We start from the raw sequence: 56,057 nt of genomic DNA, 5'->3' as shown, positions 1-56,057 counted from the left end.
TTCGCGAGGTCGACGATCGCTGTGACAGTGCGCGTCATCCTGACGTTCTCCCACTTCGCATGCAGGTGCACGACGATCACGCGTTCCGCGCGAGTTCACGCGCAGCGGCGTGCGGCACATTCGCGCGCAGGTCGGTCGCGACGGCGGGTGACACAGAGGTGGCACTCCGGGTGAAAGATTCATAAAGAGTCTCGCGCATGCCTCGAAAGCTGGCACCGTGAGGTAACACGCGCCGCACCGATGGCCCCTGACGAATGAATGCGAGCTGAGCCATGACCACCGTTCGTGAAGCAACATTCCAACTCTTGCGTGAGCTCGGACTCACGACGATCTTCGCCAACCCGGGATCGACAGAAGAAACATTCCTGCAGGACTTCCCCGACGACTTCCGCTTCGTGCTGGGTCTGCATGAAGCCTCCGTGACGGCGATGGCAGACGGTCACGCACAGATCATGCGGCGCCCCGCGCTGATCAATGTGCACACCGCTGCGGGCGTCAGCAATGCTCTCGGCACGCTCGACTCGTCTTTTCAGAACAAGACACCGCTCATCGTGACGGCCGGTCAGCAGACGCGGGAGATGCTTCTGCTTGAGCCTTGGCTCGTCAACCCGGATCCGGAGGCGATCGCGAAGCCGTGGGTGAAGTGGGCATATCAGCCGACACGCCCGGAGGACATCCCCGCAGCTTTCATGCGTGCATACGCCATTGCGATGCAGCCGCCGCAGGGGCCGGTGTTCCTCTCGCTCCCCCTCGATGACTGGGATAAGAAAGCCACCGGCGCCGCGGTCGTTCGGTCGGTCACGACCCGTGTCGGTCCTGACCCGGAGCGCATCGCCGAGTTCGCCGCCGTCGTCGCCGCAGCGAAGAACCCCGTCGTCGTATTCGGATCCGACATTGCTCGCGGTGACGGCTGGGACGATGCTGTCTCGCTCGCCGAACGCATCGGCGCGCCGGTGTGGGCGGCACCCTCGGGAGAGCGCGTTCCGTTTCCGGAGGACCATCCGCTCTACGCTGGCGGCCTCCCCTTCGCTCAGGGGCTTCTGTCGCAGAAGCTCGCAGGACACGACGTGGTCCTGGTCGTCGGTGCTCCGGTCTTCCGCTACTACCCGTGGGTGCCGGGCGACTACCTTCCCGCCGGCGCGCGCCTCCTGCACATCACGGATGACCCGGCTGAGTCGGGTCGGGCCCCGGTCGGCGACAGCCTGGTCTCCGATGCCGTTCTCGCGTTGCGCGCGCTCGCGTCACTCGTGCCCGCGCGCGCGAGTCAGGCAACCGTCGTCACTCAGGGACACCGTCTGGCGCCGCACCCGCCGGCCGAGACCGACGTGGCGGATGCCGCCGACGATGAGCGGATGACCGCGAGGCAGCTCTTCCGTGTGGTGCGCGCGGCATCCCCCGCCGAGACCGTGGTCGTGCAGGAGTCGCCCTCGAACATCGCCGACCTCCACTCGGAGTGGGAGTTCACTGCACCGGACAGCTATTTCGCCATGGCGAGCGGCGCGCTCGGGTGGGATCTTCCGGCAGCCGTCGGCATCGCCCTTGCCGAGCGCGATCTGGCGCGCAACAGGCCCGTGCTGGCGATCATCGGCGACGGGTCGATGCAGTACTCGCCGCAGGCGATCTACACCGCGGCGCAGCACGATCTCCCGCTCGTGGTCCTCGTGCCGACGAATCAGGAGTACGGCATCCTCAAGGCGTTCTCGAAATTCCAGAAGAACCCCGGCGTCCCTGGACTCGATATCCCGGGGATCGCACCCCACCTCATAGCGCAGGGCTATGGGGCGACAGGCGTCGTTGCGAGAACAGCGGCGGAGGTGCGGACGGCGCTCGGCGACGCATGGAAGCGAACCGGACCCACCGTCATCGAGGTGCCCATCGATCCCACTCTGCCGCCACTGGTGTAGCCCGTTCGGGAGTAGACGCGACGGCGGGAGTCGAACCCGCAACACCGTCAGGTATGAGCTGAAGCCCGGGGCCACCCGGATCGCCGCGATGACTTTGACGCTACCCAGCCGTGATTCGGATCGCCAGCACCCCGGCACAACGTCTCGGATTGCGACTCTGAATGTCGTCCTGTTTCATGGCGATCTACACTGGAAGCATGAAGCTGCCACCCCTCCTCGTCTACTCCGTGCTGAGGCTGCTGGCGTTCCTGGTGCCGCTGGCGATCATGTGGCTCTTCTTCCCGATCATGCGCGAGCTCTGGTACTTCACGGTGGTCTTCGCGGCACTGATCGGCATGAGCATTTCGATCATCTTCCTGCGCAAGCCGCTCTCCAGCGCATCGGCAGAGATCTACGAGCAGCGCGAAGCGCGGGTGGGTACGCGTTCGAGCGTGGCCGCGCAGGATGCTGACGCTGAAGACACAGCTATCGACGAGACTCCTGCTGAAACGCCCGCGGGCGAACCGCACCGTGAGAGCTGAACCTCAGCCCACGAAGGCCCAGTACAGCGCGCCCGCGTACGCGAGTGCGGTCAGAGAGGTGAGCCCGAGCGCGATCACCAGTTCGCGCGGCTGGCGGTAGGTCCAGATGATGATGATCGCGGGGATGCCGGCGAGCAGTGCCAGCAGGGCGAGCCACGCGATCGGGTAGAGCAGTGCGGTCAGCACGGCGATCGCAAAGGGGACCGCGACGAACACCGTGTACAGCACCTGCGTCGGGCGCCTCCCGATGCGCACAGTGAGCGTGCGCTTGCCGACTTCGCGATCCTGATCGATGTCGCGCAGGTTGTTCGCGAGCAGCACGGCGCATCCGAACAGGCCTGCGGCGACGGCACCGAGCCATGCTTCCACGGGCAGGTAGAAAGCCTGCACCCACGTGGTGCCGAGCACAGGGACCAGTCCGAAGAAGACGAAGACGAAGACTTCGCCCAGCCCCATATAGCCGTAGGGCCGCTTGCCGCCGGTGTAGAACCAGGCGGCGATAATGCACGCAGCCCCAACCACCAGCATCCACCACTGACCGGTGCGGATCACGATCGCAAGGCCCATGCCGGCCGCGAGCGCGAAGAAGATCAATCCGATGAGCAGCACAGCGCGCGGGTTGACCCGGCCGGAGGCTGTGAGGCGGGCGGGCCCGACGCGGTGAGCGTCGGTGCCGCGGATGCCGTCACTGTAGTCGTTCGTGAAGTTCACGCCGATCTGCAGGAACACGGCGACGGCGAGGCAAGCCAGTGCGATGACCCAGTGCAGCTCGCGATCGACGAGCTGCGCGGCGCCGGTGCCGATGATGACCGGCGCGACCGCGAGCGGCAGTGTGCGCAGACGCGCGGCTCCGATCCAGTCGCGCGCAGTGATCGGCGGCGCCTCGACGATCGGCCGTCTCGCGGGGTTGCCGCTGGTGCGAACCGGCTTGTGCTTGGGTGTCGACGTCTTGCGCTTTGAGGATGCTGCCACGATCTGGAATCTTAGCCCTGGCGCGGACGGCGAGCGCGCACTCAGGCGGCGCGCTCGACTTCGAGGTGCACGCGCGTCCTGCGTCCGTAGGCGAGCGCCGCGAATGCGGCGAGCGCAACCAGCACGAAGGGAATGATCAGTGCTGAGCGAAGGCCGAACTCATCGCCGAAGAAGCCGAGCGCGGGCGGACCGACCAGGAACGCCACGTAGCCGAGAGTCGCCACCAGCGATACTCGCGCCGCAGCATCCGGACCGGAGTCACCGGCGGCAGAGATCGCCACGGGGAAGCCCAGCGACGCGCCCAGCCCCCACAGCAGCACCGCCGCGGTCGCGATGACCGGGTTGTCCACGAAGATGATCAGAGCCAGCCCGATCGCACCGAACACTCCGCTTGCGCAGAGCACGGCCGCGCGGCCGAAACGATCGATGAACCATCCGCCGACGAATCGGCCCGTCGTCATCGCAGCAGCGAACACCGCGTAGATCGCTGATCCCGATGCAGCATCGAACCCGTGCCCGTCGACCATCACGAGAGGAAGCCAATCGTTCGCGGTGCCTTCGGCGAGCGCCATTGCCAGGATGATCACGCCGATCAGCAGCAGCGTCGGATCGCGCCACAGCTGTGCCCGCGCTGCGCGAGGAGATCCGGAGGCCTCCCGCGGCGTGCGTCCGGTTCCCGACGGAATTCGCGGCATGGCGAGGCACACCGCGATAAGGGCGAGCACCCCGATGATGACCATGTGGATGCTCACCGGGAAAGACGTCGCCGTTGCGGCGATCCCGACCAGTGCACCGATGACGGTGCCGAGACTGAAGAAGCCATGCAGTCGCGGAAGAAAAGAGCGCCCAGTCACCTGTTCGATGTCGGCACCTTCGACATTGAGCGCGATCTCGCCGCCGCCCATGCCCGCGCCGAAGAGGAACAGCCCAGCAGCAGCGATCAGCGCTTCGGAGACTCCAGCCCCGATGCCGATCAACGGCATGCTCAGGGCGACGCTGATCGCTCCCGCCGCGATGATCGGTCGCGCGCCGAAACGAGCGACGAGCGGGCCTGAGACGAGAATGCCCAGCATCGAGCCCAGCGACAGTCCGAACAGCACGAGACCCATCTCGAACGTCGAAGCGCCGAGAAGATCGCGGATATCGGGCGTACGCGTGACCCAGGAGGCGATGCCGATCCCCGGAACGAGAAAAAGTGCGGCGAGCGCAAGCTGCCGTTGGGGGATGGATCGGTTCATGTTCTCCTTCAACGAAAGCCTAGCCGTCGACGGAGATCGGCCTGTTCTCGTAGTAGGTCTGCAACACGACCGTGGTGTGCGTGCTGACGTTCGCCGCGAGGCGGATGTCGCCCACCAGCTTCTCGAGCGCTCGCGGAGCCGCCACGCGCACGAACAGCATGTAGCTCGCGTTGCCCGCAATCGAGTGACAGGCCTCGATCTCGGTCATGTGCTCGAGCAGCTCGGGGGCATTGTCGGGCTGACCAGGGTCGAGGGGGGTGATCTCGATGAATGCAGATAGCGGTTTGCCGACGGCCTCAGCGTCGAGGATCGGGCGATACCCCGCGATCACACCCCGAGATTCGAGCCTGCGCAGCCTGCTCTGCACTGCGGAGGTCGACATCCCCACCGCCTCAGACAGCTGCGCGAGCGTCGCGCGCGCATCGCGAGAGATCTCGGTGAGGATCTGGCGGTCGACAGCATCTTCCATAGATGGAAGAATATCGGTGTACGTCATATTCCACCGGATATTTTCCGCTGAGTCCACGATCGGAGGTCCCGATGTCCACTCCCCTTCAGAACACAGCCATCATCGGCGAGCCCGAGGTCGTCGAAGATGCAGCCCTCGCCGAGACCAGCACTGCATGGCAGATGCTGAAGGACGCCGCCATCGCGATCCGCGAACTGCAGGTCAAGGACGGCTCGATTCCCGACCCTTCGACCGGCTCAGGGATCGAAGGGGCGCACGATGCGGCGCGCGACCACGTCACAGCTCTCATCGCCGGCATCCGCGCCCTCTCCGCCGCTTTCCCGCACGATGCCGAGTACCTTGCGGCATCCATTCGCGATTTCGAGCGGTGGGCGTCAGAGGGCTTCGGCGTCCCGGACTTCCTCGACTCGCTCGTCGCCTTCCAGCCGCAGCAGCACCGCATCGACGGTATCCGGCACCTCGTCGTGTTCCCGATGTACACCCAGAACGGGTCATCCGATCGGCTGGTCGAGGCGCTCATCGTCGAAACGATCTGGCCGGAATTCATCGCCGAGCTCGAGGCGGGCGACTACGCCAACAAGCTGTTCGTCTCGCTGCGACTGATCGACTTCACGCCCGGATACGACACGAACTCCGCGGTGCTGTTCCCCGAGACCGTCGCGATGCGCGAGATCCCCACCTTCACCTGGGGCGCGATCTTCCAGGACCGCGAGGCTGCGCGCTACCGGCGCGTGGTGCGTGCAGCATCCGAGATCACCAAGCTCGATCTGCCGGCTGACGCGGCGCGGATGCTGGATGACCAAGACCTCACCGAGAAGACGTTCGTGATGTGGGACATCATCCACGACCGCACGCACATGCGCGGGGACCTGCCCTTCGACCCGTTCATGATCAAGCAGCGGATGCCGTTCTTCCTCTACTCGCTCGAGGAGTTGCGGTGCGATCTGACCGCGTTCCGCGAGTCGGTGGCGATCGAGAAGCGCCTGGCTGCCCGTGACGATCTGTCGGATGCCGAGCGGGAGATGCTCGAGCACGCATCCCTCGTGCAGTACGCAGTGATCTTCGACCGGATCTTCCGCTTCGCGATCACCGGTTCGCGCGTGCGCAACTACGACGGCCTGGGCGGTCAGCTGCTGTTCGCGTGGCTTCACCAGCAGGGCGTGCTGCACTGGACCGACACGCAGCTCACCTTTGACTGGGAGGGCGTGCCGGAATCCGTGATCGCACTCAGCGACGCGGTGAACGACCTCTACTGGCGCTCGATCGATCGCCCGAAGAAGGCGCACTGGCTCGCAGCCTACGAGCTGATCAGCAGCGTGCTTGCACCGAACCCGGCATCCGTCTGGGCTCGCGGACTCACGGACGAAGTTCTCGCCGGCCTCCCCAAGGGATATACCGACGCGGTGCTGGATGACGAGTTCCCGCTGTCGATGTTCTTCGAGGCGCTCGAGAAGAAGATGCGGCCGGTGATCGAGTCGACCGCGGGGATCCGTGCGGGCGATGAGTGACCTCGGTGGTGTGCTGCTTGTTCGGAGAAGTGCTGCATATTCGGATCAATCGGCGCGATTGATCCGAGTCAAGAGCTTTTCTCCGAGGTTGTTGCACACCCAGAACGCAGGGACGAAGCAATGAGCGCACGAGGACGCGTCGTTCTGCTCGCGGGCGCGACGAGCGCAGCGGGGCTCACAGTTGCGCGTGCCCTGGCCGGCGCCGGGGCACGGGTGATCGCGACTGGGCGGTCGGCCGAACGGCTCCAACCGCTTAGCGACGTCGGGGCCCAGGTCGCGGTGACCGATGCGACTTCGTTCGACGACATGACGGCCCTCGCCGCAAAGCTCGGCCCCGTCGATGGCGTGATCTCGCTGGTCGGCGGATGGCGCGGAGGCGGAGGTCTCGCCGGGCAGTCGGATGCGGACTTTGCCGCGCTGCTTCCGGCCCTCGAGGCGGTTCGCGCCACCTCGCGTGCTTTCGACTCTCTGCTGCAGTCATCGGATGCTGGCCGTTTCGCAATCGTGTCGTCCACTGCGGTCGCCCACCCCCTTGCGGGAGGCGCGAATTACGCGGCGGTGAAGGCTGCCAGCGAGGCGTGGGCACGCGCCGTCGCGCATGGATTCGCGAAAACTGCTCGGGATGCTGGTGAACCGCTGCACGCAGCATCCGTCGTCTTCCGGGCGAAAGCGCTGGAACCGGATGCGCTCGCGACCGCCGTCGCGGGCCTGTGGGATGCCGAAGCCGCAGACCTCAACGACCGCGTGATCGACCTGGCCTGAGCGGCGCGAACCCGGGAACCGCAGCCCGCTGCGGTTGTCTATTTCGTCTCGTGCGGTTCGTCCGCGCCGGTTGCTGTGGGGATCTGCTGCTCCGGTGCCCGTTCGTAGAGTTTCGTGAGCTTGCGGTATGAGCGAGTGAAGAACGCCAGACCCGCAGCGACCACCATGATCAGTCCTGCGAACAGGCACAGCAGTGCGATGCCCCGCGCGTCTCCCTCGCCCAGCAGCCAGCCCCACTGTCGCTGCCCGTCGGCGCTGTTCATGTATGGGATCACGAAGAACTCGGCAATCGGCGCGATGAGAAACGCTGTGATCGGTGCAGCACCAGCCTCGAATGCCGCCGCCGTGCCGAATACGCGGCCCTGACGCGCGAACGGCACGACCTTCTGGATCACGGTCTGCTCTGCGGCTTCGACCGGCGGGACGAGGCACATGTAGAGCCAGATGCCGATGACGTACAGCGGCCACCATTCCCGGAGCATGAAGACCGAGCCGAGCAGACCCATCGCGATCACGACGGTCAGCATCGTGCGCACCGGCTTCTTACCCAGACCGAACTTCGCGACCAGCGCGCCGCCGATGAGGAAGCCCGTCGACCCGAACGCGAGCGCGATCCCCCACATTTGGGCGTCGAAGAGCGTCAGCCCGTACGGGTCCATCAGCGCCATGTAGACACCGCCGATGAGGTTGTTGAATGTCGAGAAGATGATGAGCGCGAAAAGACCCGGTGCCAGCCGAATCGCCTGAATGCTGCCGCGCAGGTCGAGCACACCCGATGAGTTCGGGTCGGGCACCGGTTCGGCCTCTGGAATCCGGATGAACAGCAGATGCACGACGGTCAGCGCCATGAAGACGATCGCGATGATCAGCGTCCACCCCATGCCGAGGAAACCGATCGACAGGCCTGAGAAGACGCTGGTCACGAGGAATGCGATGCCCTGCACAGTGCCGACGAGTCCGTTGGCATTGGCGCGCTTGTCTTCTTCGATGAGCAGGGTGACCGTCGTCGACAGCGCAATGTTGCGCAGTTGCTCGATCACTCCACCGAACAGGATGATCACGGCGAACAACCAGAACCAGGGTGCGCCCAGGTCGAGGAGCTGTTCTTCAGTGAAGAACAGGTAGAAGACCCCGGCAATGCCGAAAGCCACTGCCGAGACCACACTCGAAAGCAGCATCACCGCGTGTTTACGGTGCCGATCGACCACCGCGCCGAACACCATCGCGAACGCCGCTACGAGCAGCATGTACGCCCCGCCGATGATGCCCGTGGCGAGCACGGACCGCGTCTCGATGTACACCCAGAAGGTCAGAGCGAACCACAGAAAGCTCGTCGTCACATTGGCGATGAGGGTGTTGACGAGAACGCCCGCGAATGCTCGCCTGGCTATGGCTCGTTCCATGCGAAAAGACTAGCTGCGGCCTCCGACATTGCACATAGGCTGGTTCGGTGAACACTCTGCATGACCCCGCGATCCGGGGCTTCGCGTCGGACAACTACTCCGGCATCCATCCTGAAGTTCTCGCGGCCATCGTCGCGGCGAACAACGGCCACCAGAGCGCCTACGGTGAAGACGAATACACCGAGCGCCTGCAAGAGGTCTTCCGCGGCCACTTCGGCAACGGCATCCAGGCCTTCCCTGTTTTCAACGGCACCGGCGCCAACGTCGTGGGACTGCAGTCGATGCTCCCCCGCTGGGGTGCGGTGGTCGCGGCATCCACAGCGCACATCAATGTCGATGAGGGCGGCGCCCCCGAGCGCATGGGCGGGATGAAGCTGCTGACCGTCCCGACCGAGGACGGCAAGCTCACCCCCGAACTCGTCGACCGCGAGGCTTGGGGCTGGGGCGACGAGCACCGCGCACAGCCCCTGGTCGTCTCGATCACACAGTCGACCGAACTCGGCACGCTCTACACGCCCGATGAGATCCGCGCTCTCGCCGACCACGCTCACGGATACGGCATGCGCCTGCACATGGACGGCGCTCGCCTCTCCAATGCCGCCGCCGCCCTGAACCTGCCGTTGGCGGACTTCACGCGAGACGCCGGGGTCGATGTGCTCAGCTTCGGCGGCACCAAGAACGGCGCCATGCTCGGCGAAGCGATCGTCGTGCTCAACGGCGAAGCATCCGATGGTCTGATCTACAGCCGCAAATACTCCATGCAGCTGGCCTCGAAGATGCGCTTCGTCTCTGCTCAGCTGATCGCCCTCCTCGAGGGCGACCTGTGGCTGCGCAACGCCCGCCACTCCAACGCGATGGCCGCACGTCTGCGTGGGTCCATCGCGGCGGGCCTTGCCGACGGAAGCATCCGCGGTGTCGAATTCACCCAGCCGACCCAGGTCAACGGCATCTTCGCCACGCTCCCCGATGGAGTCGCCGACCAGCTGCGCAAGTCCTTCCGGTTCTACGACTGGGATGCCGCGCGCCGCGAGGTGCGCTGGATGTGCGGCTTCGACACGCAGGAGGCAGACGTCGACGCGTTCGTCGCCGAGATCGGGCGCCTCACCACCGCCTGATATTCATTCAAAGGAATATAAATACGCCTCCGATGTTGTACTGAAGACACGGCACGGCATCCGCCGGCCGCATCCCACAAGGAAAGAGGAGATCATGACTCGTTTCGACGGACGTGTCGCCCTGGTCACGGGTGGCGCAAGCGGAATCGGCAAGGCAACAGCACTGCGAATCGCATCCGAGGGCGGAACGGTCGTGATCGCCGATGTGCAGGATGACCTCGGCGCACAGGTCGTCTCCGAGATCGAGAAGGACGGCGGCAAGGCGCTGTTCATCCATCTTGATGTCACGAGCGAAGAGGGTTGGGCGGATGCTGTCGCAAAGACTGTCGATGCCTTCGGCGGACTGAACATCCTCGTGAACAACGCCGGTATCGGTGACACCGAGCCGATCGAAGTCACCACTCTCGCGACCTGGGACAAGGTCGTCGCTGTCACTCAGACCAGCGTGTTCCTCGGCATGAAGGCCGCGGGTGACGCACTGAAGAAGAGCGGCAACGGCTCAGTCGTGAACATCAGCTCGATGTACGGCATCGTCGGCTCTGGCGTGAGCCCCGCTTACCACGCGGCCAAGGGCGCGGTGCGGCTGCTCACCAAGACCACGGCGCTCGGCTGGGCGAAGGAGGGCGTGCGCGTGAACTCCGTACACCCCGGATTCATCGACACACCGATCCTCGGCGACGCTGACCGCGCAGGGCTCATCGCAGGCACCCCGGTCGGCCGTCTCGGCAAGCCGGAGGAGATCGCCGCGATGATCACCTTCCTCACCAGCGATGACGCGAGCTTCGCCACGGGTGGCGAGTTCGTGGTCGACGGCGGCTACACCGCAGGCTGATACACCTGAATGCACGCGGCGGGCCCTTCGGGGCTCGCCGCTCTGCGTTCTATCGGAAGCTGCGCCCTACCGGAGGAGCCCCAGGCTCGCGAGCGCAGTGCGGATCAACGCCCCGCGGCCACCCTCCATCTCGGCGGCGACGGCGTCGGATGCCGCTTCCTCCGGCGAGAACCAGGTGACCTCGAGGGCGTCCTGGCGAGGTTCGCAGGTGCCGGTCACCGGCACGACGAACGCGAGCGACACCGCGTGCTGTCGCTCGTCATGAAAAGCACTCAGGCCTGGCATCGGGAAGTACTCGGCCACCGTGAACGGCGTCGGCTGAGGAGGCATCAGCGGGAACGCCATCGGACCCAGGTCGTTCTCGACGTGACGGAACAGCGCATCGCGCACCGTCTCACCGAAGCGCACGCGACCGGACACGATCGTGCGGGTCATCTCTCCCATCGGAGTCGAGCGCAGCAGCATGCCGATCTCGGTGACCTCCCCGAGCCCGTCGGTACGCACAGGGATCGCTTCGACGTAGAGCATCGGCAGCCTGCGGCGCGCGTCGGCGAGTTCGAACTCGCTCAGCCAGCCGGGGTTGCTGGCATCAGCGGGCAGCTCTGCGAATTGCGAGAGGTCGTCGCCCTCGTCGTCGGGATCTGGATCTGGTGTGCGCACCGCCATGCTCCATTTCTACCAGTGTCGGTCGCCGCTGGCAGGATGGGCATGTGAGCAACTCTCTTTCGATCGATGCGAATGCGACCCGCTGGGCCCCCGCAGAACGCGACGGCCTGCCGCTTCTGGTGCTGTTGCACGGCTACGGCTCCGACGAGAACGACCTCTTCGGACTGCGCCCGTTTCTGCCAGAGGGAATCGCAGTGGCATCCGTCGCCGCACCGCTATCGCCGCCGTGGCCGGCGCCCGGTCGATCCTGGTATCCGATCGAAGGCATCAACGGGCGCCATCCTGATGGCGTGACCGATGCAGCCGAGGCGCTCCTGCGCTGGATCGATGCCGAGGCCGCTAGCGCCCCGAAGATCGCACTGCTCGGCTTTTCGCAGGGCGCGGCAGTGTCCCTGCAGGCGATGCGGTTGGATGCTGCGCGCTTCAGTGCGATCGTCGCCCTCAGCGGGTACGCGACGCCGGGCGGTCTGCCAGACGATGAGGACCTGCGCACTTCACGACCGAAGGTGTTCTGGGGCCGGGGCACGCACGACGATGTCATCCCCGAGCCGCTGATCGATCACACCTCGCAGTGGCTTCCCGACCACTCAGAGCTCACCGGGCGGGTCTATCCCGGACTCACGCACAGTGTGTCCGAAGACGAGCTGCACGATGTGCGCATCTTCCTCGAGAAGTGGCGCGACGAGTCAGCCGACTGAGTCGTCCTCGTCTGCACTCTCGTCATCGCCCCGAGGCTTGCGGCGCTTGCCAACCGAGCCGATGGCTATCGCGAAGACGATGCCGATCGCGATACCGATCGCGATACCGGCCCCCATATTGTCGAGCGCTGACCCCATCGCCACACCGACCCCCATACCGATCGCGATGCCAGCGCCCCAGCTCAGGCGCTGGCGCATCTCGTTGCCACTCATGCGATCGTCAGCCATGACTCCACCGTACGACCCCGAGTGCACTGCGCGACACCCGCATCCCTTGCGCCGCGCGACACGCCCGGGTAGCATCGATGAGTCCTGTCCGCCGTGTTTGGAAGTTCATTGATCTGAGTCGTTGCCTCCGCGCCCCTCTTTCCGCGCGCTGACACGACCCTTCCTGTACGGTTTCGCCCCGCCATCTCTGGCGCTCGTTCGGCGACCGGTGTCAGTGCACCCGCACACTCCCGGAGACAACCATGTCAACACCGACCCCCCACGCATCGGTCACCCTCGACCGCCTCACCTTCACCTGGCCGGATGGCTCCACTGCGCTCGACGGCATATCGGGCGCGTTCAGCACCGGACGCACCGGACTCGTCGGACGAAACGGATCAGGCAAGTCCACGTTGCTACGCCTGATCGCCGGCACGCTCGAACCGACGTCGGGCTCCATCACGACCACGGGAGATGTGGCCTACCTGCCGCAGCAGTTGACGCTCGATGTCGACCGACGCGTGGCGGAGCTTCTCGGCGTCGATGGCGCGCTCGACGCCGTGCGCGCCATCGCCTCGGGCGACGTCAACCCCGCACACTTCGACGCGGTCGGCGACGACTGGGATATCGAGGCGCGAGCCGAAGCGTCTCTCGCCGAGGCTGGCCTTGATCCCTCGTTCCTCGACCGCCGCGTCGGCGAGCTCTCAGGCGGGGAGTCCGTGCTCGTCGCGATCGCCGGCATCCGTCTGCGTCGCGCACCGATCACGCTGCTCGATGAGCCGACGAACAACCTCGATCGTGATGCGCGCGCGAAGCTCGCCGACATGGTGCGGCCGTGGAGGGGCACGCTCGTCGTCGTCAGTCACGATGTGTCGCTGCTCGAGCTGATGGACAACACCGCTGAGCTGTACGGGCGCGACTTGAACGTGTTCGGCGGTCCGTATTCGCAGTGGCGCGCCTGGCTGGATGCCGAGCAGGATGCCGCGCGACAGGATGAGCGCGACGCGAAGCAGACTCTTAAGAAGGAGAAGCGACAGCGGATCGAGGCGGAGTCGAAGCTGGCGGCCCGAGCTCAGATGGGACGCAAGGCCTTCGTCGAGAAGCGCGTTCCCAAGATCGTCGCCAATGGTCGGAAGATGGCTGCGCAGGTGTCTGCCGGACGGCTGCGCACGGAGGTTGCAGAGAAAGAGTCCGCGGCACGGACTCGTCTCGATGATGCCGGCCATCGGGTGCGTTCGGATGCCACCATGAAGATCGAGCTGCCCGATCCTGAGGTGTCCGCGTCTCGCCGCATCGCGATGTTGGGTGACCAGGAGCGTTCCTGGGTCATCCAGGGCCCGGAGCGCGTGGCGCTGATCGGTCGCAACGGGGCAGGCAAGACGTCGTTACTGCAGCGGCTGGTCGCGTCTGCCGCGCTGCATAACTCCGGAACTTTTTCTCAGATCCTTGTCGATTCGGCCGGCAACCCCGCAGAACCCGAGTTCCTCAGGAGTTATGCGCAGGCGACAGCGCACACCGATCGCGTCGGATACCTGCCGCAGCGGATCGACGGTCTCGACGACGCCCGGTCCGCGATCGAGAACATCGCGAAGGCTGCGCCATCGATCCCCGAGAAAGAGCTGCGCAACCGGCTCGCCCGGTTCCTGATTCGCGGGGCCACGGCTGACAGAGCCGTGTCATCGCTCTCTGGCGGCGAGCGATTCCGCATCGCATTGGCGAAACTCCTGCTCGCCGATCCCGCCCCGCACCTCGTGGTGCTGGATGAGCCGACGAACAACCTCGATCTCGACACGGTCGATCACCTGGTGGAGGCGCTGCGCGCATACCGAGGCGCCGTGCTGATCGTCAGCCACGACGATGCGTTCCTGGCGCGGTTGGGCATCGATCTCACCCTCGGGATCGATGCGGAGGGGCGGCTGAACGAGCTGAGGTGAGCGCTACTGCGCGCGACTGCTGCGCATCGCCCGGGCGTGTGCGAGCGAGGGGTCAGCGGCGAGGGATGCGTACTCTTGAGAGTCGCGCGGCACCAGCGCAACGCGGCCTTCGGCGTCGTGGTGCGTACCCCAGCCGTAGCGCTTGCTGAGCGGCGAGGAGCGCAGGCAAGTCTGGCCCTTCGAGAAGAACTCGGCTCTGGCTTCGGCATCGTCCGCATCGATGCCCTTGCGCAGCGCATGCGTCTCGAAGAGCACGTCGTCGGAGGTCAATCCGTACGGTCGCTCGGAGAGCAGCCGGTAGTGCAGAGCGGCGATCGAGAGGTTCTCGGCGATCGGCGGCTCCGCGCCGTGATCGATCGGACAGTCCTCCGACACCTCGATGAAAGTGCTCTGGTAGTTCGTCGTGTGCTCAGCCATGACACCACCATCTACCCCGCGGCTGACATTGTCGATAGTGGAGGCAAGATCAGAGTTGCTGCTGGAGCATCAGACCGCCAAAGCGCGACGGCAATTATGGCGTCGGCTGAACGGTGTCGAGCGCCTGATTCGCAGAACGACGTCCGATGAAGAGCCACGACAACGGCCCCACCAAAGGAACGAAGATTGCGACGAGCGTCCAGATCAGCGCCTGTGGTGAGGTGATCCGCTTGGCCGTCCGGGCGATTGAAATCAGCGCGATGACCATGAGCAGCAGCACAGCGACAACAGCCACGGACCACGTGATGTCATACGCGGCTGGCAGCAGCGGATTGTTGACGGTCGCCGGCATGCTCTGATCCTAGTCAGGGACGGTCTCTTTCCACGACTGCCGAAAGCGATACGAACGAGACAGCCGATCCAATCCCGTGGGGATGGAGATGCGCACACGAGTGTTGAGGACTTCGGACCAAAGTCCGTTCCGGCGTTTTCGGCGGACATGTCGATGGACCACGCGCAATGTCGGCCACACCGACAATGATGGAGATGTGAGAGATGTGCTCGACCGTTTCACCCCCGCGACCCAGGACTGGTTCCGCGGTGCCTTCGCCGCGCCCACCAATGCGCAGGCAGGCGCGTGGGAGGCAATCTCGGCAGGCAAGCACGCGCTGGTCGTTGCTCCAACGGGATCGGGAAAGACGCTGTCCGCTTTCCTCTGGGCGATCGACAGCGTGTTCCGCGAGAAGGTCGAGGAGCCGGATGCTGCGGGCACCCGTATCCTCTACATCTCCCCGCTGAAGGCGCTGGGTGTCGACGTCGAGCGCAACCTGCGCTCACCGCTCGTCGGCATCGGTCAGTCCGCCCGACGCCTCGGCATCGCCGCTCCCGGCGTGACTGTCGGCGTGCGCTCGGGAGACACGACCTCGAGCGATCGGCGCAAGCTCGTCGCGAACCCACCCGACATCCTCATCACGACGCCCGAATCGCTCTATTTGATGCTCACGAGTCGGGCCGGCGAGACCCTGCGCGGTGTGCACACCGTGATCATCGACGAGGTGCACGCTGTCGCCGCCACCAAGCGCGGCGCGCATCTCGCGGTGAGCCTGGAACGCCTGGATTCCCTGCGACGCGCGGCGGGGGCGGATGCTGCGGCGCAGCGCATCGGCCTGTCTGCAACCGTGCGACCGATCGATGAGGTCGCCCGATTCCTGGGCGGGTCAGCGCCGGTCGAGATCGTCGCCCCGAAAGCATCCAAGACGTTCGAGCTGAACGTCGTGGTCCCGATGGACGACATGACCAACCCGCCTGCGCCCCCGGGGGCACCGGCCCCTTCGACAAGCTCAGGGGTCGGAGTGGACGAGACCGAGTACACCGAGGTCACCGGTTCGGTCTGGCCGCATGTCGAAGAGGCCATCGTCGACCGCATCCTGCAGAACAACTCGACCATCGTCTTCTCGAACTCCCGGCGCCTCGCCGAACGTCTGACGGGGCGACTCAATGAGATCTACTCCGAGCGGATCGGTGCGCCGCTTCCCGACGCATCCGCTCCGCCTGCCGCGATGATGGCGCAGGCCGGGTCCACAGCGGGCGCCGATCCCGTGCTCGCCAAGGCGCACCACGGCTCGGTCTCGAAAGAGCAGCGCGCACTCGTCGAAGAAGAGCTGAAGTCGGGCGTCCTGCGGTGCGTGGTCGCGACCAGCAGCCTCGAGCTCGGCATCGACATGGGCGCGGTCGATCTCGTCATCCAAGTTGAGGCGCCGCCGTCCGCTGCATCCGGACTGCAGCGCGTCGGCCGCGCCGGTCACCAGGTCGGCGAGATCAGCCGCGCGGCCCTCTTCCCCAAGCATCGCGGCGACGTGCTGCACACCGCGATCGTCACCGAGCGGATGCTGGCGGGAAAGATCGAAGCGATTGCGGTGCCGCGCAACCCGCTCGACATCCTCGCCCAGCAGACGGTCGCGGCCTGCGCGCTGGATGCGATCGACGTCGAGGAGTGGTTCGAGACCGTTCGCCGCTCGGCACCGTTCCAGTCGCTGCCCCGTTCGGCCTACGAAGCAACGCTCGATTTGCTCGCCGGACGGTTCCCTTCTGATGAGTTCGCAGAGCTTCGGCCCCGGCTCGTCTGGGACCGAGATGCCGGAACCCTCACCGGTCGCCCCGGCGCACAGCGGATCGCTGTCACGAGCGGCGGCACGATCCCCGACCGAGGACTGTTCGGGGTCTTCGTCGCCGGCGAGGGTGCAGGCAGGCGCGTCGGCGAGCTCGACGAAGAGATGGTCTACGAGTCGCGCGTGGGCGACGTCTTCACCCTCGGCACGACGAGCTGGCGGATCGCCGAGATCACCCACGACCGAGTGAACGTACTGCCTGCGTACGGACAACCGGGCAAGGTGCCGTTCTGGCACGGCGACGGCATCGGCAGGCCGTACGAGCTCGGCGAGGCACTCGGAGCATTCTCGCGTGAAGTCGATGCCGCACCGCCAGAGAAGGCTGCCCAGCGCCTCATCGAGGCAGGGCTCGACGAGCAGGCTCGGGCGAACCTGGTCGCACATCTGAAGGAGCAGCGCGAAGCCACCGGCACCCTCCCGACCGACCGCAACCTCACGGTCGAACGCGGCCGTGATGAGGTCGGCGACTGGCGCGTCATCTTGCATTCCCCGTACGGCATGAAAGTGCACGCCCCGTGGGCACTGGCACTCAACGCACGGGTTCGCGAACGTCTCGGCGTCGAAGGATCCGCCGTGGCCAGCGATGACGGGATCATCGTTCGTATTCCGGATGCTGACGCTGAACCACCCGGAGCCGAACTGTTCGTCTTCGATGCTGACGAGATCGAGCACATCGTCACCGCAGAGGTGGGCGGCTCAGCGCTGTTCGCCTCACGGTTCCGCGAGTGCGCCGCACGCGCGCTGCTCATGCCGCGGATGAACCCGAACAAGCGCACTCCCCTCTGGCAGCAGCGGCAGCGCTCCGCCCAGCTGCTCGAGGTGGCCAGACGCCACCCGACCTTCCCGGTGATCCTCGAGACTCTCCGCGAGGTGCTGCAAGATGTCTACGATCTGCCGTCGCTGCGGCGACTGACCACAGCCATCGCTGAGCGCCGCGTGCGACTGGTCGAGACAGAACCCGCGCAGCCATCGCCGTACGCCCGCGATCTGCTGTTCGGCTACGTCGGCGCCTTCATGTACGAGGGAGACTCACCTCTCGCAGAGCGTCGCGCCGCCGCACTGTCGGTGGATCCGGCGCTGCTCGGAGAGCTTCTCGGCACGGTCGAGATGCGCGAGCTGCTCGACCCCGACGTCATCGCGCAGTTCGAACGCGAGGCGCAGCGGCTCGATTCCGAACGCCACGCACGTGGCGCAGAGGGAGTCGCCGACCTGCTGCGCACTCTCGGGCCGCTCGATGCCACCGAGGTCGCGGCCCGCCTGGAGTCCGAGTCCGCAGAAGAGGCCCAGCTCCACCTCGACGCTCTCATCGCGGCGCGCCGCGCGATCCCGGTGATCATCGCGGGCACTCTGCGCGTCGCCGCGATCGAAGATGCGGGGCGGCTCCGCGACGCGCTCGGGGCGGCGCTGCCCACCGGCATCCCGGTCGCTTTCCTCGAACCGGTCGCCGATCCGCTCGGCGACCTCGCCTCTCGTCACGCGCGCACGCACGGCCCTTTCACCACGGATGCTGTCGCCACCCGCTTCGGGATCGGCACAGCTGTCGCGCGCCACACTCTGCAGCGCCTCGAGCAGTCCGGGCGCATCACGAGCGGATATTTTCTGCCCGATGCTGCCGGGTCTGCCACCGAGAACGAGTGGTGCGACACCGAAGTGCTGCGGCGCTTGCGGATGCGCTCGCTCGCAGCGATCCGCGGCAGCGTCGAGCCGGTCTCTCCCGACGCGTATGCGCGATTCCTCCCGGATTGGCAGCACCTCACGCGGCCCCTCGAAGGAGTCGACGGCGTACTGGCCGTGATCGAGCAACTGGCCGGCGTTCCCATTCCCGCCAGCGCGTGGGAGACGCTCGTCCTGCCGTCGCGGGTGCGCGACTACTCCCCCGCGCTGCTCGATGAGCTCACCTCCAGCGGTGAGGTCGTCTGGGCAGGCCACGGCACTCTGCCTGGAAGAGATGGCTGGGTGTCGCTGCATCCCTCCGATGTCGCATCTTTCACGCTCCCGGTGGCAGACGACGAGACGCCCGATGAGCTCGAGAGCGCGCTGCTTGCGGCTCTGGCCCGCGGAGGGGCATATTTTGCGGCGCAGCTGAAAGAGATGGTCGCCGCCGAGAACGAGCAGTCCGTGCTCGAGGCACTCTGGAACCTGACCTGGTCGGGGCGGGTCACCAACGACACCTTCGCTCCCGTGCGCACGCTTCTCGCGGGCGGTTCGCAGGCGCATAAGTCCGTGCGACGGGCGCCGCGCACGCGAACGTTCCGCGGAGTCTCGTTCACCGGCAATCCGGCCCCACGGCCGACGGCAACAGGTGGCCGCTGGTCGCTTCTGCCGCAGTCCTCCCCGAGCGACGGCGCCGATGCGAACCGACGCGCCACGGTCTCGGCAGGTCTCCTCCTCGACCGCTACGGCGTCGTCACGCGCGGCGCCGTGCAGTCTGAAGGCATGCCAGGTGGCTTCGCTCAGGCGTACCGCATCCTCGCGGGCTTCGAGCAGGCCGGCCACTGCCGCCGCGGCTACGTCATCGAGCAGCTGGGAGCCGCGCAGTTCGCAGCATCCGCAACTGTCGACCGGCTTCGCACCTTCGCGAATCTTCCCGACCCGGCCCCCCTCCGCACGATCACACTCGCGGCAACCGATCCCGCGAACCCTTACGGTGCCGCGCTCGCGTGGCCGAAGCGCGAGAGCGTCTCGCATCGCCCCGGCCGTAAGGCGGGCAGCCTGGTGGTGCTCGTCGACGGTGACCTCACGCTCTACCTCGAGCGCGGAGGCCGCACGGTGTTGGCTTTCACCGACGACTCGGAAGTGCTGCGCGCTGCGGCATCCGATCTCGTCGCGACGTCGCGCGCCCGCCGACTCGAGACCCTCACGATCGAGAAGATCAACGGTGACGCCATCTACGGCACGCCCTTCGCGACCGCCCTGCAGGAAGCGGGCTTCGTTGCGACCCCACGCGGGTTCACCCTTCGAAAGGCGATCTGATCGTGTTCAGCGAGTTCTTCACCGGTGTCGGAACGCTGTTTCGCGGCTTTCGGATGTGGAAGACGCACACCCGCCTCATGGCGCTTGGCCTCATTCCCGCGTTCATCGCGTGGGCGGTGCTGCTCGTGGCCGTGATTCCGCTGATGATCTGGCTCGCGCCGATCACCGATTGGATGACGCCGTTCGCAGACGGCTGGACCGAACCGTGGCGGAGCGGGCTGCGGTTCGGCCTGGGAGCGGTGATCGTGATCGCAGCGCTCGCGCTGTCGGCTGCGATCTTCACGGCGCTCACGCTGACGATCGGCGATCCGTTCTATCAGCGCATCTGGCGAGGCGTCGAGCGTTCCCTCGGCGAAGATCCCACCGGTGAGACCGGCTTTTGGACGACCATCGGCGAGGGCATCCGGCTCGTCATGCTCGGCATCCTCGTCGCCCTTCTCACGCTGTTGATCGGCTTCATTCCCGCGGTCGGTGGGATCACGGCATCCGTCATCAGTGTCGTCCTCAACGGCCGGCTGCTCGCACGCGAGCTCACGGGGCGCGCATTCGACGCACGCGGACTCACCGGATACTCCCGATCCGGGATGCTGCGCGCAGGGCGAGCCCGTGTGATCGGCTTCGGCGTCGCGACGCAGCTGTGCTTCCTCGTGCCGTTCGGCGCGATCGTGACGATGCCGGCCGCGGTCGCCGGTTCCACTCTGCTCGCGCGCGACCTGCTGCAGCGGACGGATGCGCAGGCCGACGCTGCGGTACGGCGGCCGCAGGGGTCACAAAGTGTCGCTTCCGCGGCTCAGATGCGGCACGAAGCGACACCTCCCACGCTGGGTGCGGCGCCGCCGCCGGAGGCTCCGCGTGCCTGAGGGCGATACCGTCCTGCGTACCGCACGACGCCTTGATGAGGCACTTGCGGGGCACGAGGTCACCCGCTTCGATCTGCGCGTGCCCCAGGCCGCCACCGTCGATCTCACCGGGGCGACGATCCACAGGTGCGCGGCCCGAGGCAAGCATCTGCTGATGCGCATCGGCGACTTCACCCTGCATTCGCATCTGCGCATGGACGGCGCCTGGCTGCTGTACCGGCCGGGCGAGAAATGGCGGCATCCGGCGTTCAGAGTCCGCGCAATCGTCGGCACGCGGACGCACGAGGCGGTCGGGGTCGACATCGCCGACATCACTCTGGTTCCGACTCGTGACGAGCCGCAGCTGACCGCTCACCTCGGCCCCGATCCGCTCGCGGAAGACTGGGATGCCGCAGAGGCTGCGAGACGCCTCAGCAGCGATCCGCGCAGCATCCACGTCGCGCTCCTCGACCAGCGCAATGTCGCCGGCTTCGGCAACGAGTACGCGGCTGAGCTGCTGTTTCTGCGCGGAATCCTGCCGACCACTCCGGCTGCCGACGTCGATACGAGCGCACTCCTCGACCTCGGCGCGCGAACGATCCGCGCGAACCGCGATCGCGTCGATCGCACCTTCACCGGAGTGAACCGCCGAGGCCAGACGACCTGGGTGTACGGTCGCGCGAACCGTCCCTGTCGCCGCTGCGGAACACTCATCCGGCGCGACGCGCAGGGCGCTGACCCGACCCGCGAACGGGTCACTTTCTGGTGTCCGAGCTGCCAGCGGTGAGGATCATCCCGATTCGGGAATGAATTCGGCATTCTCGTGGTTGTGCTTATATCCGGGCAGTTCCGGACTGGGAGGAATCTTGGGTAAGAACTACATCGATATTGAAGACGACCACGGCGCGACGCTTCGCTATCGCAAGCACGTCAACGGCCGAGGGCTGATCGCGCACGGCGCGAAGGTGCACCCGAAGGCTGTTGTCGAGGTTGGCGCCTATGTCGAACCGGGGGCGCGCGTAGGTGCAGGCGCCCACTTGATCCGCGGAGCGTGGATCGAACCAGACGCCGTCATCGGCGAGAACGCCTACATCGACGCGCACGCGCACATCGGCGCGGGTGCGGCCGTCGGAGACGGCGCCCACATCGGCGTCCGCACCGAGATCGGCGCGGGAGCACTCATCGCTCGCGGCGCGCGAATCGGAGACGACGAGATCGTCGCCGCGGGCCTGCGCATCACGACCGACCGCAAGGGACTCTGGCTGGCAGCCTGACCCCCGCCGGGTAGCCTGATTCCATGGCAACGCGCACGATCGACCCCCGCACTTTCCGTCTGGGGGTCGTTCCTGGCGCGACAGCCGGCAAGTGGATCGACACGTGGAAGCAGCGGATGCCGCGCATCCCGATCGAGATCGTGCCGATCGAGTTCGCGTCGCAGCGCGTTGCGATCGAAGAAGTGGATGCTGCGCTCGTGCGCCGTCCGCTCGAGGACATCGACGACCTGCATGTGATCCCGCTGTACGACGAGGTTCCCGTCGTCGTGGCATCCGCAGAGTCGCATCTCATGGCTGTCGATCAGCTGACTGCCGACGACCTCGTCGGCGAAGTCCTCATCACGCCCGGCGATGACGTGCTCGGACCGCTGGATCTTCCGACTGTCGCACCGGGGTTCGCACCGATCGCGACGACTGAGGAAGCCATCGCGACCGTGGCATCAGGCGTCGGAATCGTCGTGGTGCCGATGTCACTGGCGCGGCTCCATCACCGCAAAGACGTCGGCTACCGGCCGTTGCTTGCAGGACGAACGTCCCCCGTCGTGCTCGCCTGGCGGCGAGAGCACACGACGGAGGACGTCGAGACTTTCATCGGAATCGTCCGCGGCCGCTCCGCGAACTCTTCGCGCTAGTCGAGTCGCGCCCCGGGTCAGCCGACCAGCACCAGCGCTTCGACCGTGAGGCCCCCGGCCCCGGCATCCACACGGACCGCGCCGCCGTCGACGAGGTGACCTGCGACCAGCAGATCCGCGATCCGGTCATCGACCTCGCGCTGGATCAGCCGGCGCAGTGGACGCGCACCGTATTCGGGCTCGTAGCCGTGCTCGCCCAACCATTCCACCGCAGCATCGGTCACCTCGAGCGTCACCGAACGATCGTCGAGCCGCGCTGAGGTCGCCCGCAGCATCAGCCGTACGATCTCGCCCAGCTCCGAACGGCTGAGCTTCTGGAACAGCACGATCTCATCGATGCGGTTCAAGAACTCCGGACGCATGGCCTCACGGAGCTTGCCCATCACCCTGGCCCGCAGATCCTCCATCGACGAGAAGCCGTTGGCGGAAGCGTCCTCGGATGCCACGAATCCGAGTGCGCCAGAGCGCGACGCGAGGAACTCCGACCCGACGTTCGACGTCATCACGATCACCGTGTTGCGGAAGTCCACCGTGCGACCCTGACCATCAGTGAGGCGCCCGTCATCGAGCACCTGCAGCAGCAGGTTGAACACGTCGGGGTGCGCCTTCTCGATCTCGTCGAACAGCACGATCGAGTACGGGTTGCGCCGCACGCGCTCGGTGAGCTGACCGGCCTCGTCGTAGCCGACGTATCCCGGAGGGGCACCGACGAGACGCGACACCGTGTGCCGCTCGCCGAACTCGCTCATGTCGAAGCGGATCACGGCGTTCTCATCGTCGAACAGGCGATCGGCGAGGGCCTTCGCGAGCTCGGTCTTTCCGACACCGGTCGGGCCGAGGAACAGGAACGAGCCCACCGGCCGTCGCGCATCACCCATTCCGGTGCGACTGCGGCGGACGGCGCGTGCGACCGCGGTCACGGCGTCGTCCTGCCCGATCACACGATCGTGCAGCTCGGCCTCGAGGTCGGCGAGACGCTCGCGCTCACCTTCAGTGAGACGGCTGGCGGGGATGCCGGTCGCACGAGCGATCACCTCTGCAATCTCGCGCTCGTCGATGACAGCCTCACCTGCGCTGAGAGCAGACCCAGACGATGCCGCATCGATCCGCGCCTGCACGGCAGCGGTCTCATCGCGCAGCTGCGATGCCTCCTCGTACTTCTCGGCTGTCACTGCCGCGTTCTTGCGTGCCTCGATGTCGGCGAGCTCGGCCAGGAGAGCCGAGGCGTCCACGGGAAGACCGAGCTTCAGCCGCAGCCGCGCACCCGCCTGATCGATGAGGTCGATGGCTTTGTCGGGCAACACTCGGTCAGGCAGGTAGCGAGCGCTCATGTTGACCGCGGCGCGCAGCGCAGCATCCGTGTACGTCACCTGGTGGTGCTGTTGGTACGCGTCCTTCAGCCCCTCCAGAATCCGCACAGCGTCGTCGGCGGACGGCTCGTCGACTTTGACGGGCTGGAAGCGGCGCTCCAATGCCGGGTCCTTCTCGATCCGGCGGTACTCGTTGAGTGTGGTCGCGCCCACCATGTGCAGGTCGCCACGAGCGAGGCGAGGCTTCAGGATGTTTCCGGCATCCATGCCGCCGTCACCTGCGCCACCGGCGCCGACGACCGTGTGCACCTCGTCGATGAAAACGATCACTTCGCCCTCTTGCGCGGCGATCTCATCCATCGTCTTGGTCAGGCGCTCCTCGAAGTCGCCGCGGTAGCGCGTGCCGGCCAGCATCCCAGGAAGATCGAGCGTGATCACGCGACGCCCCTCCAACTGTGCGGGAACCGAACCGTCGACGATCGCCTGAGCGATGCCGTCGACGATCGCCGTCTTGCCGACGCCGGCCTCACCGATCAGCACGGGGTTGTTCTTCGTACGACGGCTGAGGATCTCGATCGTCTGCTCGATCTCATCCGAACGCCCGATCACCGGGTCGAGTTCGCCCGCGCGTGCGCGGGCGGTGAGGTCGATACCGTACTTCTCGAGCATGGAAGAGCCGGATGCCGCGGCATCCGATTCTGGATTCTCTCCGCCGACCGGGGCGGCGACATGCTCGCGCGCACCCTGTGTCAGGGCCTCTGCGGTGACGCCGGCCTGGGCAAGGACCTGTCCTGCAGGAACGTCCTGTCCGAGCACGAGCGCGAAGAAGAGGTGCTCGGGGTCGATGTAGGTCGCACCAGCCGAGCGCGCCACCTGGTACGCGTGGAACAGGGCTCGGCTCGCGCTCGGAGTGATAGTCGCCGCATCCGCGCCCGTTGCCTCACCGGGCATCGGCAGTCGCGCCTCCACCGCAGAGATGACCTGCGCGGGGGTCACGCCGAGGTTCTTGATCGCACGCGCGACGGCATCATCCTCGACGATCGTGCGCAGCACGTGCAGCGCGTCGAGTTCGGTCTGACCGCGCTCGAGCGCGAAGCGTCCGGCGCGCTGCAGGATCTGCTGAGTGCGCGCGGTGAGGAACCGGCTGAGGTCGATGGATCGCGCCTGCCGGGCCTGTTCGCCTGCGAGGTATCGGGCGAGGAAGTCGTCGAACGATCCCGCGCCGGCATCGTTGAAGTCGTTGGCCATTTCATCCTCCTGAAAACTTGAGTCTTGTTCACTCAAGTATAAAGTTGAGTGTACTGCACTCAGGTTCAACGTGGGGTGGGCCGGAGTATTCCCGTCGCCGCGAATAGAATCATGAGATGGCCTCGATCCTGTACGTCTGCGTGAGGCCGGAGCAGGGCGCGGCAGATGCCGAGCACCGATCGTTCCGGCGCGCTCTCGGCGTTCCCTCGCTCGACCGATGGAACCTGCTCGACCGGCCGCTCGAGGAATCGATCTCCGACCGCTACGACGGCATCGTGGTCGGCGGCTCCCCGCTGAACGTCGTCGTCGACGAACGCAGCGACCTGCAGAAGCGCGTCGAGGAAGACCTTGAATCGATCGCCCGGAGCGCGATCGACGGCCACCTCTCCGCCATGTTCACCTGCTACAGCATCGGTGTCCTAACCCGGATGCTGGGCGGCACAGTCGGCACGGCCGTCCCTGAATCCACCCGTGCAACAAGCATCCGCCTCACCTCCGCCGGCACGGCCGACCCGCTCTTCGCGGCGAGCACACCCGCGATGTCCGTGCTCACCGCGCACAAGGAGGGCTCGATCGAGCCACCGCCGGGCGCCGTGCTCCTCGCCACGAACGACGACTGCCCCGTGCAGGCATACCGGGTCGGCGACCGGCTGTACGCGACGCAGTTCCACCCCGAGGTCACACCACAGGACTTCGTGGATCGGATGGCCTACTACCGCACGACCGGCTACTTCGACCCGCACGAGTACGATCTGACGGCCGAGCGTGTGCTCGCGGCATCCGTCGACGGCACCGACCTGCTCGCGCGCTTCCGAGCGTTCGTCAGCGACCGGTCTTGAGGTCGATCTGCTCCTGAAGGTATGTCCCGAGCGGCCGGTACGAGCTGCCTGACCAGCGCACCATCGGCACACCGTCCTGCAGCGCGAGCGGCCCCGAGACGCCACCGGCATCGACGGCTGCCACGTCGATCACCGACCAGCCCACGTGGACGACGTCTCCCTCTCGGAATCCGCCGCGCAGAGCCATCTGTCTGCGTGCAGCGCGTTCACGCGCCGATTCTGCCGCGTAGCCGCGGCGGCCAGGGTCGGCCGCCCGCAGGATCTCCCCGGTGGCGAGCACTCCCTCATCCGTGAGCAGCAGAACCCCCACGTGCCAGGCCTCGCCAACGCGCACGATCCGCTGACCGCGCCACCGCGAAGAGCGCTCCTCGCCGAGTCCTTCTTTCGGGATGCCGGTGAGCGCCGCCCGTGCCGCACGCAGCACGTGGACGCAGCTCACAGCTCTCCAGGAGGCTCGGTCGCGGCAGGGGCGAGCTTCGCTCGATCGCCGCGCAAGATCATGCCGATGAGGGGATACAGCAGCACCGAGAGCATGCCAGCTCCGACCAGCGCTGCGGCAATGGCCGGGCTGAGCAGCTCTTCACTCACGCCGATGGCGGTCACCGCCACGATGATCGGCAGGCCGGTGGCAGCCAGCATGCCGATCGCGCCGCGCTCGCGCAGCGACGCTCCGCGGGGCGCAGAGAACTGCGCCGCGGTTCCGCGGATTACCAGCAGCGCCACCAGCAGCCCTGGAACGAGGGCGAGCGCAACAGGTGACGCGAGCAGCGAGCCGAGATCAAAAGTGACGCCGGTGTAGATGAAGAAGATCGGCACGAGCAAGCCGAAGGCGATGGCCTCGAGCTTGCTCTCGATCGCCTCCGCGTCGGCCTTCGGCGCCCTGGTCATGATGATCCGCCACACCGCGCCCGCCACGAACGCGCCGAGCAGCATGTCGAGATCGAAGAACACACTGAGCCCGACGAGACCTGCCAGAAGCATCAGCACGAATCGCACGCCGAACTGCTCGGAAGTGTGCAGGGTCGCCCTGATGAAGTCGTGTAGCCGACCGTGCGAGGCACGGCGCGCGATGAAGATCACGATTCCGGCGAGCAGCACGAACGCGAGGAGGATGGCTGCGGCCACCGGTGCACGCCGGGTGCTGAGGAAGATCGAGATCGCGATCAGAGGAAGGAACTCCCCGACCGTCCCGATCGCGGTCACCACCTTGCCGAACGGAGTTCCCAGCTCACCGGCATCGCGCAGGATCGGCATCAGCGTGCCGAGGGCCGTCGAGCTGAGCGCGATTCCGATCACGACCATGCTCTCGGAGGGCGCGATCAGCAGTCCGACGCCCACACCGAGCACGAGGCTGAGCACCCAGCCGATCGACGCGCGCACGAGAGGGCGCCCCGCTACGGCGCGAAAGTCGATCTCCGCTCCGGCCATGAAGAACAGCATCGCCACGCCGAAGTCCGAGAGCCGATCGACCACGACGCCAGGGGCGACCCACCCGAGGACCGCGGGACCGATGAGGATGCCGAGCGCGAGCTCGAAGACGATGATCGGCACGCGTACGGCTCGGCGCAGCCCCCTGGCGAGCAAGGGGGCTGCCACAGCGAGCACCGGTATCAGGATGAGTCCCATGTCACTCGCGTTCACTCGCTCAGATTAGCGACATCTCGGCGCTGGGAACGCACCCGCCGATTCGCCAGCGCCGCGGTGCACGGGGCAGAATCGATGCACACCCCTGCAAGGAGCATCCATGTCTCAGATCGATACCGCACGTCTGCTCATCGCCTGCGATGACCAGCCCGGGATCGTCGCGGCCGTCGCGAACGCCCTCGCTCAGCACGGCGCGAACATCATCTCGCTCGACCAGCATTCCACGGATGCCGCGGGCGGGCGCTTCTTCCAACGCACGGTGATCCACCTTCCGGGGCTCGCCGCCGCCCGCCCAGAGCTTGAAGCATCGCTGAGCGAAGTGGCAAAGCGATTCGACATGGAGTGGTCTCTGCACGACACCGCACGCCGCAAGCGCGTCGCGATCTTCGTCTCGAAGTACGACCACTGCCTGATGGAGCTGCTCTGGCGCCAGCAGCGCGGACAGCTCGACGTCGACATCACCATGGTCATCTCGAATCACCCCGATCTCGCGGAGGCCGTGCGCACGTTCGGCGTGCCGTTCATGCACATCCCCGCCACGGACAAGGCGGCGATGGAGGCGCGTCAGCTCGCGCTGCTGCAGGGCAACGTCGACCTCGTCGTGCTCGCGCGGTATATGCAGATCCTCACCGATGACTTCATCGAGCAGGTCGGGGCGCCGATCATCAACATCCACCACTCCTTCCTGCCGGCCTTCATCGGCGCGAACCCCTACGCACGCGCCAAGGAGCGCGGAGTGAAGCTCATCGGCGCCACCGCGCACTACGCCACCGCCGACCTCGACGAGGGGCCCATCATCGAGCAGGACGTCACGCGCGCCTCGCACGCCGATTCCGCAGCGGATCTGCAGAATCGCGGCGCTGACGTCGAGCGTCAGGTGCTCGCTCGCGCCGTGCAGTGGCACGCGGAAGACCGCGTGATCGTGCACGGTCACTCGACCGTCATCCTGTAGCCCACCCTGATTCCGGGCGGGCGGATGCTACGCCGAGAGCCCAGCAATCAGCTCAGCGAAGACGTCGGCCGCATGATCGCGGGTCGCCAGCGGCGCGCCCTGGCCGAGCCAGAGCGACTGCAGCTCGCCGAGGTTCTGCTGTCCTGCCGCCGTGCGGAAGCGACCGGTGAGCCAGTTCTGCATCGGGAACTGCGCGATCGTGCCGCTGGCCTCGATCGCCCGCACTGCGCGGTTTCGCGCGCCGCGCGCAAGCCGGCCGCTCATCGCGCGGGTCAGCACGCTCTCGTCCGCAGCCGTCGCGCGGATCGCCGCGCGGTGCGCATCGTTCGCGGCGGATTCCGCAGTCGCGAGGAAGGCCGTGCCGACCTGAACCCCGGATGCTCCGAGCGCGAGCGCAGCAGCCACACCTCGCCGGTCGGCAATGCCACCGGCCGCCACCACAGGAACAGAGAGGGCGTCTGCCACCTGCGGCACGAGCGCGAACGTGCCGACCAGGGAGTCTTCTGCCAAGCGCAGGAACGACACCCGGTGTCCGGCCGCCTCCGCGCCCGAGGCGACGACGACATCCGCACCACCCTCCTCAAGAGCGACGGCTTCGGCGACCGTCGTCGCGGCCCCGATCACGCGGATGCCGCGACGATGGGCCTCGTCGACGATCTCGGCCGAGGGAACTCCGTAGACGACGCTGAGCGCCGCGGGAGCTGCCTCCCAGATGGCCTCGATCTGCTCGTCGAGCGAGGGCAGATACGCCTCAGGGCGAGAGGGGATCTCGACGCCGACGGCCTCGTAGAACGGTTGGAGCGCCTGCGCGAAGACGGTGTGCTGGGGACCGGGGAGGACCTCATCACCCGTCGGCAGCCAGATGTTCAGTGCGAACGGCTGGTCGGTCGCCGCACGCAGCGCCGCGGCCGTCTCGCGGATCCGCGCTGCGTCGTATCCGTACAGACCGTAGGCGCCGAGACCACCAGCGTTGCTGACCGCCGCGGTCAACGCGACCGATGACATTCCGCCGAACGGACCGAGCAGGATCGGATGCTGAATGCCGAGCACTTCACGCAGATCACTCATGCCCTCCACGGTACGCCTCGGTGTGAAGCGAGTACCCTGTGTGACATGACATTCTCCGGCGCACTCGAGCAGCTGATGCAGCTGGTCGCGTCTGTGCTGGGGCTGACGGCGATGCCCGATCTCTCCACGATGGAGATCGCCGTGCTTACCCTCGCCGTCGCCGTGCTGGCCGTCACGACCCTTGCTGTCGTGATCACGCTGGGCATCTTCCAGACCGGCCAGGGTTCATCGCCGCATCCGCTTCGCGCCATCGGCGCATCCGTTCTGCTCGCCCAGAGCGATCCGGGAGCCGCAGGCCATCCCCGTCCGAGGGCGCCGGGAGTCGCGCGCGCCGTGTGACCGTCCGTTCGTGACGGGAACACGGCACACCGCCGACCCCTCCCGACACTTCGAACGGACACTCCCTTGGACATCTATGCCTTCCCGCCGATCGCGGCGGTCCTCGACTTCGCCTACAACGCACTGACCGCGCTCTCCGCTCTACTCGAACCTCTCGCGGGTTCTGCGGCCTCAGCTGCCGCCGTCATCCTCGTCACTCTCCTCATCCGCGCACTCCTCATCCCTGTCGGCATCTCGCAGGCCAAGGCCGAGCAGACGCGCGCCCGACTCGCGCCGAGGCTGCGCGAGATCCAGAAGCGCCATAAGAAGAACCCCGAGCGGCTGCAGCGCGAGACCATGCAGATCTACAAGGACGAGAACACCTCGCCCTTCGCCGGATGCCTGCCCGTGCTGTTGCAGGCTCCGATCGTCGGCATCCTCTACTCGCTGTTCCTGCGCGCCGATATCGCGGGCCACCCCAATGAGCTGCTCAGCCATGACCTGTTCGGGGCCTCACTCGGGACGAGCCTGTCGAGCATGCTGGTCGATGGACCCTTCTCGCTCGCGACGCTGCTCGTGTATCTCGCGCTCATCGCGATCATGATCGGCGTCGCGGAGGTCACGCGACGCGTGTTCCGTCCCGTTCCGGTCGATGACTCGCCACTGTCTTCCCCTGGGATGCTGCGCATGATGAACGCTCTGCACTACTTCTCTGCGGTGTTCGCCGTGTTCGTCCCGCTGGCGGCATCTCTGTATCTCACCGTGACCGTGGCATGGACGCTCGGGCAGCGTGTGATCCTGCGGCGTCGCTACCCGCTGCCCGTGGCTGCGTGAGGACCCGCGTGAACGTGGTCAGTTCGGGGCGATCGGAATCGCTCCGGTGAAGACGCCAGGCTCTTCGGGGCCTTCTTCACCGGGCGGTGCGCTCTTCGCCCGACGCACGCTCAGCGCCGTGCCCGCACTCGCTGCGACGACGAGCGCGATGGCGGCGAGTTTCAGCGGCGTCGCCGTCTGGCCGAGGACGAGCCAGCCGGCGAGCGTCGCGAAGGCCGGCTCCAGGCTCAGCAGCACGCCGAACACGCGCTGCGGCAGACGCCGGAGCGCGGCCAGCTCGAAGCTGTACGGGATCACCGATGACAGCACAGCGGTCAGGACTGCGAGCAGCAGCAGCGCCATCGCGTCGCCCGAAGTGCTCAGCGCCACGACTGTCGGGATGCCGACCGGGAGCAGCAGCACGGATGCCACGAGCAGACCGACGACAAGACCGCCGCTGCCAGGGATCGCTTCGCCGACTGTGGCGCTCATCCGGATGTAGAACACCCAGAACCCGGCCGCGATCAGGATGAAGATGACACCGAGGAGGTCGAGCGGCTCGGCACCCAGCATCCCGTCGAGACCGAGCAATCCCATACCGGCGAGGGCGAGCGCGACCCAGACGCCGTCCATGAGGCGGCGGGTGAGGACGGCCGACAGAAGCAGGGGCCCTAAGAACTCGATCGCGACCGCGGGTCCCAGCGGTACCCGCTCGATCCCTGCGTAGAAGAAGCCGTTCATCCCCGCCAGTGACACTCCGAACAGTGCCGCGCTGACCCACTGCTTTCTGTTCCAGCGTCGAACGCGCGGCCGCACGAAGACGAGCAGGATGAGCGCCGCGATCCCGATTCGAAGCGAGGTGACGCCCCACGCGCCGAGGGCAGGGAACAGCTGCGCCGCGATGGCCGCACCGAACGGCAGCGACAGGCACGAACCGATGACCAGCACGACGCCGACTGCGGGGCGGGATGCAGGGATCGAGGTCACCCGTACAGCGTGCTCCCCACCGGCCGGTCTCGTCCAGTCGGCATTGACATCCGGTCGTCGACGGTCGGGTCCGGCATCGCGGATACGATCGAAGGCATGGTCGTCACCGCTTCTGCTCTTGCCCACGCCGAGGATCTCGCCGATTTCGTCGAGGCTTCTCCCTCGAGCTATCACGCCGCCGCCGAAGTCGCCCGACGCCTCGAGGATGCCGGATTCACCCGGCTCGCAGAAGAAGACGCGTGGCCGGCGCAGGCCGGTGGCCGCTTCGTCGTCGTGCGCGATGGCGCGGCGATCGCCTGGGTCGTTCCGGCCGATGCCACCGCGACCACACCCTCACAGATCTTCGGCGCGCACACCGACTCCCCCGGCTTCAAGCTGAAGCCCAAACCGACGACCGGCTCACGCGGATGGCTGCAGGCGGGTGTCGAGGTGTACGGCGGTCCGCTGCTGAACTCCTGGCTCGACCGCGAGCTGCGCCTTGCCGGGCGCCTCGCGCTCGCTGACGGACGCGTTGTCCTCGCTGACACCGGAGCGCTGCTGAGACTGCCTCAGCTCGCTGTGCACCTCGACCGCGAGGCGAACAGCGGCCTGGCTCTCGACAAGCAGTTCCAGACCCAGCCGGTGTGGGGTCTCGGCGACCCCACCTCCGAAGACCTGCTCGGTGAGCTCGCCTCGTCAGCGGGTGTGGATGCCGCAGCCATCCGCGGCTTCGATGCCGTCGTGGCGGACTCCGCACGCGGCGCGGTATTCGGCAAGGACGACGCCTTCTTCGCCAGCGGGCGGCTGGATGACCTGGCATCCGTCCACGCCGGTGTCGTCGCGCTGACGTCGCTGTCCGACGCGTCGACGGGCTCGGGCTCCATCGCCGTGCTCGCGGCGTTCGACCACGAAGAGCTTGGCTCAGCATCGCGCTCGGGCGCTGCCGGCCCCTTCCTCGAAGACATCCTCGTTCGCGTCTACGCGGGGCTCGGCGCGGACGCGATCGAGCAGCGCCGCGCATTCGCGGCATCCTGGCATCTGTCCAGCGACGTCGGGCACTCGGTGCACCCCAACTACGCGCACAAGCACGATCCGGTCGTCCAGCCGCTGCTCGGATCTGGTCCGATCCTGAAGATCAATGCCAACCAGCGCTATGCGACCGACGCCGTGGGAGCAGCCGCCTGGGCGTCCTGGTGTGAGAGCGTCGGCGTCGCCTCGCAGGAGTTCGTCTCGAACAACGCCGTGCCGTGCGGCTCCACGATCGGCCCGATCACGGCGACGCGGCTCGGCATCCGCACAGTCGACGTCGGCATCCCGATCCTGTCGATGCACTCGGCACGCGAGCTCGCCGGTGTCAGCGATCTGCACGAGCTGACCCGGGTCGCTGAGGCGTTCTTCTCCGCCTGACCCATCGGTGCCAATATGGTGGCATGTCTGAGACAAGTGCAGCACCGGGGCTGATCGAGCGCGCCGGCATCGAGATCATCCCCGAATCCGAGCGCACCGCGAAGCCGCGCGACCTGTTCTGGCCATGGTTCGCAGCGAACGTGTCGGTGTTCGGCATGTCGTACGGATCGTTCGTGTTGGGCTTCGGCATCTCGTTCTGGCAGGCGACGATCGTCTCGGTCATCGGCATCGTCGTCTCCTTCGCACTGTGCGGACTGATCGCGATCGCCGGAAAGCGCGGCTCTGCCCCGACCATGGTGCTCTCGCGCGCAGCGTTCGGCGTGCATGGGCAGAAGGTCCCCGGTATCGTCTCCTGGCTCACCTCGATCGGCTGGGAGACCTTCCTCGCGATCATGGCGGTGCTGGCCACCGCGACCGTCATCACTCAGCTCGGCGGTGATGGCGACAGCGTCGCGCTGAAGATCATTGCCACCATCGTGGTCGCAGCGCTCATCGTCGCGGCATCCGTTCTCGGGTATCACACGATCATGAAGATGCAGTCGGTGCTCACCTGGATCACCGGCGCCGTCACGATCCTCTATGTCATCCTCACGATCCCGCACATCGATTTCGTCGCCGTCATGGCTAGGCCCGATGGCGGAATCGGCGCAGTGATCGGTGCACTCGTGATGGTGATGACCGGTTTCGGCCTGGGCTGGATCAACATCGCCGCCGACTGGTCCCGGTACCAGAAGCGCACCGCGTCTGACGGGGCGATCGTCTTCTGGAACACCCTCGGCGGGGCCATCGCCCCGGTGCTGCTGGTCGTGTTCGGTCTGCTGCTGGCCGGCTCCGACGATGCGCTCATGGATGCCGTCGGCGCCGACCCGATCGGGGCGCTTGCGACGCTGCTGCCGATCTGGGTGCTCGTGCCGTTCCTGCTGACCGCTGTGCTCGCGCTCGTATCCGGCGCCGTGCTCGGCATCTACTCTTCTGGTCTGACGCTCATCAGCCTCGGCATCCGCATTCCCCGCCCTTCTGCGGCGGCGATCGACGGCGTCATCCTGACGCTCGGCACGATCTGGGTGGTGTTCTTCGCAACGGACTTCCTCGGCCCGTTCCAGTCGTTCCTCATCACGCTGGGTGTTCCGCTGGCGTCGTGGGCCGGCATTCTCATCGCCGACATTCTGCGCCGCAAGAAGGACTACGACGATGACGCCCTGTTCGACGCGAAGGGCCGCTACGGCGCGTGGGACTGGACGGCGATCATCACGATGGTGGTGACGTCGGTGATCGGCTGGGGACTCGTGGTGAACAACTTCGCGGACGACGCCCCGTGGAACAACTGGCAGGGCTACCTGCTGTTCCTGATCGGCGGACGCGACGGCGACTGGGCCTACGCGAACCTCGGCGTCTTTTTCGCACTCGTGCTGTCATTCGTGGTCACGTACTTCGCCAGGGCCGGAAAGATCAGGCGTCAGGAGCAGGCATGACGGATGCTCCGTGGCTGGTCGTCATCGATCCGCAGAACATCTTCGCCTCAGCGGATTCGGAGTGGGGATCGCCGTTCTTCGGCGAGGTGATGCCGCGGATTCAGGCTTTGGCCGCGGCCTTCGGCGAGCGCGTGCTCGTGACCCGCTGGCTGCCGACCGCTGACCGTTCCACCTCCTGGGGCGAGTACTTCCAGGCCTGGCCGTTCGCCGATCAGCCAGAGACAGATGCGCTGTTCGAGCTCGTTCCGGCGGCCGCTTCGCTGTCTCACCATCCGAGCGTCGACGTGCCGACGTTCGGCAAATGGGCGGCTCTGGAAGAGCTCACAGGACGCGGCGGGCACGTCGTCCTCACGGGAGTGTCCACCGACTGCTGTGTGATCTCGACGGCCCTCGCCGCCGCGGATGCCGGGGCCAGGGTGACCGTCGTCACCGACGCCTGCGCTGGTTCGACGGCACAGAATCACGCCGCGGCCATCACGGTGATGGGCCTGTACCCGCCGCAGCTCACCCTCGCCACGACAGCGGAGGTCCTCGCGAATATCACCTGATCAGGCACTTCGGGCTTTGCTATCGTCGATGCCTGTACATAACTGACGATGCACCTAACTGTTCGCACCCGACGAAACCGATGTGATGACTGAAGATACCTCGCCGCCCCTGCCCGCAACCACACGAAGCGCTGCACCACCGCCTCGCTGGCCTGTGCTGATCGGTTCGGCGGTGGCGATTCTGGCAATCGCACTGTGGGCGATCTTCGCGCCGGTGCAGGCCGGTGAGGTGATCGGCGTCATGGTCGGTTGGATCGCGACGAACTTCGGTTGGTACTTCGTGCTGACCGCGGCGATCGTCGTGGTGTTCGTGCTGGTCCTGGCCTTCTCCTCGGTGGGACGCACCAAGCTCGGCCCCGACCATTCCAAACCGCAGTTCAGCATGTTCACCTGGGCCTCGATGCTGTTCGCCGCTGGCATCGGCATCGACCTGATGTTCTTCGCTGTCTCTGAGCCCGCAGCTCAGTACATGAACCCGCCCACCGGTGACGGCGAGACCATCGCGGCCGCACGCCAGGCGATCGTGTGGACGTTCTTCCACTACGGCCCGGTCGGCTGGGCGATGTACGCGCTGATGGGCGCGGCATTCGCCTACTTCGCCTACCGTCTCAACCAGCCGCTGACGATCCGTTCGGTCCTTTCGCCACTGTTCGGGCGGTTCACCAACGGCTGGGTCGGGCACAGCGTCGACATCTTCACCGTGCTGGGCACCGTGTTCGGAATCGCCACCACCCTCGGCATCGGCGTCGTGCAGCTCAGTTACGGAATGCATGTGCTCTTCGGTACCGAAGACGGCGTCTCGATGCAGATCGCGCTGATCGTGCTCGCCGTGGCAATGGCGACGATCTCGACGGTCTCTGGTGTAGAGAAGGGCATCCGTCGTCTCTCCGAGGCGAACGTCATCCTCGCCATCATCCTGCTGCTGTGGATAACGATCACCGGTCAGACGCGGCGCATCCTGGACGGCCTCGTGATGAACATCGGCGATTTCGTCGCGACGTTCCCGAGCCTCCTGATGGAGACCTTCGCCTGGACCCGCCCCGATGACTGGATGCAGGGCTGGACCCTGTTTTTCTGGGCATGGTGGGTCGCCTGGGCGCCGTTCGTTGGACTGTTCTTGGCACGAATCTCACGTGGGCGCACCCTTCGCCAGTTCATCGTCGGCGTGCTGGTGATCCCCTTCGCGTTCATCGCGATCTTCGTGTCGATCTTCGGCAACTCCGCACTCGAGATCATCCTCGGCGGCGATACCGCTTTTGCGGAAGCCGCGGTCAACACTCCGGAGCGGGCGTTCTTCGACCTACTGCAGCAATACCCGGCGGCACCGGTGGTGTTGGCCGTCGCTCTTCTGACCGGGTTGCTGTTCTACGTCACCTCCGCCGACTCCGGCGCTCTCGTGCTGGCTAATCTGACCTCCAAGATGGAAGACCCGAGGCAAGACGCCAGCAAGCTCCTGCGCATCTTCTGGTCGCTCGCCACGGGCCTGCTGACGCTCGGGATGCTGCTGGTGGGTGGCGTTCCCACGTTGCAAGCCGCGACCCTGATCATCGGCCTACCGGTCTCGCTGTTGCTGTACCTCGTGATGATCTCGCTCTATCGATCACTGCGAACAGAGACGCATCACCGCGCGGGATATCTGGCCACGCTCCCCGGACGGTTCGGCCCGACGCAGACGAACTGGCGTCAGCGCCTCAAGCGCTCGACCACGTTCCCCGGTCGCGCGCAGGCGGTCACGTATCTCGACAATGTGGCCGCTCCCGCGCTGCAGGACGTCGCGGACGAACTGTGCGCAGCGGGCACCGAAGCGTCGGTCGCGCGCATCGAGATCGACGGACTGGATATGCCGTCGCTCATCCTCTCGGTGCCGTTCGCCGATGCGGAGGACTTCAGTTATCAGCTCTACCCGGTCGCGCACGAGGTGCCGACCTTCGCGTACCGGAGCATCAGCGAGTCGAGCCAGTACTTCCGCATCGAGCCGTTCGCAGCGACCGGTTCGCGCGGTTACGACGTGTACGGCTACACGAGCGACCAGCTGATCACCGATGTGCTCAGCAGCTACGAGTCCCATCTGGAATACCTGCGACTCACCGTTGACATGCCAGAGACGGTCTTCACCGAATCACTGCCCATGATCACCGACTGGCAAGACGACTTCTCAGATCCGGCGTCACCCGATGCCGACAGCACGAAGGAGACCTCATGACCGGCACACTCTTCATCGACGGCGCCTGGACGACTGCAGCGCAAGGAGACACCCGTGAGATTCGGTGTCCTGCCGATGGCTCGCTCGTAGCAGTCGTCGATGAGGCATCCGAAGTGGATGCGATCGCAGCGATCGCAGCGGCACGCCGCGCCTTCGACAACGGCGAGTGGAGCACAGTGCCCCCTGCTGAACGCGGGGACTTCCTGTTGCGCGTGGCGGACCGCCTGCGTGAGCGCAAAGAAGAATTCGCGCGCGCGGAGGCCCTGGACACCGGCAAGCGCATGGTCGAAGCGCGCATCGATATGGATGACATCGCCGCGTGTTTCGACTATTTCGGGAAGTTGGCTGCTCAGGACGCTGGCCGCATCGTAGATGCCGGCAGCGCTGACGTGCTCAGCCGGATCGAGTACGAGCCAGTCGGCGTCTGCGCGCTGATCACGCCGTGGAACTATCCACTGCTGCAGGCCGCATGGAAGATCGCCCCGGCGCTGGCCGCGGGGAACACGTTCGTGCTGAAACCTGCGGAGCTCACCCCGCACACCGCGATCCTGATGATGGATGTGCTCGCCGAACTGGGCCTTCCTGCAGGAGTGGCCAACCTCGTGCTCGGGGCGGGCGCCACCGCCGGCGGGCCGCTGTCGACGAGTGAAGACGTCGACATGGTCTCGTTCACCGGCGGTCTGGTCACAGGCAGGCTCCTCGCAGCGAATGCCGCGGCAACGGTGAAGAAGGTCGCCCTGGAGCTCGGAGGCAAGAACCCCAACGTGATCTTCGCGGATGCTGACTTCGATGCTGCCGTCGACAACGCGCTGAACGCGGCCTTCGTGCACTCCGGCCAGGTCTGTTCGGCAGGCGCGCGACTGGTCGTGGAAGAGTCGATCGCCGAGCGCTTCGTGGATGAGCTCGTTCGCCGTGCTGAGGCCATCCGCCTCGGCGGCCCCTTCGACGAGGTTGCAGAGTCTGGACCGCTGATCTCCGCCGCGCATCGCGAGAAGGTAGACGCATACGTGCAGGCCGGCATTGCTGAAGGCGCGCGGCTGCGCACCGGCGGCAAGGCACCCGGCGACGATCTCGCCGACGGCTTCTACTATCTGCCGACAGTTCTCGACCGAGTCACCCGCGGCATGTCCGTGGTGCGCCACGAGGCCTTCGGCCCTGTTGTCACCGTCGAGACATTCACTACCGAAGATGAGGCTGTCGAGATCGCGAACGACACCATCTATGGTCTCGCAGGCGCCGTGTGGACGCAGGATGCCGGACGCGCCCAGCGCATCGCCCGACGCCTCCGCCACGGCACCATCTGGATCAACGACTACCACCCGTACCTGCCGCAGGCCGAGTGGGGCGGGTTCAAGCAGTCCGGGTTCGGGCGAGAGCTCGGTCCGACCGGACTCGCCGAATATCAGGAAGCCAAGCACATCTACCAGAACCTCACCCCTGCGGTGAGTGGCTGGTTCCCCGAGCACTGATCTGGAGCAGATGACAATGAAAACCACACACACATTCGACTATGTGGTCGTCGGCGGCGGGTCAGCTGGCGCAGCCGTCGCCGCCCGTCTGAGTGAAGACCCCTCCGTCACCGTGGGTCTGCTCGAAGCGGGCCCGTCCGACACCGACGAGCAGGTCGTTCTGCAGCTGAACCGCTGGATGGAATTGCTTGAGTCCGGCTTCGACTGGGACTACCCGATCGAGCCGCAGGAGAACGGCAACTCCTTCATGCGCCACGCGCGCGCGAAGGTGCTGGGCGGATGCTCCTCGCACAACTCGTGCATCGCGTTCTGGGCTCCGCGGGAAGATCTCGATGAGTGGGCTGCCGTGCACGGCGCGACGGGCTGGGAATCCGAGAAGACGTTCCCGCTGTACAAGAAGCTCGAGACGAACGAGCTCGAAGGCGACCTGCACGGTCACGACGGCCCCGTGAACCTGATGAACGTGCCGGCCGTCGACCCCTGCGGCATCGCGCTGCTGGACGCATGTGAGCAGGCCGGCATCCCGCGCGTACAGTTCAACACCGGCGAGACGGTTGTCAACGGTGCGAATTTCTTCCAGGTCAACCGTCAGGCCGATGGCACTCGCGCATCGTCGTCGGTGTCGTACCTGCATCCGATCCTCGACCGCGAGAATCTCACGATCCTCACCGGCCAGCACGTCAAGGAGCTCACCTTTGACGACTCCGGCGCCTGCACGGGCGTGATCAGCGTCGACAACCCGTTTGCGCGACCGTCGCACATTGCCGCAACACGCGAAGTCATCGTCTCGGCAGGTGCCATCAACACGCCGCAGCTGCTCATGCTCTCGGGCATCGGCCCGGCCGACCACCTGCGCGAGATCGGCATCGAGGTGCGCGTGGACTCCCCCGGTGTCGGCTCGAACCTCGCCGACCACCCTGAGGGCGTCGTGCAGTGGGAGTCGAACAAGCAGATGGCTCGTGAATCGACCCAGTGGTGGGAGATCGGGATCTTCATGCCTACCCAGGACGGCCTGGACCGCCCCGACCTGATGATGCACTACGGTTCAGTGCCGTTCGATATGCACACCTATCGGGCCGGCTACCCCACTGCGGAGGAGATGATCTGTCTCACGCCGAACGTCACGCACGCCCGCTCACGCGGCACCGTGCGCCTACGTTCGATCGACTACCGAGACAAGCCGAAGGTCGACCCTCGCTACTTCACTGACCCAGAGGGTCATGACATGCGTGTCATGATCGACGGAATCCGCAAGGCCCGCGAGATCGTCGCCCAGCCTGCGATGGCCGAGTGGGCGGGGCGCGAATTGGCCCCCGGTGCGGATGCGGTGACCGACGATGACCTCGCCGCGTACATCCGTGCCACTCACAACACCGTGTACCACCCGGTCGGCACCGTGCGAATGGGTCCTGTCGAAGACGAGATGTCGCCGCTGGACCCCCAGCTGCGTGTCAAGGGCGTCTCACGTCTGCGTGTGGTGGATGCTTCGGCGATGCCCGAGATCACCACGGTCAACCCCAACATCACGGTGATGATGATGGGCGAGAAGTGTGCGGAACTGATTCGCTCAGGAAACTGATCGAACCGCTGCTGCGACCTGAACGAGCGGGGCGACGCCGACTACTGCCACACTGGTCGGTGGAGAGGAACACATGACCACGCACGAGGACGTCGAAGCATCCGCTGGCCGCAAGCCGCACAAGCGCTGGTACAGGACCAAGATCACACTCGGCATCATCATCGTGGTCGTGCTGATCGTCGCGATCATCGGAGCGATCACACCGTGGCCGTCGGCCATGGTGATCCGCGCCGTCTTCACCCAAGGCGGTGAAGCGACCGCGACTGAGATGGAAGGGCACGTTCCCGACACTCAGCTCACTGAGACGCTCGACGTCGCATATGCCGATGACGGCATCGACACGACGATGGATGTCTTCACCCCGGCATCTGCCACTGGCCCCCTGCCGACGGTCGTCTGGATCCACGGCGGAGCCTGGATCTCGGGCTCGAAGGAGAACGTCGACCCTTACATGCGTATCCTCGCCGCCGAGGGGTACACCACGATCGCGCTGAATTACACGCTCGGACCAGAGGGCTTCTATCCGACCGCCGTCGGCCAGATCAACCAGGCTCTCGCGTACATCAATGAGAACGCCGCCGATCTGGGCGTCGATCCCACGCAGATCGTGCTCGCAGGCGACTCAGCCGGTGGCCAGCTCGCCAGCCAGATGGCGACACTCATCACGAACCCCGACTACGCCGAGATCATGTCGGTGACGCCGGCGCTGAGGGCAGACCAGGTCGCGGCCACCGTGCTCAACTGCGGTGTCTACGACCTCGCGGCCCTTGCCGCGCTCGACGGCATCTTCGGCTGGGGGCTGAAGTCCTCGATGTGGGCGTACGCGGGCACGAAGAACTGGGCCGAGGACTCCTCGGGTGCCACGATGTCGACCGTGAACTGGGTCACCGAGGACTTCCCCACCACCTACATCTCCGGGGGCAACGGCGACGCTCTCACCTGGCTGCAGTCGATTCCGATGTCCCAGCGTCTCGACGCGCTGGGCGTCGACGTCACGACCCAGTTCTGGCCCGCCGACCATGAGCCTGCGCTCCCGCACGAGTACCAGTTCCACCTCGACATGCCAGATGCACAGACTGCCCTGCAGAAGACGATCGACTTCCTGGACGAGCACACCACGCACTGATCCGAGATCAGCCCTGACGCCTGACCGATCGTTCAGGATACCCTCGGGATCATGGCCACAGACTCCGCAGGCACCGACAACGAACGTGCGCTCGAAGACACCATCGTCACAGATCTCGCGGGGCGGATGACCTACGGTTCCTACCTCGAGCTCGACAAACTGCTCGATGCCCAGCATCCGGTCAGCAGGCCAGAGCACCACGACGAGATGCTGTTCATCATTCAGCATCAGACCACCGAGCTCTGGCTGAAGCTCCTGCTGCACGAGGTGTCTTCGGCGCGCGTGCTGCTGGCGCACGATGACCTTCGCGAAGCGCTCAAGCGCGTGGCCCGGGTCAAGCAGATCCAGGCCGTGATGACCCAGCAGTGGTCGGTGCTTGCCACCCTCACCCCGACCGAGTACGCCCAGTTCCGTGGGTCGCTGGGCAATTCGTCTGGATTCCAGTCCGTGCAGTACCGGGCGGTGGAGTTCGCCCTGGGCAACAAGAATGCGCGGATGCTGCAGGTGTTCCGCGATCACCCGGAGAACCTCGCGCTGCTGGCGGCAGAGCTTGAGCGGCCGACCCTGTACGACGAGTTCCTGCGGTACGCCTCGCGCCGAGGCGTACCGATCCCGGCCGAGGTCCTCGAGCGCGACGTCCGTGAGCCCTATCGCCCGCACGCATCGCTCGTGCCGGCGATCCGCGAGATCTACGAGAACCCGCAGGAGCACTGGGACCTCTACGAGGCCTGCGAGGATCTGGTCGATCTCGAGGACAACTTCCAGTTCTGGCGCTTCCGGCATCTGAAGACGGTGACCCGCACCATCGGCATGAAGCAGGGCACCGGCGGCTCGAGCGGGGTGAGCTTCTTGCAGCGTGCGCTGGATCTGACGTTCTTCCCCGAGCTGTACACCGTGCGCACCGAGATCGGGGCGTGATGCAGCAGACAGCTCGGGGCTTCATCGTCGGAGGATTCACCGACCACCACGTGCACCTGCAGCTGGTCGATCACGCGCTGCTGGCCGATTCTGTGCTCGGTCGCGTGATCGATCTCGGCGGGCACCCGGCGGTGCTCGCTGATATGCAGGCCGGCATCGACGTCGCCTACGCCGGTGCGTTTCTGACGCCGCCAGGCGGCTATCCGTCGATGCGCTCGTGGGCGCCCGAGGGCTCGGTGCGCGAGATTCCCGATGCGGATGCCGCGGCCAGAGCCGTCGCCGAGATGAAGAAGGCAGGCGCCATCTGCATCAAGGTCGCCAGCAACACCATCGCAGGGTCGGTGTTCTCCGACGGCATGCTCCACACGATCATCGAAATCGCCACGGAGGAGAGCCTGCCGGTCGTCGCCCATGCAGAGGGCCGAGGCGAAGCCCAGCGCGTCACCGCCCTCGGCGTCGACCTGCTGGCGCACGCGCCCTTCAGCGAGCGACTCACCGATGACGAGATCGCTGTACAGGCAGCATCCGTGCAGTGGATCTCGACGCTCGCCATCCACGCCGGCCCGACGTACCAGACCGCCGTCGACAACGTGCGCCGCTTCCATGCCGCCGGCGGCACTGTGCTCTACGGCACAGACATGGGCAACGGCCCCGTCTCCGTCGACCTGAGCGAGCGCGAGGTCAGGGCGCTGCGCGAGACCGGCATCGATGACGACGCCCTCATCCGCACGCTGGCCCCCGTCGATGACGGCCGGCAGCTGTTCATCCCGGGGGATGTGCCCGACCCGCTCCTCGCCCGCCCGCTGACCCCCGCCGACCTGGAGGAATGACGTGTCCGACATCGTCACCGAAGCCCACGACCTCGATGCCGCAGACCCGCTGCGCGCGCACCTCGACGCCTTCGTCGAGGCTCCCGGAGTCAGCGCCTATCTCGACGGCAACTCGCTCGGTCGCCCGCTGCGGGAACTGCCCACGCGGCTCGCCGCCTTCGTTCAGAACGATTGGGGCACACGCCTGATCCGTTCCTGGGACGAGCAGTGGATGGCGCTGCCGATCCAACTCGGCGACCGGATCGGCCGCATCGCGCTCGGCGCCGCAGCGGGCCAGACGGTCGTCGCCGACTCGACGACCGTGCTGCTCTACAAGCTCATGCGCGCCGCGGTCTCAGCACGCCCCGAGCGCACCGAGATCGTGATCGAGGAGGGCAACTTTCCCACCGACCGCTTCGTCGCCGAGGGAGTCGCCGCCGAGCGCGGCCTCACGCTGCGCTGGATCAGCCCTGATCCGATCGCCGGTGTGCAGGTGGCCGATGTCGAGGCCGCAGTCACGGAGCAGACGGCGCTCGTCGTGCTCAGCCACGTCGATTACCGCTCCGGCGCTCTGGCCGACATGAAGGCGATCACGGATGCCGCGCACGCAGCAGGTGCCCTCATCCTCTGGGACCTCTGCCACTCGGTCGGCGTCATCCCGACCGAGCTCGACGCGTGCGGGGTCGATATCGCGGTCGGCTGCACCTACAAGTATCTGAACGGCGGACCGGGTTCCCCCGCCTTCGCGTACATCAACGCCAGCCACCACGACGTGCTGCGCCAGCCCATTCAGGGCTGGATGGGAGCCGGAGACGTGTTCGCCATGGGTGACGCCTACACGCCGGCCGGCGGCATTCGCCAGTTCATCAGCGGCACACCACCCGTGCTCGGGATGCTGGCGATGCAGGGCATGCTCGACCTGATCGAAGCGGCGACGATAGAAGCGGTCCGCGAGAAGTCGAAGACCCTGACCGAGCTCGTCGTGCGCGCGTTCGACGAGGAGCTCACCCCGCTCGGCGTGCGCCTTCTGAGCCCGAGGGATGCCGCTGCACGTGGTGGTCACGTCACGATAGGTCACCCCGACTTCGCCGAGGTGACCAAAACGCTGTGGGCAGACGGCGTGATCCCGGACTTCCGCTTCCCCGACGGTATCCGTCTCGGACTATCGCCACTGAGCACCTCGCATGCGGAGGCGCTCAGCGGCGTTCTGGCCGTACGCGACGTGCTCGGCTGAGCGGCGGTCAGCTCGCGACCGACCGGAGGAACGCCCGGACGTTCTCGCCCAGCCGCTCGATGCGCTGATCGCGCGCAGCTTCACGATCGAAGCCCTCGTAGGCGAGCGACGGGAGCCGGCGCGCGCTGTGCGAACAGCCGAACTCCGCGCACGCCAGGGTGCCGATCGTGTCACCGTTGCGCCCTGCCGTTCCGGCCTTGCGCGCAGAGAAGAACTGCACGTCGCTTCGGAGCGTCACGTCTTCGCACCATGAGCACTGCGCGCGGGCGAGCACGCGCTGCTCGGCACGCTGCAAGAGGATTCCGGTGAGAACACCGTCGACCTCGGTGACGACATAGGCGCGGCGGGCGAACTTCTGATCAGACCAGCCGAGGTAGTCGAGCCGGTCGAAGTCGATCTCAGAGAATGCGGGCGGCAGCGAAAGGGATGAGACCTCTTTACGGGAGGCGTTGATGAAGGATGCGCGAATATCGCGCTCGTCGATGCGACGCATGAAGAAGTGCTTTCTGAACTCGGTGAGGGGAGGACGATCTGCCGGTGACGGGAGTTCCGCCTCCGGCTGATGTTCAGCCTCTGCCGCCGGCGCCGGGAGCGCCTGCGACCACCTTCCGCGCGCGAGGCGCATTCATCGAGAACAGCACCCGCAGAGCTTACGCCCCTCTCGGGCTGATGTCACGGACCTCAGGCGCCGAGCGTCGGGATCTCGTACCGATGCGGCGTTCCGAAACGGTGCGCGGAGACCGACACAGCCTGCTCGCGCAGGAACGTCAGCATCTCGATCCGTCCGGCCGAGAGAACCGGGCCGGAATACACTGCTACCGCGGGAGACCCGTCGATAGCGGCTGCGAGAGCCACAGCATCCCCGCCGATGAGCCGGATGCGCCCGCCGGTCTCGGCGAGGCGCGCGGCGCGCGCTCCCCAGTCGGCGGCGTCTTCGACCGCGAGGCCGACCGCATGCGCCGAGAGCCAGGACCTCACGGATGCCGGAAGCTCAGCGGCTGCGCTCACGCTCAGTCGCGCACCGGTGCGAACGCCAGCCGCGATCACACGGACCGCCTCAGCGGGGGTGCCGTTCTCCACGCGGATCGTCACGGGGACCGTGCCGTAACGCAGCGCGTTGTGCTCGGTGAGGAGCCCTGTCGGGTCGCTGACCGTGCCGAACTCATCTCGCCAGGCAGCGACGTCGGTGGCGAGTGCTCCCTGCAGCCAGGTCGTGTCGCCCTCGATGGCGGCGAGCGCTCCGCGCGAGAGCGCGTCGCTCGGGGCGGCTGCGGCAACCGGCGCATCCGCCCAGTCCGACAGCCCGATGAGGTAGCTCGGGCCGCCGGCCTTCGTACCAGAGCCGACGGCTGCCTTCTTCCAGCCTCCGAACGGCTGGCGCTGCACGATGGCGCCGGTGATGCCGCGATTGACATAGAGGTTTCCGGCCTGCACGTTCGCCAGCCACTGCGCGATCTCATCCTCGTCGAGGGAGTGGAGGCCCGAGGTCAGACCGTAATCGATCGCGTTCACCATGCTGACAGCCTCATCGAGGCTTTCGGCCGTCATGATGCCGAGCACAGGGCCGAAGTACTCCGTGAGGTGGAACGGGCTTCCGGCGGCGACGTTCTCACGGATACCGGGGCGCCACAGCTTTCCTTCGTCGTCGAGCTTCTCGGGCTCGATGACCCACTGCTCCCCCGCTTCGAGCGTGGTGAGCGCGTGCAGCAGCTTTCCGTCCGCCGGGCCGATGAGGGGCCCGATGCGGCTCGATCCGTCCCACGGCTGGCCCACCTGATACGCGTCGACGGCGTCGACGAGCTGGCGGCGGAAGCGCTCGCTCTTTGCAACCGAGCCGACGAGGATCACCAGAGATGCCGCCGAGCACTTCTGACCGGCGTGACCGAAGGCCGAGTAGGCGACGTCGCGGGCGGCGAGATCGAGGTCCGCGTGCGGGGTGACGATGATGGCGTTCTTGCCGCTCGTCTCAGCAAGCAGCGGCAGATCGGGGCGGAAGCTGCGGAACAGCTCAGCCGTCTCGTACCCGCCCGTGAGGATGACGCGCTCCACACCCGGGTCGCTGACGAGCTTCTGGCCGAGCTCGCGGCCATCCAGCTGCACGTACTGCAGCACGTCGCGCGGAACACCCGCGTCCCACAGCGCCTCGATCATCACGGCACCGGAGCGGCGCGCCTGACGAGCGGGCTTGATGATGACCGGAGATCCTGCGGCGAGGGCTGCGAGCGTGGAACCGGCGGGGATGGCGACCGGGAAATTCCACGGCGGCGTGACCACGGTGAGCCCAACCGGCTTCGGAGTCGCGCCTTCGATCGCCTCAGCGCGCAGCGCGCTCTCGGCGTAGTAGTGCGCGAAGTCGATGGCCTCGCTGACCTCGGGGTCGCCCTGTTCGAGCACCTTGCCACACTCCGAGCCCATCACTTCGAGCAGCGCTCCGCGGCGGCTCTCGAGCAGCTCGCCTGCCTTGTGCAGGATCGCCGCGCGCCCCGCAGCCCCCCGCGCACGCCAGGCCTCCCCCGCAGCCACTGCGCGCGTGATGACCTCGTCGAGCACCTGCCCGTCGGAGATGGTGTTCGCGCGCACGATCTCGTTCCCGAGGTCGGATTCCTGCATGCGAGAGCGGATGCCGTCACCCCACGCGCGGTTGGCCGCGAGGCTCGGATCGGTGTCGGGAGTGTTCTCGAACCCTTCGACAGGCTCAGGGATCGAAGACGCAGGCTCAGGGACTGCTTCAGCAGAGCGGTTCTGAGTGCGGTTGGGCGCCGGAACATCGGTCGGCATCGAGGCGATGGACGCGAGGAAGCGGTCGCGCTCGCGATCGAAGAGCGCAGGATCACTGTCGAGGTCGAACACCGCTGACATGAAGTTCTCGGTCGATGCCCCTTCTTCCAGGCGACGGATCAGGTAGGCGATCGCGACGTCGAACTCGGCGGGGTGCACGACCGGCGTGTACAGCAGGAGCGAACCGACGGTGCGGCGGATGACAGTCGCCTGTGCGGTCGCCATGCCCAGCAGCATCTCGAATTCGATGCCCGCGGTCGCGCCGCGCTGGTTCGCCAGCAGCCAGGCCAGTGCGATGTCGAAGAGGTTGTGCCCTGCGACGCCGATGCGCACGTTCTTCACGTGCTCCGGCCGCAGGGCGTAGTCGAGCACGGCCTTGTACGAGGCATCCGACGCCTCTTTGCTGTGCCACGTGGCGAGCGGCCAACCGTGGGTTTCGGCGTCAACGCGCTCCATCGGCAGGTTCGCGCCCTTGACGACGCGCACCTTGATGTCGGCGCCGCCGGCGGCGACGCGCGCAGCCGACCACTCTTGCAGGCGGATCATCGCGCCGAGTGCATCGGGCAGGTACGCCTGCAGGACGATTCCGGCGGAGAGACCTCGGAATTCTTCACGGTCGAGGATGCTGGTGAACACCGCGATCGTGAGATCGAGGTCCTTGTACTCCTCCATGTCGAGGTTGATGAACTTGCCGCCGCCGTCGCGCGCGATGCGGAACAGCGGAATCAGTGCGTCTGCGGCATGCGCGACGGCCTCGTCGAACGCCCATGGACTGTGCGGGGCGACTGTCGATGACACCTTGATCGACACGTAGTCGACGTCGTCGCGCTCAAGAAGGCGGCGCGTGCCCTCGAGGCGCCTCTCCGCCTCATCTTCGCCGAGGATCGCCTCGCCGAGCAGGTTGATGTTCAGGTGCACGCCGTCAGCAGAGCGGATGCTGCGGATCGCCGCACCGAGCTTGGCATCGGTCGCGTCGACGATGAGATGGCGTACCATGCCGCGCAGCACCTTCCGACTGATCGGCACCACGATTCCCGGGAAGGCGGGGGCCAGCGCTCCGCCGAGACGGATGAGGCTGCGGAGGGCGAGCGGCAGGAACTTCGGCGTGAGCGGCACGAGGTCATGCAGGTTGTGGGCGGCGACTCTGAGGTCCTCAGGACGCACGACACCGTCGACGAATCCCACGGTGAAGTCGAGACCGTTCGGGTCTCCCAGCACGCCGGCGAGACGCTGCGCTGCGGCATCCGTCGGCACCTCGCGGCTCTGCTCCAGCCACGAGCGCACGAGCGCTGTGGCGTCATCGGCGAGAGCCGTGAGCTCTGCGTGGCCGGTGGGGATCGCTGCGGTCTGCGTCATGGGTCTTCCTCGCTCCAGGGCACGGCGGTGCACTTGTTCTGATCTCAGTGTGAATCAATGCTCCCATCGTGAAAAGCGAGCGTTTACGATAGATATCATTCGGGTTTATCGATTGTTTCTGAAAGAGTGCGATGTTCGAGCTACGACGCCTGCGATTGCTGCATGAACTGGCCCTGCGCGGCACGATCGCCGATGTCGCCGCGGCCCTCTCCTACAGCCCCTCAACCGTCTCGCAGCAGCTCGCGCGCCTGGAACAGGAAGCCGGAGTGCCGCTGCTCGAGGCCGACGGCAGGAGGGTGCGTCTGACTGCCCAGGGACGCCTGCTCGCTGACCATGCCGCACGCGCCCTCGAGCTCGACGAATCGGCCCGCGCGGATCTCACCTCGTCGCAGCGCGCGCACCGCCGCGTGCGCCTCGCCGTGATGCCCACGGCCGCTGAAGCTCTCGTACCAGCGGCCCTCACTCTGCTGGCGGAGCGCGCACCGGACCTGCGACTCGAGATGGTCGAGATGGCACCGGAGGCAGGGCTCTTCGAGCTGCAGGCGCGAGCTTTCGACCTGGTGGTCGCCGAGCAGTACCCGGGGCACACTCGTGAGCACCTCGAGGGAATCGATCACACGCTCCTCGGCACGGACGCCGTGCGGCTCGCCGTTCCGCCGGAGTCGACCGCATCCACACTGGCTGATCTGAAGAATGCCGCCTGGGCCATGGAGCCGCAGGGTGCGGCCGTGCGGCAGTGGGCGGTGCAGCAGTGCCGGGCGGCGGGGTTCGAACCGGATGTGCGCTTCGAGGCGACCGACCTCATCGCACACGCACGGCTCGTTGCCGCAGGTCACGCCGCGGCGATGCTGCCGGACCTCATCTGGACCTCTGATCGCTCGTCCGTGCGACTGCTTGAACTGCCCGGCTCGCCGGTGCGCGAGATCTTCGCCGCGAGCAGGGCATCATCCCGCGACGATACGGCCATCGCCGACGTGCTCGGCGCAATGCGCGATGCCCTCGTGGCGCACGAGCCGCGCTGAGTCTCCGAGCCCGCGTGTTGCGCTGTATTTCACCGCGCATTGGTGACGGAGCGCGAGCGACCTACCGTGGGGGAACAGCATTCACCGACTTCAGGAGTTCATCGTGTCCACCACGCACCGCACAGCATCGCCCCTCGAGGTGAGCGGACGTGCGGCCTGCATGTGCGACCACGGTGATGTGTGCTCCTCCTTCGCACCCGGTCACGCCCTGCACCTGATCCAGGCGCGGTTGGCCTCGGCAACGCCGAGCGATTGGGCCGATGCGATCGTCGAACGGGCGGAGGCTGCCACCGGCGAACTGCGCGTGCGCACTCTGGACGGCGAAGAGTGGGCGCTGTGGAGCGCCCAGGGTGCGGCCCTCGAAGCAGCACCGGGAACACCGGTCGCGCTGCACCGGAAGTATCACGTACTCGCCGTCGGGCGCGTACGCTTCAACGTCGCCGTCTGAACAGCGCGTCAGGCGGTCGCCGCCATCATCATGTTCTTCATGTCGACGCAGGCCTCCATGCACGCCTTGCACGACTGAGCGCACATCTTGCAGACCTCGCTGTGGTCAGCGTGCTCCATGCAGGCATCCATGCACAGCTGACACATGGCGATGCAGGCGTCGAGCATCGCCATCATCACCGCGGGCGTCATTCCCTGCATCCGCATCATCGCGCGCATCATGGTGTTACACATGTCGGCGCAGTTCATGCACGTCGGTGCGCAGTCCATCATCTGCATCGAACACACGATGCAGGCCTGTTCGCACGCCGCGCACGCATCCATGCACGCCTGTATGACGGCCATGTCCATCCGCATCTCCATGCCGGTCGTGTCTTTCATCTCCGCCGTCATGGCGCTCATCATCATCGAGTCCATCATTCTCGCCCCGCTCTGCATCGTGGCCGAGCCGGTGAGCGACCCGCGCCGGATTCACGGGCAGATCGCCCGCTTGACGCCAGCGTAATCCCGAAGGCGCCCGGCGTCGATGGCCAGGCCAGGCGTAGTCTCTTCACCGTGCCAGCATTCTCCGCCCTGCAGCGGCTCGTGATCACGATCGCGGTGCTCGCCTCCTTCGTGACGTTCCTCGACGGCACGGTCGTCACGGTCGCTCTGCCAGCCATCAGCGAAGAGCTCGGTGGCGGAATCACGACGCAGCAGTGGGTCGTCGACGCGTATCTCATCACCCTCAGCGCCCTCATTCTTCTGGCAGGTTCCCTCTCCGACGCGTACGGCCGAGTGCGCATCATGCGGATCGGGTTGATCGCCTTCGGCATAGCATCCATCGCCGTGGCCGCAGCCCCCGAACCTCTGACACTCATCCTCGCTCGCGCACTGCAGGGTGCGGCAGGCGCGCTGCTCGTCCCGAGTTCGCTCGCCCTCATCATGGCGACGATGCGCGGCGAGCTGCAGGCTCGTGCGATCGGGGTGTGGACCGCATTCACGACCGGGGCTCAGATCGCGGGCCCGCTGCTGGGCGGACTGTTCGTCGACCTGCTGTCCTGGCGCTTCGTGTTCGTGATCAACGTCATCCCGATCGGCATCACGCTGCTGCTGCTCGCCCGCCTGCAGCTGCCCGATCACCCTCGCGATCTGCGTGTGGACTGGTGGAGTGGCGCGCTGTGCGCGCTGGGCCTTGGAGCCGTCGTGTTCGCGCTCATCGAGCAGCCGAATCTCGGATGGGGATCGCCCGCGATCTGGATTCCGGCTGCCGCGGGAATCCTGCTGTTCGCCTGGTTCCTGATTCGGCAGAAGCGCTCTCGCACGCCGCTCATGCCGCTGTCGCTGTTCGCCGCACGCAACTTCGCCTGGGGCAACCTCGCCACCCTGTTCATCTACGCCGCACTCTCGCTCAACGGCTTCATCATCGGGGTCTACCTGCAGGAGGGGGCGGGTCTTCCTGCGACGGCCGCGGGCCTTGCAAGCCTGCCGATCACGATCCTGATGATCCTGCTCAGCTCGCAGGCCGGCGCATGGGCAGGAAAGCTCGGACCACGGCTGTTCATGACCACAGGCCCCCTGCTCATGGCTGCGGGTGCGCTGCTGCTACTCACCGTCGCCGATGACTTCAGCTACTGGTGGCAGGTGCTCCCATCGATGATTCTGCTCGGCCTCGGGCTCTCACTCACGGTCGCGCCTCTCACCTCTGCTGTGCTCGGCGCAATCGACGAGAACCGCTCCGGAATCGCCTCCGCGGTCAATAACGCCATCTCTCGCGTTGCCGGCCTCATCGTCGTGGCGATGCTGTCGACCATCGTCGGCGGCACCCTCGATCTCGACGGCTTCCACAGCGCAGCTCTGGTGACGGCGGCACTGATGGCAGCGGGCGGGATCGTCTCCTGGATCGGAATCCGCAAACCCGCAGCATCCGTCGCCCCGACCGGGTGACCGCCGCAGCGCGTTCAGCTCCCGAGCGATCCGAGCAGGTCGACGAAATGGTCAAGATCTGCTTCCGACCAGCCACGCAGACGATCCGCGATGCGCGCCTCATAGCGCGCACGCGCAATGGCCACCTTCTCCTGCGCGAGATCAGTCGCGACGAGCACTCGCGCGCGACGATCCTGCGGGTCCGGGATGCTCTCGACGAGCCCCAGCTCCTCGAGCTGGCGGACGTGACGACTCACGGCCGATTTGTCGGTCTGCAGCCGCTCGATGATGGCGCTGGCCGAGGTCGCCTTCCCTGTCGCGATCGAGGTCAGCACCTGATATCCGAGCGGCTGAAGATCGGGATGCACGGTCGCCGCCGCTTCACGCCAGCTCACGCGGATGCGCGCAAAGAGGCGACCGAGCTCCTGCTCGACCCTGGTGACTGCGGCATCCAGGCGCGGATCGTCAGACTCGGCACTCATACCTGCCATTTTACGGCGCAGCCACTCAGCTCTCGGCCAAGAGTCGGAGCACCTTGAAGGCTGCCCTGATCTCTTCCGGCGTGAGCTCGGCGAGCGTGCTGCGTAGCATCTCGGCGTGATCGCCACGCAGCTCGGCGAGCACGGTACACGCCTCAGGAGTCGGCGTCAGCACGCGCTGTCGCCCGTCGAGCTCGTCGGGGCGCGATTCGAGAAGACCGAGGTCTTCCAGCATCCGCACCTGCCTGCTGATGACCGACTTGTCCATCTCGAAGCGCTCCGCGAGCTCGTGCGCGTTCGAGCCTCCCACCCGGACGATGAACATCAGGAGCTTGTAGCCGGCCGGCTGCAGCTGGGGGTCAATGTGCGCTGCGCCTTCTTTCCACTGCGCCCGCGCGCGAGCGAAGAGCAGATTCAGATGACCCTGGAGTTCGACGAGCGCCTGGTCGTCATCACCCGAAAGCACAGACTGCTCGGTCATGTCATCGACCTTGCGCGGTCCGGATGGCACCGGTGTCGACGGTCGATCCCACTTCTGCCTCGGCGAACTCGATGATCGAGTCCTCAGCCTGCTCGCGCAGTTGCTCGGCCGCGGTCTTGGTCGACAGGGGCTTGTTCTTGATGAACGCGATCGCGACGATCGCCAGCACTGCGAGCGGGATCGCGAGGATGAAGGCATCCGCGATGCCTTGACCATACGCAGATTCTACGATCACCCGGAGCGCCTCTGGCAGCTGCCCGACCTTCGGAACGTCACCGGAGCCGAGGCCCTTCAGAGCCTCGATCTCTTCCGGAGTGGACGGGACGAATCCCGCCATCCCCTCCTTCGTGTACGACTTCACACTGGTCGAGAGGATCGTGCCCATGATGGTCACGCCGATCGTGCCGGCGATGGTGCGGAAGAAGTTGACGTTGGCGGATGCTGCGCCCAACTGCTGCGGCGGAGTGTCGTTCTGCACGATGAGGGTGAGGTTCTGCATCACCATGCCGAGACCCGCACCGAGCACGAACATGTACACCGCGACGAACGGGAACGGGGTGTCGTACCGAAGGGTCGCCATGAGGCTGACGCCGATCGTGGTCAGCACCGCACCGGTGATCATCCAGCCCTTCCACTTGCCGAAGCGGCTCACCAGCTGCCCGATGATGATCGAGGCGCCCATCTGGCCGACGATCATTGGAATGGTCATGACGCCGGACTCGGTCGGTGTGGCGCCGCGTGCGAGCTGGAAGTACTGCGCGAGGAAGACAGAGGTGGCGATCATCGCGACGCCGATGGCGATGGATGCGACCACTGACAGCGTGAACGTGCGGTTGCGGAACAGCGACATCGGCACGATCGGCTCTTTCACGAAGAACTCCACCGCGATGAACGCGAGCACCGCTACGCTGCCGATCACGGCGAGCGAGATGCTGGTGCCGGAGTCCCAATCGAACTGACTGCCGCCCATCGAGACCCAGATCAGCAGGGTCGAGACGCCGACGGCGAGCAGCACGATGCCGAAGTAGTCGATCGAGACCTTCACATTCTGCGGCTTGGGCAGGTGCAGGGTGACCTGGAGCAGCACGAGCGCGAGGATCGCGAAGGGCACACCCACGAAGAAGTTCGCCCGCCACCCCCACGCATCAGTGAGGAAACCACCCAGGAGCGGCCCACCGATCGTGGCGAGGGCCATGATGCCGCCCACGACGCCCATGTACTTTCCGCGCTCACGCGGAGAGATGATCAGTGCGACGGCGATCATCACGAGCGACATGAGGCCGCCGACGCCGATGCCCTGCACGACGCGCAGCGCGATGAGCATGTTCGTATCCATCGAGAATCCCGCGGCCACGGTGCCGACGGTGAAGATGATGAGAGAGGCCTGGACGAGCACCTTGCGATCGACGAGGTCGGCGAGCTTGCCCCAGATCGGAGTCGTGACGGCGGTCGCCAACAGGCTCGCAGTGATGACCCAGGTGTACTGAGCCTGCGTCCCGCCGAGGTCGGCGATGATGACCGGGAGCGAGGTCGAGACGACGGTTCCGGAGAGCACGGCGACGAACATGCCGACGATGAGACCGGAGATCGCGGTGAAGATCTCGCGCGGCGAACGGGCCGCCTCGGCTGAGGCGCGATTGGTGGATGTCAAAGTGGAGCGCTCCTGCAGATAAAGGTTGATCGACGTTAACAATACGACTTTAGTTGCTGAACCGCAACTATTGCTTGATGTCAACGACCTCGTTCATCTTCACAAGCGGATGAGCACCCGGGTGACAGCGCGGATGATTTTCGCCCAGGATCGCACCCCCGCGCGTGCAAATTCGCCAAGCTGGCACCATACTTCTCATCTATTCAGAAGGAACCTGTGAGATGAACACCGAAAACTCCGCCGTCGGCTCTGCAACCAACGGCATCCGCACCGTGCTGGGCATCAGCGGCATCCTGGCGCTCATCGTCGGGATCCTCGTCCTCGTCTGGCCGGGGAAGACGGCCGTCGTCGTCGCGGCGATCATCGCGATCTACGCCATCGTCGTCGGACTCGTATACGGCAGCATGGGCATCTTCAGCAAGACGATGCGTACCTGGCCGCGGATCGGCCACATCGTTCTCGGACTCGTGTTCGTCGTCGCGGGAATCATCGCGTTCATGAACCTGACGCTCGCGACCGGGCTGCTGGCCGTGCTCGTGAGCGTCCTCGTCGGCATCATGTGGATCGTCGAGGGCATCGTGGCTCTTTCGACGCTGGGCGGCGCCGGGTCGAAAGTCTGGGCGATCCTCTTCGCGATCCTCAGCATCATCGCGGGAATCGTGCTGCTGTTCTCGCCGCTCTGGGGAGCGGCTGTGCTGTGGTGGCTGCTGGGGATCTCGCTCGTCGTCCTCGGAATCATCAACATCGTGCGCGCGTTCCGCGTCGGAAGGAGCTGAGACATGCCGAAGCTGCAAGTCGAGGGATGCTACAACTTCCGCGACACGGGCGGACTGCCGCTCCGTGACGGCGGAATGACCCGCCCTGGCATCCTGTACCGCTCCGACGCGCTGACGAATCTGACGCAGACGGGGCTCGACGAACTCGCACACACCGCCGTCGGCGTCATCGTCGACTTCCGCACTCCGCAAGAGCGGGAGGCAGGGCCCGATCGGGTTCCCGACTCGCGCCCTCTCCAGATGGTCGAGCTGCCTTTCCTCGAGGGTGCGATGGCAGATATGACGAAGCAGTTCATGGGCAGCTCCTCAGCCCCGCCCACCCCCGAGATGCTCAGCCAGGCGATGAGCAGCATCCCGCCACTGAGCGATCTCTACATCGGGATCCTGCAGCACGGCGCGTCAGAACTCGCACAGGTCGCCCGGCTCATCGCCGCCTCAAACGACACGACCCCCACAGCCGTGCTGGTGCACTGCACTGCGGGCAAAGACCGCACCGGCGTCGCCACCGCACTGATGCTCGAAGCGGCTGGTGTCGAGCGCAGCGCGGTCGTTGCCGACTACGCCAGCTCGCAGCAGAATCTCTCCGGCCCGTGGGCCGATGGGATGCTCCAGATGGTCTCCTCCATGGGTGTGCCTCTCACACCCGAACTCGAGACCCTGGTGACGGGCACCCCTCCCGAAGAGATCGAGAAGGCCCTCGACTGGGT

The 56,057-nt window shown here is 66.3% G+C and carries 53 protein-coding genes and 1 tRNA gene (2 of these 54 running past the window's edge); 33 read left to right on the top strand and 21 right to left on the bottom strand.

The window, feature by feature from the left end:
• Nucleotides 1-38, bottom strand: partial view of a chalcone isomerase family protein gene (locus ACTU6U_RS09005; protein ID WP_443468787.1) — the 5' portion only. Its footprint begins 133 nt before the window's first position; the window shows 38 of its 171 coding nt (coding positions 1-38); its start codon is at nt 36-38; its stop codon lies off the left edge, out of view.
• 234 nt (nt 39-272) lie between these two features.
• Here ACTU6U_RS09005 and mdlC point away from each other — a divergent pair, with 234 nt between their 5' ends.
• Nucleotides 273-1,904 carry a benzoylformate decarboxylase gene (gene mdlC, locus ACTU6U_RS09000; protein ID WP_443468786.1) on the top strand — a complete coding sequence of 544 codons (1,632 nt, stop codon included), beginning with the start codon at nt 273-275 and terminating at the stop codon, nt 1,902-1,904.
• Between the two features lie 15 nt (nt 1,905-1,919).
• Here mdlC and ACTU6U_RS08995 read toward each other — a convergent pair.
• Nucleotides 1,920-1,992: transfer RNA gene (locus tag ACTU6U_RS08995), tRNA-Met, on the bottom strand.
• A 109-nt stretch (nt 1,993-2,101) separates the two neighbouring features.
• On the opposite strand from ACTU6U_RS08995, the gene ACTU6U_RS08990 reads away from it, so the two are divergent.
• The gene (locus ACTU6U_RS08990) at nt 2,102-2,425 is read left to right on the top strand and encodes a DUF4229 domain-containing protein (protein WP_443468785.1); all 324 of its coding nucleotides are present in this window, start codon (nt 2,102-2,104) and stop codon (nt 2,423-2,425) included.
• A 3-nt stretch (nt 2,426-2,428) separates the two neighbouring features.
• On the opposite strand, the gene ACTU6U_RS08985 is transcribed toward ACTU6U_RS08990, so the two are convergent.
• The 3 genes from ACTU6U_RS08985 to ACTU6U_RS08975 are packed head-to-tail and all read right to left on the bottom strand — an operon-like array spanning nt 2,429 to nt 5,104.
• Nucleotides 2,429-3,397 (bottom strand): 1,4-dihydroxy-2-naphthoate polyprenyltransferase, encoded by a 969-nt coding sequence (locus ACTU6U_RS08985; RefSeq protein ID WP_443468784.1) that lies wholly within the window; start codon nt 3,395-3,397, stop codon nt 2,429-2,431.
• Nucleotides 3,398-3,438: 41 nt separating this feature from the next.
• Nucleotides 3,439-4,635 (bottom strand): MFS transporter, encoded by a 1,197-nt coding sequence (locus ACTU6U_RS08980; protein WP_443468783.1) that lies wholly within the window; start codon nt 4,633-4,635, stop codon nt 3,439-3,441.
• A 19-nt stretch (nt 4,636-4,654) separates the two neighbouring features.
• Complete coding sequence (locus ACTU6U_RS08975; protein WP_443468782.1) at nt 4,655-5,104, bottom strand: Lrp/AsnC family transcriptional regulator; 450 nt, start codon at nt 5,102-5,104, stop codon at nt 4,655-4,657.
• A 71-nt stretch (nt 5,105-5,175) separates the two neighbouring features.
• On the opposite strand from ACTU6U_RS08975, the gene ACTU6U_RS08970 reads away from it, so the two are divergent.
• Nucleotides 5,176-6,612, top strand: a complete 1,437-nt coding sequence (locus ACTU6U_RS08970; RefSeq protein ID WP_443468781.1) for a DUF6421 family protein — start codon at nt 5,176-5,178, stop codon at nt 6,610-6,612.
• A 120-nt stretch (nt 6,613-6,732) separates the two neighbouring features.
• On the top strand, nt 6,733-7,374 hold the full coding sequence (locus tag ACTU6U_RS08965) for an SDR family NAD(P)-dependent oxidoreductase (RefSeq protein WP_443468780.1): 642 nt from the start codon (nt 6,733-6,735) through the stop codon (nt 7,372-7,374).
• Nucleotides 7,375-7,412: 38 nt separating this feature from the next.
• Here ACTU6U_RS08965 and ACTU6U_RS08960 read toward each other — a convergent pair whose 3' ends face one another.
• Nucleotides 7,413-8,777: an MFS transporter gene (locus ACTU6U_RS08960; protein WP_443468779.1), complete on the bottom strand. Its 1,365-nt coding sequence runs from the start codon at nt 8,775-8,777 to the stop codon at nt 7,413-7,415.
• A 47-nt stretch (nt 8,778-8,824) separates the two neighbouring features.
• Here ACTU6U_RS08960 and ACTU6U_RS08955 point away from each other — a divergent pair, with 47 nt between their 5' ends.
• Nucleotides 8,825-9,892, top strand: a complete 1,068-nt coding sequence (locus tag ACTU6U_RS08955; RefSeq protein ID WP_443468778.1) for a threonine aldolase family protein — start codon at nt 8,825-8,827, stop codon at nt 9,890-9,892.
• Between the two features lie 94 nt (nt 9,893-9,986).
• Entirely contained in the window at nt 9,987-10,724 is a 738-nt protein-coding gene (locus ACTU6U_RS08950; protein ID WP_443468777.1) for an SDR family NAD(P)-dependent oxidoreductase, read from the top strand.
• Between the two features lie 66 nt (nt 10,725-10,790).
• On the opposite strand, the gene ACTU6U_RS08945 is transcribed toward ACTU6U_RS08950, so the two are convergent.
• Complete coding sequence (locus ACTU6U_RS08945) at nt 10,791-11,390, bottom strand: NUDIX hydrolase family protein (RefSeq protein WP_443468776.1); 600 nt, start codon at nt 11,388-11,390, stop codon at nt 10,791-10,793.
• 44 nt (nt 11,391-11,434) lie between these two features.
• Here ACTU6U_RS08945 and ACTU6U_RS08940 point away from each other — a divergent pair, with 44 nt between their 5' ends.
• Nucleotides 11,435-12,088, top strand: a complete 654-nt coding sequence (locus ACTU6U_RS08940) for an alpha/beta hydrolase (protein WP_443468775.1) — start codon at nt 11,435-11,437, stop codon at nt 12,086-12,088.
• On the opposite strand, the gene ACTU6U_RS08935 is transcribed toward ACTU6U_RS08940, so the two are convergent.
• Nucleotides 12,077-12,316 (bottom strand): hypothetical protein, encoded by a 240-nt coding sequence (locus tag ACTU6U_RS08935; protein ID WP_443468774.1) that lies wholly within the window; start codon nt 12,314-12,316, stop codon nt 12,077-12,079. The genes ACTU6U_RS08940 and ACTU6U_RS08935 overlap by 12 nt on opposite strands.
• 242 nt (nt 12,317-12,558) lie before the next feature.
• On the opposite strand from ACTU6U_RS08935, the gene ACTU6U_RS08930 reads away from it, so the two are divergent.
• The gene (locus ACTU6U_RS08930) at nt 12,559-14,229 is read left to right on the top strand and encodes an ABC-F family ATP-binding cassette domain-containing protein (RefSeq protein ID WP_443468773.1); all 1,671 of its coding nucleotides are present in this window, start codon (nt 12,559-12,561) and stop codon (nt 14,227-14,229) included.
• A 3-nt stretch (nt 14,230-14,232) separates the two neighbouring features.
• Here ACTU6U_RS08930 and ACTU6U_RS08925 read toward each other — a convergent pair whose 3' ends face one another.
• Both ACTU6U_RS08925 and ACTU6U_RS08920 read right to left on the bottom strand, forming a co-directional pair.
• Nucleotides 14,233-14,646, bottom strand: a complete 414-nt coding sequence (locus ACTU6U_RS08925) for a DUF6157 family protein (RefSeq protein WP_443468772.1) — start codon at nt 14,644-14,646, stop codon at nt 14,233-14,235.
• Nucleotides 14,647-14,740: 94 nt separating this feature from the next.
• On the bottom strand, nt 14,741-14,998 hold the full coding sequence (locus ACTU6U_RS08920; RefSeq protein WP_443468771.1) for a PLD nuclease N-terminal domain-containing protein: 258 nt from the start codon (nt 14,996-14,998) through the stop codon (nt 14,741-14,743).
• A 196-nt stretch (nt 14,999-15,194) separates the two neighbouring features.
• Here ACTU6U_RS08920 and ACTU6U_RS08915 point away from each other — a divergent pair, with 196 nt between their 5' ends.
• From ACTU6U_RS08915 to ACTU6U_RS08895, 5 genes are all read left to right on the top strand, one after another.
• Nucleotides 15,195-19,787, top strand: coding sequence for an ATP-dependent helicase (locus ACTU6U_RS08915; protein WP_443468770.1), 4,593 nt, complete (start codon nt 15,195-15,197; stop codon nt 19,785-19,787).
• A gap of 2 nt (nt 19,788-19,789) precedes the next feature.
• Entirely contained in the window at nt 19,790-20,647 is an 858-nt protein-coding gene (locus ACTU6U_RS08910; RefSeq protein ID WP_443468769.1) for an EI24 domain-containing protein, read from the top strand.
• Nucleotides 20,640-21,413: a DNA-formamidopyrimidine glycosylase family protein gene (locus tag ACTU6U_RS08905; RefSeq protein WP_443468768.1), complete on the top strand. Its 774-nt coding sequence runs from the start codon at nt 20,640-20,642 to the stop codon at nt 21,411-21,413. Before ACTU6U_RS08910 ends, ACTU6U_RS08905 begins: the two co-directional genes overlap by 8 nt.
• A 79-nt stretch (nt 21,414-21,492) precedes the next feature.
• The gene (locus ACTU6U_RS08900; RefSeq protein WP_443468767.1) at nt 21,493-21,900 is read left to right on the top strand and encodes a transferase; all 408 of its coding nucleotides are present in this window, start codon (nt 21,493-21,495) and stop codon (nt 21,898-21,900) included.
• Nucleotides 21,901-21,923: 23 nt separating this feature from the next.
• On the top strand, nt 21,924-22,532 hold the full coding sequence (locus ACTU6U_RS08895; protein ID WP_443468766.1) for a LysR substrate-binding domain-containing protein: 609 nt from the start codon (nt 21,924-21,926) through the stop codon (nt 22,530-22,532).
• 17 nt (nt 22,533-22,549) lie between these two features.
• Here the strand turns inward: ACTU6U_RS08895 and ACTU6U_RS08890 are convergent, their stop codons facing one another.
• The gene (locus ACTU6U_RS08890; RefSeq protein ID WP_443468765.1) at nt 22,550-25,090 is read right to left on the bottom strand and encodes an ATP-dependent Clp protease ATP-binding subunit; all 2,541 of its coding nucleotides are present in this window, start codon (nt 25,088-25,090) and stop codon (nt 22,550-22,552) included.
• A 116-nt stretch (nt 25,091-25,206) separates the two neighbouring features.
• On the opposite strand from ACTU6U_RS08890, the gene ACTU6U_RS08885 reads away from it, so the two are divergent.
• Nucleotides 25,207-25,929 carry a glutamine amidotransferase-related protein gene (locus ACTU6U_RS08885; RefSeq protein ID WP_443468764.1) on the top strand — a complete coding sequence of 241 codons (723 nt, stop codon included), beginning with the start codon at nt 25,207-25,209 and terminating at the stop codon, nt 25,927-25,929.
• Here the strand turns inward: ACTU6U_RS08885 and ACTU6U_RS08880 are convergent.
• On the bottom strand, nt 25,913-26,368 hold the full coding sequence (locus ACTU6U_RS08880; protein ID WP_443468763.1) for a glutaminase: 456 nt from the start codon (nt 26,366-26,368) through the stop codon (nt 25,913-25,915). The genes ACTU6U_RS08885 and ACTU6U_RS08880 overlap by 17 nt on opposite strands.
• Entirely contained in the window at nt 26,365-27,570 is a 1,206-nt protein-coding gene (locus tag ACTU6U_RS08875; protein WP_443468762.1) for a cation:proton antiporter, read from the bottom strand. Before ACTU6U_RS08875 ends, ACTU6U_RS08880 begins: the two co-directional genes overlap by 4 nt.
• A 103-nt stretch (nt 27,571-27,673) precedes the next feature.
• Here ACTU6U_RS08875 and purU point away from each other — a divergent pair, with 103 nt between their 5' ends.
• On the top strand, nt 27,674-28,525 hold the full coding sequence (gene purU / locus ACTU6U_RS08870) for a formyltetrahydrofolate deformylase (protein ID WP_443468761.1): 852 nt from the start codon (nt 27,674-27,676) through the stop codon (nt 28,523-28,525).
• 27 nt (nt 28,526-28,552) lie between these two features.
• On the opposite strand, the gene ACTU6U_RS08865 is transcribed toward purU, so the two are convergent.
• Complete coding sequence (locus ACTU6U_RS08865; protein ID WP_443468760.1) at nt 28,553-29,593, bottom strand: NAD(P)H-dependent flavin oxidoreductase; 1,041 nt, start codon at nt 29,591-29,593, stop codon at nt 28,553-28,555.
• 45 nt (nt 29,594-29,638) lie between these two features.
• Between ACTU6U_RS08865 and ACTU6U_RS08860 the strand changes: the two genes are divergently transcribed.
• A complete protein-coding gene (locus tag ACTU6U_RS08860) occupies nt 29,639-29,932 on the top strand; it encodes a DUF6412 domain-containing protein (protein ID WP_443468759.1) in 294 nt (97 codons plus the stop codon).
• A 66-nt stretch (nt 29,933-29,998) separates the two neighbouring features.
• The gene (locus ACTU6U_RS08855; protein ID WP_443468758.1) at nt 29,999-30,745 is read left to right on the top strand and encodes a YidC/Oxa1 family membrane protein insertase; all 747 of its coding nucleotides are present in this window, start codon (nt 29,999-30,001) and stop codon (nt 30,743-30,745) included.
• A gap of 18 nt (nt 30,746-30,763) precedes the next feature.
• On the opposite strand, the gene ACTU6U_RS08850 is transcribed toward ACTU6U_RS08855, so the two are convergent.
• Nucleotides 30,764-31,711 carry an EamA family transporter gene (locus ACTU6U_RS08850; RefSeq protein WP_443468757.1) on the bottom strand — a complete coding sequence of 316 codons (948 nt, stop codon included), beginning with the start codon at nt 31,709-31,711 and terminating at the stop codon, nt 30,764-30,766.
• Between the two features lie 96 nt (nt 31,712-31,807).
• On the opposite strand from ACTU6U_RS08850, the gene ACTU6U_RS08845 reads away from it, so the two are divergent.
• The 10 genes from ACTU6U_RS08845 to ACTU6U_RS08800 all read left to right on the top strand — a co-directional run bounded on the left by ACTU6U_RS08845 (nt 31,808) and on the right by ACTU6U_RS08800 (nt 44,455).
• On the top strand, nt 31,808-33,097 hold the full coding sequence (locus tag ACTU6U_RS08845; protein WP_443468756.1) for a M18 family aminopeptidase: 1,290 nt from the start codon (nt 31,808-31,810) through the stop codon (nt 33,095-33,097).
• Between the two features lie 23 nt (nt 33,098-33,120).
• Nucleotides 33,121-34,569, top strand: coding sequence for a purine-cytosine permease family protein (locus ACTU6U_RS08840; protein WP_443468755.1), 1,449 nt, complete (start codon nt 33,121-33,123; stop codon nt 34,567-34,569).
• Nucleotides 34,566-35,117 (top strand): cysteine hydrolase family protein, encoded by a 552-nt coding sequence (locus ACTU6U_RS08835; protein ID WP_443468754.1) that lies wholly within the window; start codon nt 34,566-34,568, stop codon nt 35,115-35,117. The genes ACTU6U_RS08840 and ACTU6U_RS08835 overlap by 4 nt, the downstream gene beginning before the upstream one ends.
• A gap of 85 nt (nt 35,118-35,202) precedes the next feature.
• A complete protein-coding gene (gene betT / locus ACTU6U_RS08830; RefSeq protein ID WP_443468753.1) occupies nt 35,203-37,320 on the top strand; it encodes a choline BCCT transporter BetT in 2,118 nt (705 codons plus the stop codon).
• Nucleotides 37,317-38,789 carry an aldehyde dehydrogenase family protein gene (locus ACTU6U_RS08825; RefSeq protein WP_443468752.1) on the top strand — a complete coding sequence of 491 codons (1,473 nt, stop codon included), beginning with the start codon at nt 37,317-37,319 and terminating at the stop codon, nt 38,787-38,789. Before betT ends, ACTU6U_RS08825 begins: the two co-directional genes overlap by 4 nt.
• A 16-nt stretch (nt 38,790-38,805) precedes the next feature.
• Nucleotides 38,806-40,368, top strand: a complete 1,563-nt coding sequence (locus ACTU6U_RS08820) for a GMC family oxidoreductase (protein ID WP_443468751.1) — start codon at nt 38,806-38,808, stop codon at nt 40,366-40,368.
• Nucleotides 40,369-40,441: 73 nt separating this feature from the next.
• Nucleotides 40,442-41,494 (top strand): alpha/beta hydrolase, encoded by a 1,053-nt coding sequence (locus ACTU6U_RS08815; RefSeq protein WP_443468750.1) that lies wholly within the window; start codon nt 40,442-40,444, stop codon nt 41,492-41,494.
• 51 nt (nt 41,495-41,545) lie between these two features.
• The gene (gene kynA, locus ACTU6U_RS08810) at nt 41,546-42,412 is read left to right on the top strand and encodes a tryptophan 2,3-dioxygenase (RefSeq protein ID WP_443468749.1); all 867 of its coding nucleotides are present in this window, start codon (nt 41,546-41,548) and stop codon (nt 42,410-42,412) included.
• Nucleotides 42,409-43,242, top strand: a complete 834-nt coding sequence (locus ACTU6U_RS08805) for an amidohydrolase family protein (protein WP_443468748.1) — start codon at nt 42,409-42,411, stop codon at nt 43,240-43,242. The genes kynA and ACTU6U_RS08805 overlap by 4 nt, the downstream gene beginning before the upstream one ends.
• A 1-nt stretch (nt 43,243) precedes the next feature.
• Nucleotides 43,244-44,455: a kynureninase gene (locus tag ACTU6U_RS08800; protein ID WP_443468747.1), complete on the top strand. Its 1,212-nt coding sequence runs from the start codon at nt 43,244-43,246 to the stop codon at nt 44,453-44,455.
• Between the two features lie 7 nt (nt 44,456-44,462).
• On the opposite strand, the gene ACTU6U_RS08795 is transcribed toward ACTU6U_RS08800, so the two are convergent.
• Both ACTU6U_RS08795 and ACTU6U_RS08790 read right to left on the bottom strand, forming a co-directional pair.
• Nucleotides 44,463-44,948: an FBP domain-containing protein gene (locus tag ACTU6U_RS08795; RefSeq protein WP_443468746.1), complete on the bottom strand. Its 486-nt coding sequence runs from the start codon at nt 44,946-44,948 to the stop codon at nt 44,463-44,465.
• A gap of 188 nt (nt 44,949-45,136) precedes the next feature.
• Nucleotides 45,137-48,589 (bottom strand): bifunctional proline dehydrogenase/L-glutamate gamma-semialdehyde dehydrogenase, encoded by a 3,453-nt coding sequence (locus ACTU6U_RS08790; RefSeq protein WP_443468745.1) that lies wholly within the window; start codon nt 48,587-48,589, stop codon nt 45,137-45,139.
• Between the two features lie 131 nt (nt 48,590-48,720).
• Here ACTU6U_RS08790 and ACTU6U_RS08785 point away from each other — a divergent pair, with 131 nt between their 5' ends.
• Nucleotides 48,721-49,611, top strand: a complete 891-nt coding sequence (locus ACTU6U_RS08785; RefSeq protein WP_443468744.1) for a LysR substrate-binding domain-containing protein — start codon at nt 48,721-48,723, stop codon at nt 49,609-49,611.
• Nucleotides 49,612-49,714: 103 nt separating this feature from the next.
• Entirely contained in the window at nt 49,715-50,059 is a 345-nt protein-coding gene (locus ACTU6U_RS08780; protein WP_443468743.1) for a hypothetical protein, read from the top strand.
• Nucleotides 50,060-50,067: 8 nt separating this feature from the next.
• Here ACTU6U_RS08780 and ACTU6U_RS08775 read toward each other — a convergent pair whose 3' ends face one another.
• Nucleotides 50,068-50,409 (bottom strand): four-helix bundle copper-binding protein, encoded by a 342-nt coding sequence (locus ACTU6U_RS08775; RefSeq protein WP_443468742.1) that lies wholly within the window; start codon nt 50,407-50,409, stop codon nt 50,068-50,070.
• On the opposite strand from ACTU6U_RS08775, the gene ACTU6U_RS08770 reads away from it, so the two are divergent.
• Together ACTU6U_RS08770 and ACTU6U_RS08765 are read left to right on the top strand one after the other, a co-directional pair.
• Nucleotides 50,402-50,563, top strand: coding sequence for a hypothetical protein (locus ACTU6U_RS08770; protein ID WP_443468741.1), 162 nt, complete (start codon nt 50,402-50,404; stop codon nt 50,561-50,563). The genes ACTU6U_RS08775 and ACTU6U_RS08770 overlap by 8 nt on opposite strands.
• A gap of 50 nt (nt 50,564-50,613) precedes the next feature.
• A complete protein-coding gene (locus ACTU6U_RS08765) occupies nt 50,614-51,984 on the top strand; it encodes an MFS transporter (RefSeq protein WP_443468740.1) in 1,371 nt (456 codons plus the stop codon).
• A 14-nt stretch (nt 51,985-51,998) separates the two neighbouring features.
• Here ACTU6U_RS08765 and ACTU6U_RS08760 read toward each other — a convergent pair whose 3' ends face one another.
• Genes ACTU6U_RS08760 through ACTU6U_RS08750 form a run of 3 tightly spaced genes read right to left on the bottom strand, consistent with a single transcriptional unit; the run spans nt 51,999 to nt 54,574 of the window.
• The gene (locus ACTU6U_RS08760; RefSeq protein WP_443468739.1) at nt 51,999-52,445 is read right to left on the bottom strand and encodes a MarR family winged helix-turn-helix transcriptional regulator; all 447 of its coding nucleotides are present in this window, start codon (nt 52,443-52,445) and stop codon (nt 51,999-52,001) included.
• Nucleotides 52,446-52,470: 25 nt separating this feature from the next.
• Complete coding sequence (locus tag ACTU6U_RS08755; RefSeq protein WP_443468738.1) at nt 52,471-52,923, bottom strand: MarR family winged helix-turn-helix transcriptional regulator; 453 nt, start codon at nt 52,921-52,923, stop codon at nt 52,471-52,473.
• A gap of 1 nt (nt 52,924) precedes the next feature.
• On the bottom strand, nt 52,925-54,574 hold the full coding sequence (locus ACTU6U_RS08750) for an MDR family MFS transporter (protein WP_443468737.1): 1,650 nt from the start codon (nt 54,572-54,574) through the stop codon (nt 52,925-52,927).
• A 221-nt stretch (nt 54,575-54,795) separates the two neighbouring features.
• Here ACTU6U_RS08750 and ACTU6U_RS08745 point away from each other — a divergent pair, with 221 nt between their 5' ends.
• Entirely contained in the window at nt 54,796-55,350 is a 555-nt protein-coding gene (locus ACTU6U_RS08745; protein WP_443468736.1) for an HdeD family acid-resistance protein, read from the top strand.
• Nucleotides 55,351-55,353: 3 nt separating this feature from the next.
• Nucleotides 55,354-56,057: the 5' portion of a tyrosine-protein phosphatase gene (locus ACTU6U_RS08740; protein WP_443468735.1), read on the top strand. The gene runs 91 nt beyond the window's last position; only the first 704 of its 795 coding nucleotides appear in the window; it begins with the start codon at nt 55,354-55,356; its stop codon lies off the right edge, out of view.

The organism is Microbacterium zouquanmingi, from assembly GCF_052266695.1.
Taxonomy (GTDB): Bacteria; Actinomycetota; Actinomycetes; order Actinomycetales; family Microbacteriaceae; genus Microbacterium.
The sequence above is the reverse complement of the archived record's forward strand: the minus strand, read 5'-3'. Positions and strand labels throughout refer to the sequence as shown.

What these genes read in the sequence shown, in the direction of transcription:
- mdlC (WP_443468786.1), top strand. Translation starts at nt 273, where the DNA reads ATGACCACCGTTCGTGAAGCAACATTCCAACTCTTGCGTGAGCTCGGA.
- ACTU6U_RS08935 (WP_443468774.1), bottom strand. Translation starts at nt 12,316, where the DNA reads ATGGCTGACGATCGCATGAGTGGCAACGAGATGCGCCAGCGCCTGAGC.
- ACTU6U_RS08960 (WP_443468779.1), bottom strand. Translation starts at nt 8,777, where the DNA reads ATGGAACGAGCCATAGCCAGGCGAGCATTCGCGGGCGTTCTCGTCAAC.
- ACTU6U_RS08795 (WP_443468746.1), bottom strand. Translation starts at nt 44,948, where the DNA reads ATGCGTCGCATCGACGAGCGCGATATTCGCGCATCCTTCATCAACGCC.
- betT (WP_443468753.1), top strand. Translation starts at nt 35,203, where the DNA reads ATGACTGAAGATACCTCGCCGCCCCTGCCCGCAACCACACGAAGCGCT.
- purU (WP_443468761.1), top strand. Translation starts at nt 27,674, where the DNA reads ATGTCTCAGATCGATACCGCACGTCTGCTCATCGCCTGCGATGACCAG.
- ACTU6U_RS08970 (WP_443468781.1), top strand. Translation starts at nt 5,176, where the DNA reads ATGTCCACTCCCCTTCAGAACACAGCCATCATCGGCGAGCCCGAGGTC.
- ACTU6U_RS08975 (WP_443468782.1), bottom strand. Translation starts at nt 5,104, where the DNA reads ATGGAAGATGCTGTCGACCGCCAGATCCTCACCGAGATCTCTCGCGAT.
- ACTU6U_RS08895 (WP_443468766.1), top strand. Translation starts at nt 21,924, where the DNA reads ATGGCAACGCGCACGATCGACCCCCGCACTTTCCGTCTGGGGGTCGTT.
- ACTU6U_RS08860 (WP_443468759.1), top strand. Translation starts at nt 29,639, where the DNA reads ATGACATTCTCCGGCGCACTCGAGCAGCTGATGCAGCTGGTCGCGTCT.
- ACTU6U_RS08965 (WP_443468780.1), top strand. Translation starts at nt 6,733, where the DNA reads ATGAGCGCACGAGGACGCGTCGTTCTGCTCGCGGGCGCGACGAGCGCA.
- ACTU6U_RS08775 (WP_443468742.1), bottom strand. Translation starts at nt 50,409, where the DNA reads ATGGACATGGCCGTCATACAGGCGTGCATGGATGCGTGCGCGGCGTGC.
- ACTU6U_RS08930 (WP_443468773.1), top strand. Translation starts at nt 12,559, where the DNA reads ATGTCAACACCGACCCCCCACGCATCGGTCACCCTCGACCGCCTCACC.
- ACTU6U_RS08845 (WP_443468756.1), top strand. Translation starts at nt 31,808, where the DNA reads ATGGTCGTCACCGCTTCTGCTCTTGCCCACGCCGAGGATCTCGCCGAT.
- ACTU6U_RS08945 (WP_443468776.1), bottom strand. Translation starts at nt 11,390, where the DNA reads ATGGCGGTGCGCACACCAGATCCAGATCCCGACGACGAGGGCGACGAC.
- ACTU6U_RS08920 (WP_443468771.1), bottom strand. Translation starts at nt 14,998, where the DNA reads ATGCCGGCGACCGTCAACAATCCGCTGCTGCCAGCCGCGTATGACATC.
- ACTU6U_RS08865 (WP_443468760.1), bottom strand. Translation starts at nt 29,593, where the DNA reads ATGAGTGATCTGCGTGAAGTGCTCGGCATTCAGCATCCGATCCTGCTC.
- ACTU6U_RS08825 (WP_443468752.1), top strand. Translation starts at nt 37,317, where the DNA reads ATGACCGGCACACTCTTCATCGACGGCGCCTGGACGACTGCAGCGCAA.
- ACTU6U_RS08950 (WP_443468777.1), top strand. Translation starts at nt 9,987, where the DNA reads ATGACTCGTTTCGACGGACGTGTCGCCCTGGTCACGGGTGGCGCAAGC.
- ACTU6U_RS08885 (WP_443468764.1), top strand. Translation starts at nt 25,207, where the DNA reads ATGGCCTCGATCCTGTACGTCTGCGTGAGGCCGGAGCAGGGCGCGGCA.
- ACTU6U_RS08980 (WP_443468783.1), bottom strand. Translation starts at nt 4,635, where the DNA reads ATGAACCGATCCATCCCCCAACGGCAGCTTGCGCTCGCCGCACTTTTT.
- ACTU6U_RS08890 (WP_443468765.1), bottom strand. Translation starts at nt 25,090, where the DNA reads ATGGCCAACGACTTCAACGATGCCGGCGCGGGATCGTTCGACGACTTC.
- ACTU6U_RS08820 (WP_443468751.1), top strand. Translation starts at nt 38,806, where the DNA reads ATGAAAACCACACACACATTCGACTATGTGGTCGTCGGCGGCGGGTCA.
- ACTU6U_RS08815 (WP_443468750.1), top strand. Translation starts at nt 40,442, where the DNA reads ATGACCACGCACGAGGACGTCGAAGCATCCGCTGGCCGCAAGCCGCAC.
- ACTU6U_RS08840 (WP_443468755.1), top strand. Translation starts at nt 33,121, where the DNA reads ATGTCTGAGACAAGTGCAGCACCGGGGCTGATCGAGCGCGCCGGCATC.
- ACTU6U_RS08745 (WP_443468736.1), top strand. Translation starts at nt 54,796, where the DNA reads ATGAACACCGAAAACTCCGCCGTCGGCTCTGCAACCAACGGCATCCGC.
- ACTU6U_RS08990 (WP_443468785.1), top strand. Translation starts at nt 2,102, where the DNA reads ATGAAGCTGCCACCCCTCCTCGTCTACTCCGTGCTGAGGCTGCTGGCG.
- kynA (WP_443468749.1), top strand. Translation starts at nt 41,546, where the DNA reads ATGGCCACAGACTCCGCAGGCACCGACAACGAACGTGCGCTCGAAGAC.
- ACTU6U_RS08790 (WP_443468745.1), bottom strand. Translation starts at nt 48,589, where the DNA reads ATGACGCAGACCGCAGCGATCCCCACCGGCCACGCAGAGCTCACGGCT.
- ACTU6U_RS08760 (WP_443468739.1), bottom strand. Translation starts at nt 52,445, where the DNA reads ATGAGTGCCGAGTCTGACGATCCGCGCCTGGATGCCGCAGTCACCAGG.
- ACTU6U_RS08755 (WP_443468738.1), bottom strand. Translation starts at nt 52,923, where the DNA reads ATGACCGAGCAGTCTGTGCTTTCGGGTGATGACGACCAGGCGCTCGTC.
- ACTU6U_RS08925 (WP_443468772.1), bottom strand. Translation starts at nt 14,646, where the DNA reads ATGGCTGAGCACACGACGAACTACCAGAGCACTTTCATCGAGGTGTCG.
- ACTU6U_RS08785 (WP_443468744.1), top strand. Translation starts at nt 48,721, where the DNA reads ATGTTCGAGCTACGACGCCTGCGATTGCTGCATGAACTGGCCCTGCGC.
- ACTU6U_RS08835 (WP_443468754.1), top strand. Translation starts at nt 34,566, where the DNA reads ATGACGGATGCTCCGTGGCTGGTCGTCATCGATCCGCAGAACATCTTC.
- ACTU6U_RS08770 (WP_443468741.1), top strand. Translation starts at nt 50,402, where the DNA reads ATGTCCATCCGCATCTCCATGCCGGTCGTGTCTTTCATCTCCGCCGTC.